The sequence below is a fragment of the Pseudomonas sp. Irchel 3E20 genome (genome assembly GCF_900187645.1).
GTDB lineage: Bacteria > Pseudomonadota > Gammaproteobacteria > Pseudomonadales > Pseudomonadaceae > Aquipseudomonas.
In genome coordinates, this window is the sequence record NZ_FYEE01000004.1 from 55,111 (window position 1) to 111,401 (window position 56,291).

The window sequence follows — 56,291 nt, forward strand, 5'->3', positions numbered from 1 at the left end:
GAGCGTGCAGGGTGGACAGGGCGTCGGCATTCATCGGGCAGGTTCGGCAGGGGGAAAGGCCGGCATTCTAAACACAAAGCCACGGCGCTGCTGGATTCGCCCTGGCGCCATCGCTTCTTGGCAATGCCTCTGGCTCAGAAGCCGCCGCCGAGGGGGTATTCCACCGCGAGGCGGATCTGGTCGCTGTCCAGTTCGGCCTGGGCACGGTTGCCGCGATGCACATTGTGCCGCACGGAAAACGCCGCGCCCTTGGCCTTGCCGCTTTGCACCACATAGCGGGCTTCGAGGTCGCGCTCCCAGTGTTTGCCACCCTGGCCGTAGCCCAGGTAGGCGTAGCCGCCCGCAGGGTCGAGGTGGCTGGCGTCGATCTGGCTGCCACGAATGTAGGCCGCGCTCAGGCTCAGCCCCGGCAAGCCGAAGGTTTGCAGGCCCAGGTCGTAGCGCGCCTGCCAGGATTGCTCGTTCGGCGCGTTGAAGTCCGAGAGCTGCACGGCGTTGCTGATGAAAATCGCCCCACGGGTGACGTAGTCGAATGGCGTGTCGCCGCGCACCTTCTGGTAGCCCAGGCTGAAGGTCTGCGGGCCGCTGGTGTAGCCGGACATCAGGCTCCACGTGGTGTTGTCGATACGTCCCGACAGCGCCTGGCCTTCGTCGGTGGTGCGGTACAGGTTGAGGTTCAGCGACAGTGAGCGGGTGGGGCTCAAGGCGTGGCTGAACGTGGCGCCCAGGTAATGCTGGTTCCAGGTATCGGCATAACGTGAGGTGTAGAGGCTGGCGCTCAGGCCCGGGGTGGCGCTGTAGACCACGCCCGCAAGGTCGAAGGCGTTGCCCTGGCGGCCATTGGAGTAATTGACCACAAAGCCGCGGTCGTGGCTCGAGGCATTGCGGTCGGTGCTTTCGGTGAAGTGCCCACCCAGCAGTTTCACCCCGGCCCATTCCTGGCTGGTGAGGAACAGCCCGGTGGCGGTTTCCGGCAGGAGGCGGCTGTCGGAGGAACTGAATACGGGGGTTTTCACCCGTTGTTCGCCCCAGGCCAGGGTGGTGGACGACACCCGCAACTTGAGCGCGGCGCCGCCACGGCTGAAGCTGTTTTTGGGGTGGCCGTCGTGGTCCAGCCCCAGCAGCCGCGCCTTGCCCGCGCGGCCGCCACCGCTGTCCAGTTGCAAGCCTTGGTAAGCGTGGGCATCGACGCCCACACCCACCGTGCCCTGGGTAAAGCCCGACTGCACGCTGCCCATCAGCCCGTAGGCCCATTCTTCGCCGTAGCCATTGCGCTCGCTGCGGGGTTTGTAGGCGTTGCGCGCGCCGTTGCTGCGGGCGCCGTGACGGTACTCGCGTTGGTCGTACACGCTGCGGTTGAGCAGGGTCCAGGTGCTGTCTTCGACAAAACCCTTGGCCTGTTCCTGGGCGGACCCGGCGTTGGCCAGGGTGCTGTGGCCGAGCAAGGCGACGGGCAGTGCCAGCGCAGTGATGTAACGCATCGGGGTGGTCTCCAGGAAGGGTTAAAGAGGCGTGGAAGCGCAGGATCTGCGCGCCATCGCTGGGGTCGGTCAACCAGCCCGCGCCCCGAAGCTTATTGGCCAGGGTTTGCAAGACCATGGGCAGGCTGATGGCGGTTTCGCCCAGGGCCGCGCCGGCGATCACCGCCAGCACCAGCAGGCCATGGCCGAGTAACCGGGCGTGTCTCATTTAGGCAACTTGAAGTGCTCAACAGCGCTGGCCAGCTCCTCAATGGCGCCGAACATCCGCGTGCTGGCGTTCATGCCGTGGGCGTCGATGATGACGATGCGGTCGTGCTTGACTGCGTCCATGTGGCGGGTCACTGGGTTGCTCTTGAGGAATTCCAGTTTTTTGCGGTAGTCGTCGGCGGGGTAGCGGCGCCGGTCCATGCGCGCAATCACCAGGATATTGGGGTTGGCCTTGGCGATGGTTTCCCAGCCCACGGTGGGCCATTCCTCGTCGGATTCGATCACGTTGCGCATCCCCAGGGCGCTGAGCATGAAATCGGGGATGCCCTTGCGGCCCGCCACATAGGGGTCGATGCCAAGGTCGGCGCTGGAAAACCACACCACTGCGGAGACGTCCCGGGGGTGCTGCTGGCGCGCCTGGGCCACGGCGTTGGCCAGGCGATTCTTCAGGTCGCTGACCAGGCGCTGGCCGCGGTCCTCCACATCGAAGATCTGTGCAAGCTCGGTGATGCTCTTGTACAGGCTGTCCACGCTGAAGGCCTTGAGGCGCGTGCCATCGGCGCCCACCAAGTTGTCCTTGCCTTCGCAGTCGGAGGGCAGCAGGTAGGTAGAGATCTTCAGTTCATGGAACTGCTCGCGGGTGCCGACCGCGCCTTGGGGGCCGACCATCCACTCCAGGTCCACGGCCACCAGGGCGGGGCGCTTGCCGATCACCGCTTCAAAACTGGGTTCGTTGTCGGCCAGGCGTTCGACCTTGGCATCCTGGGCCTTGAACTGCGGCAGCACTTCGTTGAACCACAGCGAGGTGCCTACCAGTGTGTCGCCCAGGCCCAGGGCGTAGAGCATCTCGGTGCCGGATTGGCCGATGGTCACGGCCTTGGCCGGCGCCTCGCTGAACGTCAGGGGCACGCCGCAGTTGTTCAGGTGCAACGGGTATTCGGTGGCACTGGCGCACAGGCTCAGCGAGGTCAGGCCGAGGCCGGCGAACAGGGCGTTGAGGTGGGGCAGTGACATGAAATGCGATCTCCATTGGAACCGGTGCACGGGCAGGGCACGGCCTTGGAAAACACATCCCTCAAACGCTGCCGCCAGGGCAGGGTAAAGCTGAAAACGCATCGAAAACCGCGTGCGGATGTCCTTTCCGGACACCCCGCCGGTTAGTGTTTGCTACGGGCCGGCAGGTGTTCTGATTGGCGCTTCGCGGTCCGCCAGCGGCCTTCGCGGGAGGTTTTCCGGTGGCGTGCGTGGAGGCAGGGGGCTCGGCGCCTACAGTTGCGGGGGCAGTTCCATTTCAGCGTGGCTTACGGCGCGCTGGGGGATTCCCTGTCAGTTCCTTGCGCCAACCGGCGGGCGGCATGTTAGTTCATCGATACGCATTCAACCAGCGGCGGGGCAAGTGTATGGCCGTGATTGCGCGGTGCATTGCGCTAGCTTGTCATGTTATAAAGTAACAGTTCAAGCTTTTCATCGACCGCTCTGGCGAGCGGGTTTCCTATCATCCCGTTGCGAATACTCCATGACCCATACCCCTTCACCCGCTGTTAGCCCCCCGATTTCACGTCTGCTGTCCATCGATGCCCTGCGTGGGCTGGTGATCCTGTTCATGCTGCTCGATCACGTGCGCGAAACCTTCCTGCTGCACCGCCAGGTCGGCGACCCGATGGACATCGCCAGCACCGAACCGAGTCTGTTTATCAGCCGTACCCTGGCCCATTTGTGCGCCCCGGTGTTTGTGCTGCTCACCGGGTTGTCGGCGTGGTTGTACGGCGAAAAATATGCCGGCAAGGCTGATGTCGCGGCGTTCCTGTTCAAGCGTGGGTTGTTCCTGGTCCTGCTGGAGCTGACCTTGGTGAATTTCGCCTGGACCTTCCAGTTCCCGCCCAGCGTGATCTACCTGCAAGTGATCTGGGCCATCGGCCTGAGCATGCTCGCGCTGTCGCTGCTGGTGTGGCTGCCACGGCCGGTGTTGGCATTGCTGGCGGTGGCGATCATCGCCGGGCACAACCTGCTGGACGGCGTGCATTTTCCCGTGGAGTCGGCCTTGCACGTGCCGTGGGCGATCCTCCACGACCGTGGCTGGCTGGCGTTTTCTGCGGAGTTGCGCCTGCGTACCTCTTACCCGGTATTGCCGTGGATCGGCGTGATCGCCCTGGGCTACGTGCTGGGGCCGTGGTTCAGCCGCAGCACGCCGGTGGCGGGGCGCCAGCGGCGCTTGCTGGGCTGGGGTGTGGCGGCGTTGCTGGGGTTTGTGCTGGTGCGCCTGGCCAACGGTTATGGCGAAAAACCCTGGGCCGTGGGCGACACCGCGCTGCACACCCTGATGGGCTTTTTCAACATCACCAAGTACCCGCCGTCGCTGCTGTTCCTGACCTTGACCCTCGGGCTTGGGCTGCTGCTGTTGCTGGCCTTCGAGCGGGCCGGCCAGCGGCGGTGGCTGCTGCCGTTGACGGTATTGGGCTCGGCGCCGATGTTCTTCTACCTGCTGCACCTGTATGTGCTCAAAGCCTTGTATCTATTGGCGGTGGCGGCGTTCGGGCTGAACCAGGGCAGCTACTTTGGCTTCGACTCCATTGGCGCGGTGTGGCTGATGGCGATGGCCCTGGCGCTGGCGGTGTACCCGCCAGTGCGCTGGTTCTCTGCGCTCAAGGCCCGGCGCCGCGACCTCGCCTGGCTCAAATACCTGTAGCCCCTACGGCACGGCTCAGGCGTCGCGCAGCAGGTCGTTGGCGTTGAGCAGGCTGTAGGCGATCTGCGGGTTTTTTTCCAGGGCGCGGCGGATAGCGGCAGGGATGGTCTGGCGGGTTTTGCGGCACAGGCCTGGGGTGTCGTCGATCTGGATCTGGATGCCGCGCATGGTGCGCACTTCATTGAAACCGGGGGCGACCTGCACGCGGATGCCGAGCAACTGGAGCATTTTGCGCTGCATGTGTTCCAGGTCGTCCAGGCTGTGCAGGTTTTCCAGGCGTTCGAGCAGGCGTTTTTCTTCGGCCCGGGTCAGGCTCAGGATCGGCAATTGCAGCAGTTCCTGCTCCGGCAAGCGGTCGCGCCCGCAGGTGCAGGCGCCGGGAGGGCAGGGTTGGCGCAGGTGGGCAGGCGTGGTCATGGGCAGCAGCATAGCGACTGGCGCGCGGCTTTGCCTATCACGGCGCCAGCGCACCGGGTGGCGCGCGTGCAACGCAGAGGCTGGCTGTGCCGGCCTCATCGTCAGGCGGGCGCCCAGGGCCTTACTTCTCCCACTCCGCCTTGGGGATCAGCAGGCCATGGTTGCCGTTGTAGGCGGCGCGTTGCGGCGGTTGCCAGCCGTCGAGCAGGCTGTCGTCGAGGCGGTAGATTTCCACGCCCAGGGGTCGGCAGACCTTGAGCGGGTCTTCGGCGTCCGGGCCCCACATCGGCAGCGAGAGGTCGCCGCCCGGGCAGGTGGAGAGGGCGCACAGCAGGTCGATTTCGGCGAAGAACTCCAGGTAGTCACCTTTCTGCGCCGGGCAGGCTTTCATGAAGTACATGTCGTCGTGGTTAAGGCCCGTGCACTGGAAGATGTTCAGCACGTCATGCACGTCGAACTCGGTCAGGCCGTGGGGCAGCACAGCGCGGGTCAGGTTGGAGTGGCAGTGGTGGTGGAAGTCTTCGCCGGTGAGCATTTTGTTCACGTAGGGGTCGCAGCGGGTGCCGAGCAGGTCGTGCAGGCGCCCGCCGTGCTCGTCGATGCCGTAGGCGGCCAGGCTGTCGTCGGTGATGGTGACCATCGGGCGCAGAAACGGCAGGTTCGACCACAAGCGGTCATAGGTGCTCACGTGGGCGCCCTGCAACTGGCGGGTGCGCGCGGCCCACATGCGTTCGCGCGGGTCGTTGGCGTTCCACACGTTGAAATCGCCCACCTGCGGGCCGACCGGGGTGGTCACGCGGAATACATGGCCGGCCGGCACTTTCCAGGCGCGGCCGGTGCGGATCGGCACTTCGAACTGCTCGATCAGGGTGCGAGCGCTTGGGGTCTGGCGCACGCGGTCGTAGAACGCGGTATCGACTTGCAGGGCGGCGCCTTTGCTGACCTGGTAGGCCGCGGGGTAGTCCTTGTACATGGTGGGTCCTCTTTTTTCAGTGTTTGGGGATGCTGGCGAGAATGTCCAGCAACACCCGTTCGGAGTCGTTGAGGTAGCTGCTCATGGCTTCTTCGGCTTCTTTCTTGCGCCCCTCGCCCAGCAGGTCGTGGATGTGCCGGTCGCGCTCCAGCCAGGGTTTCTGGAAGGTTTCTTCGCTGGGGGCGTTGGAGAACACCAAGCGCATCTGGGCGGCGACATGGGTGAAGAATTCGTCGAACAGGGGGCTGCGCAGCAGGCCGACGATGTGTTGGTGAAAACGCAGGCTGTGGGTGCCGAAGGCCTGCCAGTTTTCGCGGTCCTGGGCCAGTTGCGCGGCTTCGATGGCTTGCAGCATCAGGTCGGACTGGTACTCGCGCAGCGGTTTGCTGGCGGCGATGGCCTGCAATTCCAGGGTGCGCCGTACTTTGAAAATGTCGCGTACTTCGTCGATACCCAGGCGCCGCACCATCACGCCCTTGTTGCGCACGTAGCTGGCCAGGCCTTCGCGCCCGAGCTGGTGCAGGGCCTCGCGCACAGTGTTGCGCGAGGCGTTGTAGTGGTTGACCAGTTCGCTTTCCACCAGCGGCATGCCCGGCAACAGGCGCCCGCCAATGATGTCTTCGCGCAGTTCAATGGCCACTTGGTCGGCCAGTGACAGGCTCGGTTCCTTGGTTTGGCTCACGGTGTGGCTCCCTTGGCTCAGGCCAGTTGCACGTCTTTGAGGAACTTGGTCATGCGTTCGCTGCGTTGCTCCAGCATCTGCCGGGGCGCGGCGTCCTGGATGATCTCGCCGCCTTCCATGAACACCACGCGGTCGGAGAGCTTGAAGGCGAAGTTCATTTCGTGGGTGACGATGACCATGGTCATGCCTTCGCGGGCCAGTTCTTCGATCACCGCCAGCACGTCGCCCACCAGCTCCGGGTCCAGGGCCGAGGTGGGTTCGTCGAACAGCATCACCGAGGGCCGCATGGCCAGGGCGCGGGCGATCGCCACGCGCTGTTGCTGCCCGCCGGAGAGCTGGTGCGGGTACTTGCCGGCGTGGTCGAGCATGCCCACTTTGCGCAGCAGGGCCAGGCTCAGCAGGCGTAGGTCCTCGTCGCCGCCGTGGGCGTGGTAGAGCGGCGCCATCATGACGTTTTCCAGGGCGGTTTTATGGGGGAACAGGTTGAAGCCCTGGAACACCATGCCGACGTGGACGATACCGTTCATGTGCACCTTGTGCCCCAACGGGCCTTGGGCCTCTTTGGTGCCGCGCAGGAACGGCTGGCCTTGTAGGGTGATGTCCCCGTGGTCGAGGGTTTCCAGGCCATTCATGGTACGGATCAGGGTGGTCTTGCCCGAGCCGGACGGGCCGATGATCGACACCACCTCGCCCCAGCGCACGTTCAGTTGCACGCCCTTGAGCACTTGCAGCTCACCGTAGGCTTTGCGCACGCCACGGGCCTGCAAGGCGAATTCGCCAGGTTCGGCCTGGCCGGCGGCACGGGCGGTGGCGACCTGGCTGAGGTCTACAGCGGCGATGTGCTTGGGTTTGCGCCGGGTTACGTCGAGGTGGTTTTCCAGCACCCGCAGCAAACGGCTGAACACGGTGACGATGAACACGTAATAGAAGGCCACGGCGAGCATGGTTTCCATCACCAGAAAGTTCTGGGTGTAGAGCTGCTGGCCCACCAGGAGGATTTCCGAGAGGGAAATCACCGACACCAACGAGGTCAGCTTGACGATGGTGATGTATTCGTTGGCCAGGGTCGGCAGCGCCACGCGCAGGGCCTGGGGCACCACAATCAGGCGCTGGATGCCGCGATAACCGACGCCCAGGGCCTTGCCCGCTTCCAGTTGGCCCTTGGCCACGGCCATCAGGCCGCCACGGTGGATTTCGGCAATGTACGCCGCTTCGCTGAGCACCAGGGCGATCAGGCCGGCGGAGTAGGGGTTGGACAGCACCAGGCTGGTGGACGGGAACACCTGGGGCAGGTTGTAGACGAAGATCAGCAGCACCAACAGGGGTAGGCTGCGGAAGAACCAGATGTAGACCCCGGCCGTGTCGCGCAGCCAGCGCCGTTGCGACTGGCGCGCCAACGCCAGGAGAAAGCCCAGGACAATGCCCAGCAGCCAGGTTTCCAGGCTCAGTTCGACCACGGTGGCCACGGCGCGCCAGAAGTCAGCGTTCCACAACAGGCCCAGGGTGTAGTGCCAATCGAATTGCATGTACGTGCTCCGCAGGGCGGGCCGCGCGCGGCCCGGTTCGGTGAAGGGGCGGGCGGGCTTAGTTGCCCAGGGCCGCGCGGATTTCCTCGGCGCTTGGCTCAGCCAGGTTGTAGCGCTCGAGCAGGGAGCCATAGCTGCCGTCTTCGCGCAGCTTGCCCAGGGCACCGCTCAGCTCATCGAGCAGCGGTTGGTTGCCCTTGCGCACGGCCAGGCCGATTACCACCGGGTAAATCAGTTCGGTGGAGCTGATGACCGTCTTGCCCTGGAGTTTTTGCGCGGTGATCTTCGCCACCGCGGCGTCTTCCATCTGCACGTCCACGGCCTGGGCCAACAGGGCCTGCGCCGCTTCCGGCGAGGTAGGGAACTCGCGGGACTGGATCGCCGGTTTGCCCGCCGCCAGGCAATGCTCGGCCGAGACTTTGTTCAGCTTGGGTACCCAGGACGCGCCCTTGATCGAGCCCACGCGCTTGCCACACAGGTCCTCAGGTGTGCGCGGCTGGAAATCGCCATTGCTGCGCACCATCAGCGACGAGCCGGTTTTCAGGTAGCTGAGGAAATCCACCTGGCGAGCGCGCTCGGGGGTGACGTACAGCGCCGAGGCCACCACGTCGAACCGCTGGGCGTTCACGCCCAACACCAGGTTGGCGAAACGGGTGTCGAGAAAGCGCGGCGCCACCCCCAGTTGCTTGCCCATGAGCTGCATGAACTCGGGGTCGAAACCGGCGGCTTGCTTGTTGTCCAGGTAGGTGTAGGGCGGGTAGGTGAGGTCCGAACCAATGGACAGTTCACCGGCCTTGAGTGCGCCCTTGACCTCGGCGCCGGCCACCAGCGGCGTCACACAGGCCAGGGCGATGGCCAATGCCAGATTGCGCGTGGAGTTCTTGCCCGTCAGACCTTTTTGCATGTTCGTATCCTCGGTTGCTGGAAGCTGATGCGTCGGTGATTGTTCAACAATCTGTTATTTGATGGTAAGCGGATATCGTGCCAACTATGGTTTTATCGTTGGGATTGAACGTTTTTTGTCCAGATCTAATGATCTTTTTTGCCAGATATCCCCAGTTCGGTGCGCGGGGTTACCGAACGCCACGAAGTGGGGCGTTGTTACGGGTGATGTTGGAGAGGGTGTTACCGAGGGCGGGGTGATAAACACATATGTTCTATGGTTATAAAAAACTGTTCTTTTATCTTTATTTGCGTTGTTGAGTAAGCTCCATGGCAGATGGCCTGCATCGTTGTTGCTGTTGTCGGCAGCAAGCGTTCACTGCGTCAGGCCCGACCCTCGCCCTTTTCTTGAGAGACCTGCCATGAAGATTCGCCTGCTTACCGCGGCCGTAGCGGCTGCCCTTTCCCTCGCCAGCGTCGGTGCATTGGCTGACATCGCCGCCATCAAGCAAAAGGGCGAGATTGTCATCGGCACCCTGGGCACCGACGAACCCAACAGCTTTATCGACGCCAAGACCCGCCAGCTCATCGGCTATGAAATCGACCTGGGCACGGCGGTGGCCAAGGATTTGGGGGTCAAACCGGTGTTCAAGCAGATCTCGGTGGCGGCGCGCATTCCCGAGTTGCAACAGGGCCGTGTCGACCTGCTGGCCGCCTCCCTGACCCACAACAAGGAGCGTGAGGCGCTGGTGGACTTCTCCTACTCGATCCTGATTACCGGGCAGAAGGCCCTGGTGAAGAAAACCACGGGCATCACCGCCCTGGAGCAACTGGCTGGCAAGAAGGTGTTGACGGTCAAGGGCGGCACCCAGGAGCCGAACATCCGCAAGGCCATTCCCACTGCGCAAGTGGTCACCTTCGAGACTTCGCAACAGGCGTTGCTGGCGCTGCAACAAGGCAAGGGCCAGGCCTTTGTCGATGACGAATCGGCGCTGACCAACGACTTCGCCAAAATCGGCGCCGCCTCGGCGGGCTACGCCATCCTGCCGCAAAACCTCAGCACCGAAGCCTTGGCCCTGGCCTTGCCCAAGGACAGCGCCGAGCTGAAAGCGGCCGTGGACAAAACCCTGGCACGCCTGGAAAACAGCGGTGAAGCCGAGCAGCTGTACCTCAAGTGGTATGGCCCGGGCACCAAGTCCAACCAACCGGCGCGGCACTTCAAGATCGACTCCGATCAGGTCCAGTAACACGGTGGGCGGGCCCTGACATCGACGCTTCGCAAGAAGAACGCCGATAGGCGCCCGCCGGCCTTCAAAGGCGTGTGCCCACGATGTTGCAATTCGATTATTCGCTACTGCTGAGCGGTCAATACCACGACATGCTGTTCAGCGGCCTGGCCCTGTCACTCAAACTCGCCGGCGTGACCCTGCTGCTGGCGCTGCCCCTGGCCCTGCTGATCGCGCTGCTGCGCCTGGCGCCGTTGCGGCCCCTGCAATGGCTGGGCTTTGCCTATGTGGAATCGATCCGCAATGTGCCGCTGTTGGCGCACATGCTGTTCTGGTATTTCGGCGCGCCGGAACTGCTCCCTGACGCCGCCCGCGAATGGCTGTACGCCGGCAACATCGAAGCCACCAGCGCCATCGTCGCCCTGACCCTGTACACCGCCGCCTACATGAGCGAAGACATCCGCAGCGGTATCCGCGCGATTCCCGCCGTGCAACTGGAAGCGGGGCGGGCCCTGGGCTTTGGCTACCTGGCGAGCATGCGCCTGGTGATCTTGCCCCAGGCCCTGCGCGTGACCGTGGCGCCGCTGATTTCCCAAACCCTGAACCTGTGGAAGAACACCAGCATCGCCACGGTGATTGGCGTGGCCGAGCTGATGTACCAGGCCGGGCAGGTGGAAAGCGCGACCTTTCGCAGCCTGGAATCCTTCGCCTTCGCCACGGCCGCGTACTTGAGTGTGTCGTTGCTGATTACCGCGGCGGCGGCGTGGTATCAGCACCGTTATGGGCAGGTGGCCAGCCGATGAGCACCCTGGAACTGATCGACACCTACTGGGTGTATTTCCTGGTGGGGCAATACCCCAACGGCCCTTTGGGCGGCCTGGCCCTGACCCTGGTGTTGGCCTCCCTGGGCCTGCTGCTGGCCATGCCGCTGGGGGTGTTGCTGGGGCTGGCGCGTATCAGCCCCTGGCGCTGGTTGCGCTGGCCGGTGACCGGGCTGGTGTTCGGCGTGCGCGGGATCCCACTGCTGATGGTGGTGTTCTGGGCGTACTTCTTTTTGCCTAGCGTCACCGGGCACAAGACCGACCAGTTCACCACCATGCTCATGGCCCTGGTGCTGTTCGACGCCGTGTACCTGGCGGAGATCGTGCGCGCCGGGGTGCTGGGCGTGGACCGCGGCCAGGTCGAGGCCTCGCGCTCCCTGGGCTTTGGCTACTGGCGCAGCATGGCCTGGGTGATCCTGCCCCAGGCGTTGCGCAGCATGCTGCCGTCGCTGGTCAACCAGTTCGTGTCCACGGTCAAGGAAACCTCCTTGGGCTACATCATTGGCCTGGCGGAAATCTCCTTTATCGCCTCCCAGATCAACAGCCAGGTGTTCACCCTGCCGGTGCAGGTGTACCTGATCCTGGGCCTGACGTACTTCCTGCTGTGCTTTGGCCTGTCCCGCTTCGCCTTTTGGCTGGAGCAACGCCAGGCACGCCCCGTTCCCCTCACTGACAACAGCAAGGTTGCGCCATGATCCGCCTGCAACAGGTCAACAAATGGTACGGCGCCTACCACGCCCTGGTGGACGTCGACGAACACATCGCCAAGGGCGAGGTGGTGGTGATTTGCGGGCCGTCCGGCTCGGGCAAATCCACCCTGATCCGTACCCTCAATCGCCTGGAGCCGATCCAGGGTGGGCATATCCTCATCGATGGCCAGGACATCCACGCCAAGGCCATGGACCTCAACCGCTTTCGCTCGCGTATCGGGTTTGTGTTCCAGCAGTTCAACCTGTTCCCCCACCTCAGCGTGCTGGACAACTGCACCCTGGCGCCGATCCGCCTGCGCGGCCTTAAACCGCCCCAGGCGCGCCGGGAGGCCATGGCCCTGCTTGACCGCGTGGGCCTGGCACACAAGGCCGATGCCTTGCCCGCCAACCTCTCCGGCGGCCAGCAGCAACGGGTGGCGATTGCCCGTGCCCTGGCGATGCAGCCGCCGCTGATGCTGTTCGACGAGCCCACCAGCGCCCTGGACCCGGAAATGGTCGGCGAGGTGCTGCTGGTGATGCGCGACCTGGCCCGCGACGGCATGACCATGGTGGTGGTCACCCACGAAATGGGCTTTGCCCGGGACGTGGCCGACCGCGTGCTGTTCATGGACCAGGGCCGCGTGCTGGAACGGGCAGCGCCCGAAGCCTTTTTCCAGACCCCCAGCCACCCGCGCACGCAAAAATTCCTCGCGGATATCCGCACCCCGTTTTCTTCTGCCGTTTGAGAGGCTTTATGAACGCTACGAGCGCGACCTTGCCGCTGATCGATGTGACTGCGCTGGGCAATGGCGGCGACCCCCGCGAGGTGGCCGCCCAGATCAACCGCGCCTGCCGTGAGCAGGGTTTTTTCTATGTGGTCGGCCACGGCATCGACCCGGCGCTGGTGCAGCGCCTGGAAACCCTGAGCCGGGAATTTTTCGCTCGCGAGGAGGCCGACAAACTGCGCTGGCGCATGGAATTGGGCGGGCGCGCCTGGCGCGGCTACTTCCCCCTGGGCGGCGAACTGACCTCCAGCCGCCCGGACTGGAAAGAAGGCCTGTACCTGGGCACCGAACTGGACGACAGCGCCCCGCAAGTCCAGGCCCGCACCCCGGTGCATGGCGCCAACCTGTTCCCCGATGTGCCGCAATTGCGTGAAACCATCCTCGACTACATGGCCGCCGTCACCGCTTTGGGCCATCGCTTGATGGCCGGCATCGCCCTGAGCCTGGGCCTTGACGCGCAGTATTTTGCCCAGCGCTACACGGCCGAGCCGCTGATCCTGTTCCGCCTGTTCAACTACCCCTCGCAACCGGTGCCCGAGGGCTTGGACGTGCAGTGGGGCGTGGGCGAACACACCGACTATGGCGTGCTGACCCTGCTGCACCAGGACCGCATCGGCGGCCTGCAAGTGCGCACGCCCCAGGGTTGGATCGACGCACCGCCGGTGCCCGGCGCGTTCGTGTGCAACATCGGCGACATGCTCGAGCGCATGACCGGCGGCCTCTACCGCTCCACACCGCACCGGGTGGTGCGTAACAGCTCGGGCACCGACCGCTTATCGTTCCCGCTGTTTTTCGACCCCAACTACCACGCCCGGGTGCAGCCCATCGAAGGCCTGCCCGTGGTCGAACAACAAGACGACAGCGCCCGGCGTTGGGACCAGGCCAACGTCCATGCCTTCAACGGCCAGTACGGCGATTACCTGTTGGCCAAGGTCAGCAAGGTGTTCCCGCAGTTGCGGGATAACCTGCGCGACTGATCGCAGCACTGTGGGACCGGGCCTGCCCGCGATGACGGCAGCAAGATCGCCATCGCGGGCAGCCAGGCGCCCACGGATTGCGTTCCCCGTTCTTGGCCCGCCCCTCAACCACCGCCCAATAACTGGCGGATCAACCCCGGGGTGCTGCCGGTCCAGCGCTTGAATGAACGGCGAAAGTTCGCCGGGTCGTTAAAGTTCAGGTACTCGGCCACGGCCTCGTTGCTCAAGCCCTTGATTTGGTACAGGTACAGCGCCACGTGCTTGCGCACCCGGTCCACCTGTTGCTGGAACCCGGTGTCGTGCTTGTGCAATTTGCGCTTGAGGGTCGCCGGGCTCATGGCGAAGGCCTGGGCTGCTTGCTCCAGGCTGGGTGCCTGACGCACGTGTTCGTGCAGGTAGGTGCTGAACACCTCCAGAAAGCTGCCAGCAAAGCCCAGTTGCTCGAGGCTGTCGTGGGCCTGTTGGCGGGCGACCTGGCCGGCGGTGGCCGAGGCATTGGGCCAGGGCTGGGCGAGGTACTGGCGGGGCAGGCGCATCAAGTCCAGTGGGCGGTTGAAGCGGGTCTGCTCGCCCAGGTGCACCCAATACTGCTCGACATAGCGCGGCTCGGCGTGGCTGAAGCTGCATTCCCAGGGCAGGCGCTGGCCGCCCAGCCATTGGCTCATGGCGACCAGCGAGGTCATGCTCGCTTCCAGCAGAAAACGCCCTTGCTCGCCGGCGCCGCAGCTGTCCCTCCAAAACAGGTAGGCGTAGTGCTCGTCCAGCACCAGGCATGGGCTCATCAATGGGCTGAGCAAGGCTTGCTGCTGGGTCAGGATATCGAGGGCCTGGTGCAGGTTTTGCGCGTGGTGCAGGGCCTGGCTGGCTGCACCGTAATGGCCGGGCAGCAGGCGTTGGCCGAAGAGGAAGCTGCTGTCGTCCGCATCCAGTAGGCGCCGGCTGTTGGCGATCAGGCCGAGGAACTGCTGCGGGCTCAGGCGCGCCTGGCCGGCGAGGATGTCTTCGTGGAACAACCCAGTGCCGCGCAGCAGGCGATGACTGTCGATATCCCGCGACAGCGCCAGGTCGATCAGGCACGCCGGTTGGTAGTGCCCAGGGATGAAACGGCTGTCGTTCTCGTACCAAGTGGTCTTGACCGTCATGCTGGCGCCTCAGGCGGTTCTGGCCAGGGGCTTTTTCGCCCGGGCCAGAGCCAGGTTGAGGCGCTTGAGCAGCACGTGCGCCGGTTCCTCGACCGCCATCACCACCGCGGTGGTCGCGGCCAGGTGCAGGCGCTCGCCATGCTGGCGGGTCTTGTGGGCCAGGCCCTGCACCGCTTGTTCCAGCTCCAGGGCCAGCAGGCGCGCCTGGCTCTCGCCGGTGTTGGGCAGCAGCACCACAAAGCGGTCCCCGGCCAAGCGGCAGAGCAAGTCCTGGCGCCGCAGGTTGAGCAGCAGCATATGGCTCAGGGCCTGGAGCACCGCATCGCCCTCGCTGTGGCCGAAGCCCTGGTTGATGGCGGCGAAGTTGTCCAGGTCCAGCACCAGCAAGGACAGTGGCTGTTGTTGCTCAAGGCTGTCGTGCAGGCTGGCGGCCAACTGCTGCTTGAGATAGTCGGCGCCTGCCAGCGGGGTGAGCTTGTCGAACAGGCGATGCTCGCGAAACAGCCGTTCGCGCTTTTCCATTTGCGCACTGATCGCCAGTTGCTCGCGGTGCCAGTGGTAGATGCCCAGGGTCAGCAACACCATGCCCACGGGCATCGGCCCGGATTCGAGCCAGTGATCCCAGGTGATGCTGTCGGGCAGGCGGATGAACTCGTCGAGGCTATCGACCCACCAGGAGAAAAAGATGCAGCTCAGGCCCAGTGCCAGGTAGTTGGTGACGCGCCCGGCGGGGCGGCTCTTGAGCACCAGGCCCAGCCACAGCAACGCCAACAGCGCCGAACCGCCTTCGCCGATGATGTCCAGCCACACCCATTCGCTGACCGCCTTGAGGTCGCCGCAGGCCAGGTGCAGCAGCAAGCCAAGGTTGGCGGCCAGCAACAGGGCGCCGAGTTTCCAGCGGTGGGGTTTGAGCACAGAAAACATGGCGGCGGTCCTTGGGCAAACAAGCAATGGGCGCCAGCACAGCAGATGCATGTGACCGTTGGGTGACAGTGGGGAAAAGGGGCGGGGAGGTCGGATCAGCTCAGGCCAATGCACGGCGGCGCCTGCTTGATCGCCCTGTGGCAGCGGGCTTGCCCGCGATGGCGCAGTTGCGCCGGGGAGAGACACCGGGGCCGTACTAACCCCATCGCGGGCAAGCGAAGCTCGCCCGGCCCGCTCCCACAGGGTGGGCAGTGCAGGTCATTTCAGCTCATTCCTGCCCCCCAACCCGGCCAAACCCCCGGTTTAGCGGCCCTGGCGCCCAGGGCTGTCACAGAACCGTCATTGCCCACCCCTAGCGTGCCCTCTCAGTTGCCGGGCCCAAGGCCTGGTTTTGACGGATTCCTGGGGAGGAACCACATGTACAAGCGCAGCAACACCGCCGGCATGCTCGGCTTTACGCTCACCGCCCTGGCCCTGGCGATTGCCAGTGAGCGCCTGAGCGCCGCCGAGGCGGGCAACACCGAACACGTCGAAGTGGTCGGCCAGGCCGCCAGCATCGACCAGGCGCTCAAGGAACAGCGCAGCGCCGACAGCATCAAAAGCGTGGTACACGCCGACGGTATGGCCCAGTTGCCCGATGAGAACGTCGCCGAAGCGGTGCAGCGCCTGCCGGGCATCAGCGTCGAGCGCGACCAGGGCGAGGGCCGGTTTGTCAGTGTGCGTGGCCTGGGCCCGGACCTTAACAGCGTGACCATCAACGGCACCCTGGTGCCCTCGCCCGAAAGTGAGCGCCGCGCCGTGGCCCTGGATGTGTTGCCCTCCGAGTTGGTGCAATCGCTGTCGGTCATCAAAACCCTGACCCCGGACATGGACGCCAACTCCCTCGGCGGCACGGTGGATGTGAAAAGCCTCTCGGCCTTCGACCACAAAGGCCTGTTCTACACCGGCAGCAGCGAGGCCAGTTACGACAAGAACACTGGTCAGACCAGCCCGAAATTCTCCGGCGCGGCGAGCGACCGTTTCAGCCTGGGCGATGGCATCGACAACTTCGGCGTGGCCGCGGCCCTGAGTTGGCAAAAGCGCGATTTCGGCTCGGACAACGTCGAAACCGGGGGTGCCTGGGATTTCGAGCAAGGCGCGAAGTTGCAAGAACTGGAGCAGCGCGACTACGACATCCGCCGCGAACGCGCCGGTGGCGGCCTGAACTTTGACTACAAGCCCGACGACCTGAGCAGCTACTACCTGCGCACCCTGTACAGCCGCTACAAGGACAGCGAGACGCGCAACTCCACTGCCATCGAATTTGCCGACGCCCTGGGCGAGGGCGAGCGGGGCGACGCCGAGGCCAAGCGCAAGCTCAAACAACGTGAAGAAACCCAGGAAATCCAGTCCTACGTGTTCGGCGGCGAACGTATGTTCGGCCTGTGGACCCTCAGCGGCCAGGCCGGCTACAGCCGCTCCAGCGAAGACAGCCCGGGGCACATCGCCAACGCCGCGTTCGATGGCAACGACGACTTTGCCGACGCCGGTTTCAACAACCAGCACAAACCCCGGCCGATCGTGGGCCAGGCCTTCTACGACCCGAGCAATTTCAGCCTCGCCAAGGTGGACTGGGAACAGCAGAAAACCACCGACACCGAGAAAAACCTGCGCCTGGACCTGGCCCGCGACTACGACTTGAGCGGCTATGCCTCCCAGGTCAAGTTCGGTGGCAAGGTCAGCCGGCGCAACAAGGACAACGACCTCGACGCCTGGGTCTACAAGGACTTCGACGAACTGGGGTTCAGTGACGAACAGCTCAACCTCACCCAGTTCAAGAAAGGCAACGTGGACTACAGCCTCGGCCGCTTTGGCCCGGGGATCAGCGCCGGCGCCATCAAGGACTTGATCGGCGGGCTGGACAAGGCCGACTTCTATGACGAGACCGAATCACGGGTCAACGACTTCAAGATCAGCGAAGACCTCAACGCCGCCTACCTGATGAACACCCTGGACATCGACGACTGGCGCTTTATCGCCGGCATGCGCTACGAGGGCACCGAGTTCGAGGCCAAGGGCACCGGCGCCACCGACGGCGAGTACCAAACCACCCAGACCAAACGCAGCTACCACCATTGGCTGCCGGGCCTGCACGCCCGCTACCAATGGGACAAAAACACCCAGGTGCGCGCGGCCTGGACCAAGTCCGTGGTGCGCCCGACCTTCGGCCAACTGGCGCCGGGCTTTGTCATCGATGACGACGAAGCCAGCTTCGGCAACCCGAACCTCAAACCGCTGGAGTCGAGCAACCTGGACCTGGGCATCGAGCACTACATGGGCCACGCCGGCACCGTCTCGGCGTTCGTGTTCTACAAGGACATCCAGAACTTCGTCTACAACACCGACCTGGCCGGCACCGGCGCCTGGGCCGACTTCTCCGAGGCCCATAGTTTTGCCAACGGCGACAGCGCCAAGCTCTATGGCCTGGAGTTGGCCTACTCGCAGAAATTCGACTGGCTGCCGGCACCCTGGAACGGCCTGCTGTTGGGCGCCAACGCCACCTTCAGCCGCTCCGATGCGCAGATCGAAGGCTTCGATGCGGCCAGCGGGCGCACCCTCAAGCGCGACATCGACCTGCCCAGCCAGTCCGACACCGTGGGCAACCTGATGCTCGGTTGGGAGGACGACAAGCTGAGCCTGCGCCTGTCGGCCAACTACAAGTCGGCCTACCTCTATGAACTGGCCTCGATCAACGACAAGGCCCACGACCTGTCGGTGGACTCGCAGACCTTCGTCGACTTCAGCGCCCGCTATGCGTTGAGCAAAAACCTGCAAGTGAGCTTCGAGGCGCAGAACCTCACCGACGAGTCGTACTTCGTTTACACCGGCCACCGCGCCTACAACGGCCAATACGAAGAGTACGGCCCGACCTACAAGCTCGGCCTGACCTTCACCCACTTCTAAGCCATGGCGCGCCGGCCCGTTGCCGGCGCGCCCCGGGATGCACCCTAAGGACTTTGCCCGTACATGAGAATTTCGTCGTTGACCCGCCTGGCCGCCCTGATCGGCCTCGCTTGCACCCAGGCCCTGGCCGCCGAGCCGAGCCTCACCCTGCGCCCCTGGGCGCCCAACCTCGACGCCCAGGCGTTGAGCTTTTTGCCCGCAGGCACAGGCGACGCACGCCTGGCCGCCAGCGAGCGCGACGGCTTGCTGTTGCTCGACCCTCAAGGCGCCACCCTGGCCCAACTCAAGGGCTCGTTCACCTCCCTGGACAGCCGCGCCGCCGGCGCCCAGGTGCTGGTGGCCAGCCTCGACAACGCCCGCCAGCAAGCCATGCTGGTGGGCCTGGACCCCGCCACCCGCACCTGGGGCGAGCCGCATTACCTGCCGGCGCGGGACTTTGCCGTCAATGGCCTGTGCCTGTACCGCGACGACGCCGACAACCTGCTGCTGTTTCTGGTAGGCGAGGAGGGCAAAGGCGAGCAGTGGCTGGTGGGCCACGGCGCCAGCCTCAGCCCGCAACCACAGCGGGTGCGCGGCTTGCCGCTGCCACCCGAGGCGCAGTTCTGCCAGGTGGACGACGGCGCCAACCGCTTGCTGGTTAATGAAGAAAACGTCGGCTGGTGGGCTTACCCGGCCCATGCCGAAGCGGACGTGTCGCGCAGTGCCGTGGCCATGATCGCGCCCTTTGGCGATATCAAAGGCGCGGCGGGGGCCCTGGCCCTGGTGCCGGGCGGCGTGCTCGCCCTGGACCCCAAAGCCGCGCGCCTGCACCTCTATCAGCAACAGGGCCAGGCCTGGGCGGCCCGCGCCAGCCTGGCGCTGCCGGGCCTCAAGGAGCCGGAGAACCTCGCCCTGCGCGCCAACGCCAAGGGCCTGCAACTGCTGCTGCGCGACGATGACAGCGGCCGCCTCTACGAAGGCCAATTGAACTGGCAGGCCCAGGCCAGTGCCCCGGACCCGGTGCTGCCCAGCGTCGCGGCCCAGGTACAAAGCGAGCCGGTGGGCCGCCAGGGCGATGCGGCGGACGACCCGGCGATCTGGATTCACCCCACCCGGCCCGAGTTGAGCCGCGTGCTGGGCACCAACAAAAAGCAAGGCCTGCTGGCCTATGACCTGCAAGGCAAGTTGCTCCAGGACTTGCCCGTGGGGCGCCTGAACAACGTCGACGTGCGCCCAGGTTTCAAGTTGGGCGAGGAGACTGTCGACCTGGCCGTGGCCAGCAACCGCGACCACAACAGCCTGAGCCTGTTCGCCATTGACCGGCGCAGCGGCGAACTGCGCGAGCTGGCCCAGGTGCCGACCCCACTCAAGGCGATTTACGGTATCTGCCTGTTCCAGCCACCCAGCGGCGAGATCTACGCCATCGCCAACGACAAGGACGGCACCTTCCTGCAATACCGCCTCAGCGCCCCCGGTGCGGTGGTCAAGGGCGAATTGGTGCGCCAGTTCAAGGTGGCTTCCCAGCCCGAAGGCTGCGTGGCCGACGACCAGCGCCAGCGCCTGTTCCTCGGGGAAGAAGACGTCGGCGTGTGGGCCGTGGACGCCCGCGCCGACCAGCCGGCAACGTTAACCAGCGTCATCAAGGTCGGCCCGCAACTGCACGCCGACGTCGAAGGCCTGGCCCTGTACCAGAGTGATAAGCGCGACTACCTGGTGATTTCCAGCCAGGGCAACGACAGCTACCTGGTGCTCGACGCCGAGCCGCCGTTCGCCTCGCGCGGGGCCTTTCGCGTGGGCCTCAACGCCGCGCTGGGCATCGACGGCGCCTCGGAAACCGATGGCCTGGAAGTCACCTCGGCCAACCTGGGCGGCGCCTGGAGCCAGGGCATGCTGGTGGTGCAGGACGGGCGCAAACGCATGCCGGAGCAGGCGCAGAACTTCAAGTTCGTGCCCTGGGCCAAGGTCACCCAGGCCTTGCACCTGCCCTGAGCCGCGCTGTCATCAACCCGTCATCCCTATTTCATCCAATCCCTTCAGGGCCAGCGCCGTTCGCTGGCCCTGAAGGCAGCAGACAAGGAGTTTCACCATGCAGGCAACACTGGAACACATGACGATCTGGGGGCTTATCAGCGACGCCAGCCTGTTGGTCAAAGCCGTGATGCTCACCCTGTTGCTGGCCTCGGTGCTCAGTTGGTACCTGATAATCCAGCGCGGGCGCGTGCTGCAACGCCGCGAGCGGCAGATGAACGCTTTCGTCCAGCGTTTTCGCGCCAGCCCCGAACTGTTACCGCTGTACCGCGACAGCTTGGGCGCGGACGAAGGGCAGGGTGGCGTGGCGCCGATTTTTGTCGCCGGGATGCAGGAGTTCAACCACCTCAGCCACCAGGGCGGCAACGACGCCGAGGTGGTCAGCGAAGGCGTGGAACGGGCCTTGTACGTGGCCATCAGCGAGCAGGAATTGCAGCTGGAAAAGGGCCTGCAGTTCCTCGCCACCGTGGGCTCGGTGAGCCCCTATATCGGCCTGTTCGGCACGGTCTGGGGGATCATGAATTCATTCCTGGGGCTGTCCCAGGTGCAGCAGGCCACCCTGTCCACCGTGGCGCCGGGCATCGCCGAAGCGCTGATCGCCACTGCCATCGGCCTGTTCGCGGCGATCCCCGCCGTGATCGCCTACAACCGCTTCGCCGCCCGTGGCCAGACCCTGCTGACGCGCTACTACGCCTTCGCCAATGAGCTGCAAGTGCGCCTGCACCGCAAGCTGCATGGCGCGCCGTTGAACCTGGCCGCCGTGGCCTGAGGAGAATACCGATGCTAGTCAGGCCGCAACGCAAGCATGGGCCCAAGGCCGAAATGAACGTGGTGCCCTACATCGACGTGATGCTGGTGCTGCTGGTGATCTTCATGGTCACCGCGCCCATGCTCACCCAGGGCGTGAAGATCGAACTGCCCAAAGTGGCGAGCCAGGCCCTGGCCAACGACAACCCGCAGCAGATTCTCACCTTGTCGGTGCAGGCCGACGGCGGCTACTACTGGAACCTGGGCGGCGAACTCGACACCCAGAACCGTACCGACAGCGCCGTGGCCCTGGACGAGATGCGTGAGAAGGTCGCCGCTGTCGTCGCCGCACGGGCCGATACCCAGGTCTACATCCGCGCCGATCAAGACGCCGGTTACGGCCGAGTGGTGGCGGCCATGGCCGCGTTGCAGCAGGGCGGCGTGACCCACCTGGGCCTGGTCACCGAGGCCCCGCAATGACCAGCCTGGCCTTGTATGCCCCAACTTCGACCCTGGCCATGGCCGGCGACGGCCACCGCGCGTTCTGGAGCAACAGCCTGGCGGCGACCCTGGCCCTGGCGCTCCACGGCGCGGTGCTGGCGCTGCTGGTGTACGGCTGGGCGCCGGACACACCCGCGGCCGTGGAACCGACGCGGACCCTGGCCACCCAGTTGGTGATGTTGCCACCCGCAGCGCCGCCCGAGGTGGCCCCGGCCCCGCCGGCCGCAGTACTGCCGGCGCCAGCAGAGCCGGCCCCGGTGGCACCGGTCGCGCCCCAGGTCGATCCGCTGCTGCAGGCGCAAAAACTCGAACACGCCGCCCTGGCGCGCAAGCGGGTGGCCGAACAGAAACGCGAGCAACAGGCCCAGCAGCAACGGGCCCGCGATGCCGAGCAACAACGCCTGGCCCAACAGCGCGAAGCCCAGCAACAGCAAGCCCAGGCCGAACAGGCCCGGGCCGCCGCCGAGCGCAGCCGCCAGCAAGCCGCCCAAGCCCAGGCTGCCAGCGCCAGCCGTCAATATTTGCCGCTGAGCAAGGAGGCCCCGGACTACCCGCAACGGGCCTTGGACAAAAACCTCGAAGGCGACTGCTCGGTGGAATACACCGTCAACCCCCAGGGCCGGGTCGAAAACCCGCGGGTGCTGGAGGGTTGCCACCCGTTGTTCATCCGACCATCACTGGTGGCTGCGGCCACCTTCCGCTACCAGCCCCGGGTGATCGACGGACAAGCCGTGGCAGTGCCGGCGGTGCGCAACACCTTTCATTACCGCATCAAGTGAAAAGGCCCCAACACCACAACCCCTGTGGGAGCGGGCCGGCCCGCGATGGCGTACTTGAGCCTGCCATCGCTGGCAAGCCAGGCGTCTAGGGGATGTGGTGTGAAGGCTTAGTCCTGGTTCAGTCCTGGCAAAAGCGAATCCGATTGCCAAACGGGTCATGCACTTCCAAAACCCGCCCCCAACCCTGCTGAACAATCTGCGGGCGGCCATACCCATAGCGCTTGCCCAGTAGCTCATCGCGCAGCAGGTCGATGTTGTGCATGGGCACGAATATCGTCGAGCCCGGGCAAGCATCGCCGTGGTGTTCGGACAGGTGCAATTGCAGGCCATCGCGGTTGATGCCCAAGTACAGCGGCAGGCCTGCCTCGAAGCGGTGCTCGAATTCAACGCGAAAGCCGAGAAAATCCAGGTAGAACTCCCGCGCCTTGGCTTCGTCGAACATGCGCAGGATGGGAATGGCTTTATCGAACCGAATACCCTGTGTGGTGTTTTGCGTGGACAAAATCTTTCTCCTTAAGTCGAAACCTTGAGTGCTTGCCGCTCATGCCTTACTGGCGCCAACCCAACTGCGCCGAAATCCGCTGCGACGCATCCATCAACTGCTTCACATAGTCCTGCTTGAGTTCCTCGCGAAAGCGAAAGCAGGGGAATGATACGCTCATGCCGCCGATGACATGACCGAAGCGGTCGCGGATCGGCGCCGCGAGGCAGCGCATGTTGTCTTCGAACTCTTCGTGGTCTTCGGCATAGCCCTGTTCACGTACCCGCGCCAGCTCCTGGCGGTACGCCTCGATGCTGACCAGGGTATTTGCGGTGCGCCGCTCAAAGCTTTCCTCGTGCAGGTGGGCCAGTAACTCGCCTTCCTCCAGCCACGCCATCAGCACCTTGCCGATGCCGGTGCAGTACAGCGGTGCGCGGCGGCCAATGCGCGAGTACATGCGCAGGTTGTATTTGGAGTCGATCTTGTGCACGTAGACGATGCTGCCTTCGTCGAGGATGCCCAGGTGCACGGTTTCGCCGGTCAGTTCGTTGATGCGGCGCATGCCCGGTTCGGCTTCGCGCACGATGTCCAGGTGGGGCAGGGCCTGGGCGCCGAGCTCGAACAGGCGAACGCTGAGGCGGTAGCGGTCCTCGGCGTCCTGCACCACATAGCCGCGGGCCTTCAACGACTGGAGGAAGCGGTACACCGTGCTCTTGGACATGTCCAGTTGCTGCGCGATTTGCGAGACGCCGCTTTCTTCAGGGTGTTCGGCCAGGGCTTCGAGGACCGCCATGGTGCGGCCCACGGCCGAGACCAGTTCATTGTTCTGGGTGGTGCTGTTGTCCATGAAGGCTCCAACGGGAACGAAAACCCAAGGATATACGCTGGCGGATCAAAACGCTGTTTCATTTTTCTTGACGAGGGGCCGAATCTGATTAGACTCGGCCTCACGCAAGAAATGAAACGCCGTTTTAAAAAGCCAGAAAGTCCGGCAGCGTCCTGCCCTCTGGCTCATTCCAATAAGAAACCAAGGCGCGCAGTGATGACCGATACCCCCGGGCAATCCCCCCGTACCGCAACACCCGGCCCCGTGAAGGTGGCGTTGGTGGGCGAGTGCATGATCGAGATGCGCGGTGAAGCCGATGCCGTGTTCAGCCAGACCTTCGGCGGTGACACCCTCAACGCCGCCGTCTACCTCGCTCGCCTGACCTGCCGCGATGCCGTGGGTGTGCAGTACATCACCGCCCTCGGTGCCGATTCCTTCAGCGCCGCCATGCGCCAGTTGTGGCGTGACGAAGGGGTGGGCGAGGCTCATGTGCGGGTGATCGACGACGCATTGCCGGGGCTGTATTTCATCCAGACCGACGCCCAAGGCGAACGCCGCTTCCTTTACTGGCGCGGCGAAGCAGCGGCGCGGCGCACCTTTGATGGCCCCGAGGCGGACGCCGTGCTGGGCGCCCTGGCCGGCTACGACTACCTGTACCTGAGCGGCATCAGCCTGGCGATCCTCACCGTCAGCGGCCGCGAACGTCTGATGCAGGCCCTGGCCACGGCACGCCGGGGCGGTACGCGCATCGTCTTCGACAACAATTACCGCCCGCACCTGTGGCCCGACGCCGCCACCGCGCGCCAGGCCTACCAGCAAATGCTGGGCCTGACCGACATGGCCCTGGTCACCTGGGAAGACGACGCGCAGTTGTTCGGCTACGCCGATGCCGACACCTTGCTGCGGGCCTATGCCGAGTCGGGCGTGGGCGAAGTGGCCCTCAAGCGCGGCGCCGACAGTTGCCTGCTGCAATGCCCGGCCGGGCGCTTTGAAGTGCCCGCCGAACAGGTGCGGCAGATCGTCGACACCACCGCCGCCGGTGACTCCTTCAGCGCCGCTTACCTGGCCTGCCGCCTGCAAGGTGGCGCACCGCAAACGGCGGCGCGCTGGGGCCATCGCCTGGCGGCGCAAGTGGTGCAGCACCGCGGCGCGCTGATCCCGCGTGCCGCCATGCCTTCCTTTACTTGTGCCGCAGAGGTCTGAACCGATGAAAATCCTTGAAGCGCGCGTGATTGTGACCTGCCCGGGGCGCAACCTGGTGACCCTGAAGATCGTCACCGACCAGGGTATTTATGGCCTTGGCGACGCCACCTTGAATGGCCGCGAACTGGCGGTGGTGGCGTACCTTGAAGAACACGTGCTGCCGGCCCTGATTGGCCGCGATGCGCAGCGCATCGAAGACATCTGGCAGTACCTCTACCGCGGTGCCTACTGGCGCCGGGGGCCGGTGACCATGACCGCGATTGCCGCTGTGGACGTGGCGCTGTGGGACATCAAGGCCAAGGCCGCCAACATGCCGCTGTACCAATTGCTCGGCGGCAAGAGCCGCGAGCGGGTGATGGTCTACGGCCACGCCACCGGCAAGGACATCGACGGTTGCCTGGAGGAGGTGGCCCGCCATGTCGAGCAGGGCTACAAAGCCGTGCGCGTGCAGTGCGGCATCCCCGGCATCGTCACCACCTATGGCGTAGCCAAGCGCAGCGGCGAGCGTTATGAACCGGCCGACAGCGACCTGCCCGCCGAACACGTGTGGGACACCGCCAAGTACCTTAACCACGTGCCCAAGCTGTTCGCCGCCGTGCGCGAACATTTTGGCGATGACCTGCACATCCTCCACGACGTGCACCACCGCCTCACTCCCATCGAGGCCGGGCGCCTGGGCAAAGCGGTGGAACCCTACAACCTGTTCTGGCTGGAAGACTGCACCCCGGCCGAGAACCAGCAAGCATTCCGGCTGATCCGCCAGCACACCACCACGCCACTGGCGGTGGGCGAGGTGTTCAACTCGATCCATGACTGCCGCGAGCTGATCCAGGAACAACTGATCGACTACATTCGCGCCACCCTGGTGCACGCCGGGGGCATCACCCATGTGCGCCGCATCGCCGATTTCGCCGCGCTGTACCAGGTGCGTACCGGGTTCCATGGCGCTACTGACCTGTCGCCGGTGTGCATGGGCGCGGCGCTGCATTTCGACACCTGGGTGCCCAACTTCGGCATCCAGGAGCACATGCCCCACGACGCACGGATCGACGAAGTCTTCCCCCACGCCTACCGCTTTGACGACGGCCACTTCACCCCTGGCGAAACCCCGGGCCATGGCGTGGACATCGACGAAGACCTAGCCGCGCGCTACCCCTACAAACGCGCCAGCCTGCCGGTCAATCGCCTTGAAGACGGCACGCTCTGGCACTGGTAGGCGAGCTGTTGCACGACTGTTCAATAACTACAAGAAACGGGGCGTCACGTCCTGACAGGAGTTACCCGATGAAAGCTTTTCAAGTGCGAGCACCGTTTGAATTCGGCCTGGCCCAGGTGGACGCGCCGCAACTGGCGGCCGGCGAAGTCAAGGTGGACGTGGCGTACGCCGGCATCTGCGGCTCGGACATGCACATCATCCATGGCCAGAACGCTTTCGTGCGCTTCCCCCGGGTCACCGGCCACGAGTTCTCCGGCGTCGTGCGCCAGGTGGGCGAGGGCGTCAGCCACCTCAGTGTCGGCGATCGGGTGTGCATCGACCCGGTCATCAGTTGCGGCACCTGCTATCCGTGCCGCATTAACCGGCCCAACGTCTGCACCCACCTGCAAGTGATCGGCGTGCACCGCGACGGCGGTTTCAGCGAACAGGTCTGCGTGCCCGCCAGCAACGCTCATCGCCTGCCCGACGGCATGCCGCTGAGCCACGCGGCGCTGGTGGAACCCTATTCCATCGCCCTCAACGTGCTCGACCGCATGCAACCCCACCCTGGCGACAGCCTGCTGATCTACGGCGCCGGGGTCATCGGCCTGACCCTGGTGCAAATGGCCCGCGCCCTGGGGCTGACCGACATCACCGTCACCGACGTGCTCGACGCGCGGCTGGACACCGCCCGCGCCTTGGGCGCCAGCCGCACCCTCAACGGCAAGGAGGTGGACGTCGAGGCGAGCATGCAGGCCCTCACCGGCGGCGAAGGCGTGCCGCTGATTGTCGATGCCGCGTGCATCCCGGCGCTGATGCCGCAAATGGTGCGCCTGGCCTCGCCGGCCGGGCGTATCGGCTTGCTGGGCTTCAACGCGGTGCCCAGCGATCTGGTGCAACTGGAGATGATTAAAAAGGAACTGACCCTGGTGGGCTCACGCCTGAACAACCGCAAGTTCCCGCGGGTGATCGAACTGATCGCCAGCGGCCAGTTGCAGGTCCAGGCAATGATTAGCCACCGCGTGACCTTCGACGACATGCCGGGGGCCATCGAGCTGATCGAGAAACACCCCGAGCAGACCCGCAAGGTGCTGGTGCAACTGAGCGACGCTCACCCTTAAGCGCTACAAAAGCGCCGCGTGCCCCCACCGGGCACCCTCACCGAATACAACAAGAACGCGGGAGGTTTCAATGTTTGGTCAAGGTCGTACCTTAGTCATCGTCATGCTGTTTCTGGCAGGCGTCATCAATTACCTGGATCGCTCGGCACTGTCCGTGGCGGCCCCATTCATCCAGAAGGACTACGGTCTGACCACGGGTGAAATGGGCATGATCTTCAGCAGCTTCTTCGTTGGCTACGCGGCGTTCAACTTCATCGGTGGCTGGGCCGCCGACCGCTACGGCGCCAAGACCACGCTGCTGCTGGCCATGGTGCTGTGGTCGCTGTTCAGCGGCCTGACCGTGCTGACGGTGGGCTTCGCCTCGCTGGTGCTGATCCGCATCCTGTTCGGCATGGGCGAAGGCCCGCTGGCCGTGACCACCAGCAAAATGGTCAACAACTGGTACACCCCGCGCCAACGGGCGCGAGCCCTGGGTTCGTCGATGTCGGGCACGCCCCTGGGCGGCGCCATCTCCGGGCCGGTGGTGGGCTTTATCGCCATCAGCTACGGCTGGAAGGTGTCGTTCATCATCATTATGTTGGTGGGCCTGATCTGGGCGGCGGTCTGGTACAAGTTCGTCAAGGACAAGCCCACCGGCCAGGTGGCGCAAGAGATCCAGGACGCCGAAGGCCAGAGCGAAACCGCCAGCCTGGCCGTGCAGCCGCTGCGTTACTACCTCAAGCAGCCCACCGTGCTGTTCACCTCCCTGGCGTTCTTTTCCTATAACTACACACTGTTTTTCTTCCTGACCTGGTTCCCCAGCTACCTGACCATGGCCCATGGCCTGAACGTCAAGGACATGAGCATCGCCACCGTCATCCCCTGGTTGCTGGGCTTCCTCGGCCTGGCCCTGGGCGGGTTCATCTCCGACTTCGTGTTCAAGAAGACCGGGCGCATGATGTTCTCGCGCAAAGTGGTGCTGGTGAGTTGCCTGCTGGCCTGCGCCGCCTGCATCGGTGTCGCCGGGCTGGTGACCACCCTCTACCCAGCGGTGATTCTGGTCGCCCTGGCGGTGTTCTTCCTGTACCTGACCGGCGCGATCTACTGGGCGATCATCCAGGACACCGTGCCGGCGGCGCGGGTGGGCGGGGTCAGTGGCTTCATGCACTTTCTGGCCAACACCTCGGGCATCATCGGCCCGACCCTGACCGGGTTTCTGGTGCAGTTCACCGGCTCGTTCACCAGTGCCTTCCTGCTGGCCGGGCTGCTCACCGTAATCGGCGCAGTGTGTGTGGCACGCTATGTCAAACCCCTGGCGCCCAGCGACGCGAACACCGCAGCGCACGCCAGCCTCAAGCCCCGCACGGCCTGAGCCGTCGTGAGCAAAAGGAGAGACGCCATGCCAGTCGTGCCTGCGGCCACGCCGGCCCCCGCCATCGGCATCGTGCACCTGGGCCTGGGGGCGTTCCACCGCGCCCATCAGGCGGTGTACCTGCAACGCCACCACAACCGCCACGGCCAGGGCGGCTGGGGCCTGTGCAGCGCCAACCTGCGCAGCAACAGCGCCTTGGTCGAGCAACTGCGCGATCAGGCCTGTACCTACCATGTGGCCGAGTACCGCGACCGCGAACAGGCGACGCTGCGCCAGATCAATGTGCTGCGCGAAGCCCTGTACGTGGGCGAGGGCGGCCAGGACCTGGAGCGCCTGCTGCAACGCATGGCCGCGCCCGCCACCTGCATCGTCACTCTGACCGTCACCGAAAAGGGCTACTGCCTGAGCCCGGCCAACGGCCAGTTGCGCCTCGACGATCCGGTCATCGCCCATGACCTGGCCCACCCCCAGGCGCCGCGCAGCGCCCCGGGCATCGTCCTCGAAGCCTTGCGCCGGCGCCGCGCGGCGGGCACCCCGGCTTTTACGGTGCTGTGTTGCGACAACATGCCCGACAACGGCCAGCGCACCCGCGCCGCCGTCAGCGGCTTGGCCAGGGCTCAGGACGCGGACCTGGCGCAGTGGATCGACACCCAAGTGGCGTTCCCCAGCAGCATGGTCGACCGCATCGTCCCGGCCATGGACGCCGATGCCTTCACGCACCTGGAACAGCAACTGGGCTGCGCCGACCGCGCCGCCGTGGTGTGCGAAAGCTTCAGCCAATGGGTGATCGAGGACCACTTCCCCCTCGGCCGCCCAGGTTGGGAGGCCGAAGGCGTGCAGATGGTCGCGGATGTACAGCCCTTCGAGACCATGAAACTGCGCATGCTCAACGGCAGCCATTCCCTGCTGGCCTATGTCGGTCTGCTGGCGGGCCACCGCACCGTGTGCGAGGCCATTGCCGACCCGGCGCTGGCCCGTTTCATCCGCCGCTACCTGCTGGACGAAGCGGCGCCCACCCTGGCCGTGTCCGCGGGTATCGACCTGCCCACCTACGCCAACCAGTTGCTGGCGCGGTTTGCCAATGACAGCCTGCAACACCCCTTGCGCCAGATCGCCATGGACGGTTCGCAAAAACTGCCCCAGCGCTGGCTGCACGGCGCGCAGCACCTGCTGGAGCAGGGCCGCGGCATTGCCTGCACGGCCTTGGGCGTGGCGGCGTGGATCCGTTGCTGTACCCAGGCCCTGCCCGGCGCCGCCGCGCCCCTTGCCAACGACCCGTTGCACGCCACCTACGCCGACCTCGCCGCACGCTGGCAGGGCGCGGCGCTGGTGGACGCCTTTCTCGACCTGCGGGATGTATTCGCGCTGGAACTGGCCGAGCGCCCCGCGTTGCGCGACGCCGTACAACAGGCCTACGCCGCCCTGGCGCGCGATGGCCTGCCCCAACTCTTGAACGCTCACGCCTGACAACAAAAAGGAACATCACATGGAACAGACTTGGCGCTGGTTTGGCCCCCAAGACCCGATCTCCCTGGCCGATGTGCGCCAGACCGGAGCCACCGGGATCGTCACCGCCCTGCATGAAATTCCCAACGGCCAGGTGTGGCCGGTGGACGCCATTGCGGCGCGCAAACAGATGATCGAAGCCGCCGGCCTGACCTGGTCGGTGGTCGAGAGCATCCCCGTGCACGAGGACATCAAACGCGGCTGCGGGCGGCGCGACGAATACATCGCCAACTATCAGCAGAGCGTGCGCAACCTGGCCGCCTGCGGCATCGATATCGTCTGCTACAACTTCATGCCGATCCTGGACTGGACCCGCACCGACCTGGCTTTCGAGCTGGAAGACGGCGGCTGGGCCCTGCGTTTTGACCAGACGGCGTTCGCCGCGTTCGACCTGTTCATCCTCAAGCGCCCCGGCGCCGGGGCCGAGTACAGCGGCGAAGATATTGCCCAAGCGCAGGCCTACTTCGCGCAACTGAGCGAGGAGGGCCGCCAAACCCTGGTCAACACCTTGATCGCCGGCCTGCCGGGCGCCGAGGAGCACTACAGCCTCGAAGATTTTCGCGCCTTGCTGGCCACCTACGCCCAGATCGACGAAAGCACATTGCGCGAGCACCTGGGGCACTTCCTGCGCCAAGTGATCCCGGTGGCCGAGGAGGTGGGCGTGCGCATGGCCATCCACCCGGACGACCCGCCGCGGGCGCTGCTGGGCCTGCCGCGCATTCTTTCCACCGCCGCCGACGCGCAGTGGCTGCTGGACGTTGCGCCGAGCCCGGCCAATGGCCTGACGTTCTGCACCGGCTCCTACGGCGTGCGCGCCGACAACGACCTGGTTGCCATGGCCAAGCAGTTCGCACCGCGCATCTACTTCACCCACCTGCGCTCCACCCGCCGCGAAGCGGACCCGCGCAGCTTCCACGAAGCCCACCACTTGGGCGGCGACGTGGACATGGTCGGCGTGATAAGCGCCCTGGTGGCCGAAGAACGCCGCCGCGAACGCGAAGGCGGCCCGCGCTTGCCCCTGCGCCCGGACCACGGCCATCAACTGCTCGACGACCAACACCGCCACAGCAACCCCGGCTACTCCCTGATCGGCCGCCTCAAAGGCCTGGCGGAAATCCGCGGGGTCGAACTGGCGGTGCGCGCGGCGCACTGACTACAGGGACAACACTGCCGCTCCCACAAGAAAACACTGCCACTGCACTGTGGGAGCGGGCCTGCCCGCGATGAGGTCAGTACAGGCGCTGCACTTTGGGCGGTTGGAACGCAGCCATCGCGAGCAGGCTCGCTCCCACAATGGAACATGAATGCCCGCCACAAACCCCACTCCCACCCCACTTGAACTGTGGGAGCGGGCCCGCCCGCAATGAGGCCAGTACCGGCGCTGCACTTTGGGCGGTTGGAACGCAGCCATCGCGAGCAGGCTCGCTCCCACAATGGAACATGAATGCCCGCCACAAACCCCACTCCCACCCCACTTGAACTGTGGGAGCGGGCCTGCCCGCGATGAGGTCAGTACAGGCGCTGCATCTCTACCAGCCCCACCCCCGCTATCGCGGGCAAGCGCAGCGCCGCCCGGCCCCCATAAAGGGTGGGTGTCTGATGCCCGCTCAGCCATTTTCTTGACGTCAATCTTCCTAAAAAATGCCTCCGGTCAAGGGCTTGATTGATCGTTCAATTAAAATGACGCGGCATATTCGCGTACATGAATCGATCCGGGGGGCTAGAGTGCAAGCAAGGCGTTGGGGTACATCCGTTTTCAAATGCGCCGCCCGCCGGCCGGGTTTCACCAAGGAGCATTTGAAATGGCCACATTAAGCACTGCGCAACGCATCATGCTGGGTTTTGCCATGGCGCCGCTGGCCATGTCGGGCATTGCCCTCTACGCCTTGAACGACCTGGCGACGCTCAAGGAGCAGGCCGTGGTGATCGTGAAGCAGGATTGGCCGAAAATCGAGCCGCTGATGCTGATCGCCACCGGGGTGCGGGACAACGGCAAGAGCACCCGCGATTTGCTCATTGGCGCAGACAACGGCCAAGTGCAGCAACGCATCGACACCACCAAGCAGCGCATCACCCAGGCCCTGGCCACTTTGGAGCCGCTGTTCTACCTGCCTGAAGGCCAGGCCGCGTTCGCCGAACTCAAGCGCCACCGCGAGGCCTATGTAGCGGCGTTCACCCAGGTGCAGGCGTCGATTCGCCAGGGCGACAAAGCCGCTGCCATGGCCCAGTTGCAGCAGCAGGTGATGCCCGCAGAGCAGCAGGTGTACCAGAGCCTGGATGCGCTGATGGCCCTGCAGGAGCGGATTTTCGTCGAGCGCGAACAGGTCGCCCAGAGCCTCTACAACAGTGCGCGGCTGAACATGCTGGGCCTGTTCGTGCTGTGCCTGGCGGCGGTGATCGGTGTCGCCACACTGGTGATCCGCAGCGTCACTCGGCCGTTGGGCGGTGAACCGGACCAAGCGGCACGGGTGCTGAACCAGATCGCCGAAGGCGACCTGACCATCGCCGTGCCCGTGGCCGGCAGCGCGCCAGGCAGTGTGATGCGCAACATGCAGCACATGCAGGACAACCTCAACACCATGGTCAAGCAGATTGCCGCCTGCGTGGACAGCGTCGCCAGTTCTTCCGAGGAACTGAGCACCGTCAGCGGCCAGACCACCGCCAACCTGCAACTGCAAGGTCAAGAGATCGAGCAGGCAGCCACGGCGGTCAACGAAATGACGGCAGCAGTGGACGAGGTGGCGCGCAACGCGGTGAGCACCAGTGAAGCTTCGCGCCTGTCGGAGCAGACCGCCCAACGCGGCCGCGCCCAGGTCGGGGAAACCGTGGCTTCCATCAGCGCCCTGGCTGATGGCGTGGTCGAAACCTCGGCACGCATCCAGCAACTGGCCGCGCGGGTGCAGGACATCAGCACCGTGCTGGAAGTGATCCGCAGCATCGCCGAGCAGACCAACCTGTTGGCCCTTAACGCCGCCATCGAAGCGGCCCGCGCCGGGGACGCCGGCCGTGGCTTCGCGGTGGTGGCCGATGAAGTGCGGGCCTTGGCCCATCGCACCCAGGTGTCCACCGCGGAAATCGAGCAGATGATCGGCAATATCCGCCTCGACACCGGCCACGCCGTGACCGCGATGCACGACAGCAGCCAACTGGTCCAGGCCACCTTGCAGATCGCCCGTCGCTCCGGCGAGGCGCTGGAGGAGATCACCCAGTCCATCTCGCAGATCAACGAGCGCAACCTGATGATTGCCAGCGCCACCGAAGAACAGGCCCTGGTGGCCCGCGAGGTGGACCGCAACCTGATGGGCATCCGCAGCCTGTCCGAGCAGGTATTGCTGGGTGCCCGTCACACCCAGGTGGCGGGGGATGAACTGGCGCAAATGGCCGGCGAACTGAACCAGACCGTCGCCCGCTTCAAGGTCTAGCCGTCGAATCCGCTTGCCGCTTCTCACTTGTCGCTTGGCGCTCCAAAACCAAATAGGTCAGGGTCGCCAGCGCCAGCGGCAGCAGGTAATACAGGGCGCGGTAGGCGATCAGCGCGGCGATGATGGCGCCCGTTTTCACCTCGCCGCGCAGCAGGGCGACGAACACCATTTCCAGCACCCCAAGGCCCGCCGGGATGTGGGTAATCAGCCCGGCCACGCTGCTTATCATCAGGGTCGCCAACACATGGGGGTAGGCCACGCCGGCCGGCAACAGCGTGTAGATCAGCAAGGCCATCAGCGCCCAGTTGCTGGCCCCCAACACCCCTTGCAGCAGGGCCAGGCGCCAGCTCGGTAAGGTCAGTTCCTGGCTGCGCCAGCGCCACGCGCGCCGCGTGGCGAAACGGCAGGCCATTAGGTACGCCAGGCCCAGCAGCAACAGCGCTACGCCTATCACCCGCAGCAGGGTGCTGCTCACCCCCCAACTGGCGGGTAAGCGCGGCAGGCCCAGGCAAAACAGCACCCCGGCCAGCAGCAGGTAGCCAAACCAGTTGGTTATCAGGCTCAAGGTCAGTACCCGGGTGATATCGGCGGTCTTCAGGCCCTGGCGCGAGTACAGCCGATAACGCAGGGCAATGGCACCGACCCAGGAACTCAGGTTGAGGTTGAACGCGTTGCAGACAAAGGCAATCGGGTACACCCGGCGCACCGGCAAGCCATGGCCCACGTGGTAGCGGCCCAGCACATCGAAACTGCTGAACACGGCGTAGCCCAAGGCACTGAGGCCCAGCCCCAGGAGCAGGGTGGCGGGGCGGTACTGCATCAGGGCCTGGCGCACCTGTTGCCAGTCCAGGGTTTTGATGAGCATGAACATCAGCCCGCACACCGCCACGAACAGGCCTAAGGTCAGGGCCCGGCGCACCCGGCGCCAGCGCTGGGGGCTCATGCTGAGGTGCGGTCCGCGCCGCGTCGGGCCCGTGGCCGGGCGAACAGGGATTTGAGCCGGGGCGAATGGGCCGGCAACCAGCCCACGAAGCGCGGGAAGTGGCGCAAAAAGTGAAAGCCGAGAAAGATCAGCGGCGCCCGCCACCAATAGCCCCGGCGCGACAGCTTGCGGCTGACGGCGGTGCACTGCTCCTGGGCCAGTTCCTGCAAATGCGCGTAGAGGTGCTGGTTGAACGCGCCATCGCGGATCAGCACGTTGGCTTCCAAGTTCAGCGACAGGCTCAGCGGGTCGAGGTTGCTTGAACCCACAGTGGCCCATTGTTCGTCCACCAGGGCTACTTTGCCGTGCAACGGGCGCTGGCAGTATTCGTGGATCTGCACGCCTTCACGCAGCAGGTAGTCGTAGAGCAGGCGCGACAGCAGGCTGACCAGGGGCATGTCCGGCAGGCCCTGGAGGATCAGTTGCACCCGTACCCCGCGCCGGGCGGCGTTGCGCAATTCCCGCAACAAGCGATAGCCCGGGAAGAAGTAGGCATTAGCGATCACCAGCCGTCGCTGGGCGCTGCGAATGGCTTGCAGGTATTGCACCTCGATGGCGGTGCGCGCCCGTTCGTTATCGCGCAGCACCAGGCGCGCCGAAACGCCATCGGCTTGTGCCGGGGGCTCAGGGGCCGTAGCCCCGGCCTGTTGCAGCAGGGCCAGGCTGGCCTGGCGGATGTCGGCCACTACCGGGCCCTGGAGCTTGACCGCGTAATCCTGCTTGGCCATGCCGCCGCGTTCGGCGAGGTGGTCTTCGCCGTAATTGATGCCGCCGACAAAGGCCACTTGCCCGTCGACGACCACAATCTTGCGGTGCATGCGGCGGAACAGGTTGGTACGCATCCCCAGCAGGCGCGGGCGCGGGTCATACAAGTGCACCGTGACCCCGGCCTCGTTGAGGCGCGCCACGTAGTCGCGGCTCAGGTCGGTGCCGAAGCCGTCGACAATGATCTGCACCCGCACGCCACGCCGGGCCGCTGCCATCAGGGCGTGCTGCAACTGCTGGCCGACCTCGTCCTCGAAAATGATGAAGGTTTCCAGCAGCACCTCCGTGCGGGCCTGGCCGATGCTCTCGAACAGGCTGGGGAAATACGCCTCGCCATTGATAAGCAGGTGCACACGGTTGCCGTCGCGCCAGGGATAGCTCACAGGATCACCTCCACACTCAGCGGCAGATGGTCGGACAAATGCGACCACGGGCGTCGGCCCAGCACCCGTGGATCATGCAGTTGCAGGTGGCGCACATAGATGCGGTCCAGGCGCAGCAGCGGCCAGCGCGCCGGGAAGCTGCGGGCCGCAACGCCATGGGCCTGGACGAACGCTTCGCGCAGGCCACAGCGGCCCAGCACGGCGTCGGCCCGTTGGCGCCAGTCATTGAAGTCGCCGGCGACGATCACCGGTTCATTGGCCGGCAGGCTGTCGAGCAACGCGCACAACAGGTGCAGTTGCGCGGTGCGCTGGGTTTCGCTCAGGCCCAGGTGCACGCACACCGCGTGCAGCGGCCGGCCCACGTCCAGCAGCGCATGCAGCAGGCCGCGTTCTTCGCCGCCGGCACTGGAGATGTTCAGGTTGCGATGGCTGCGAATCGGGTATTTGGACAGCAGCGCATTGCCATGGTGGCCCGCCGGGTACACCGCGTTGCGCCCGTAGGCGAACTGCGGCCACACGGTGTCGGCGAGGAACTCGTACTGCGGCGTGCTCGGCCACTCGGGGTGGCGCCCGGCCCACTGGCGGTGCTCGCCGAGCACTTCCTGGAGGAACACCAGGTCCGCCGACACCTCGCGCACTGCGTCACGCAATTGCGGCAGCACGAAGCGCCGGTTGAACTGGCCAAACCCCTTATGGGTGTTGACCGTGAGGATACGCAGGCGCCCGGGCGCGGCCACGGCGTTCATCGCAGGCCCTTGCGGTTCATGGCTGCGTCACCGGGCGAATGTACTCAGGGTTGAGCACGTTGAACCAGAACAGGATCATCCCCACCAGAATGGTCACCAGCACCAACAGGCCCAGGCCCCACACTGAGGCAGCGTAGGGCAAGCCTCGGTCCTGATTGAGCCGCATGAACTTGGGCAAACCGACGAACAGCAGGTAAGTGGCATAGACGCTGGACACCAGCAACGCCGCCACTGCCAGCCAACGGCTGGGGTACAGGCCGCTGATGCCTGCGAGGAAGTAGGGCGTGGCGGTGTAGGCGGCAAAACCGATGCACTGGTTCAGGCTGGGGCGCGCCTCGAAGGCGCGCGACATCCAGCGGATGAAAGCGCCCATCAGCAAGGTCCCCACCAGGGTCGCCAAGTACAGCAGCACCGCCAGTTGCAAGGCGCTGCGCACGCTGACCCGCACGGTTTCGTCTTCGGCCAGGCTCCAGCCGACAAAGGCGATCCCCACGAACAGGCACGCTGCTGGCAGCAGCGCCCAGAGCAGCAGGTGCAGAAGGTAATGGCGCGGATGCTGTTCTTCTTCGGTACGGATTTGTGTCCAGGCTTGTTCGGGTTCGCTAAAGAGTCGAATTACGTGGGGTTTCATGGCTGCCTCCGCGTGTCGATGCCCATCAGGGCCTTAAGCCTATGGAGGGAGGCCGTTGGCAAGGGTTCAAGTTTTTTGCGCCAGCGGTGCGCCATTGATCGGCCTTGGCGAACCAACCGCGGCGCCGGGCGGTCGGCTGCTTTACTTGCCCCTGCAATGGAGTCATGCCCATGCCCCCGCATTCACCGCACAAACGGGTGGTGGCCTATAACGTCAACCCTGCCGCCGCCGAGCACGAAGTGCAAACCAACCTGGCCCAGGCCCGGTGGCTGGCCGAGATTCTCGGTTGGCCTTTCGACGGGCCCTGGCAACCGGCCGCGCAAGGGCACCCGGGCCTGTATTTCGTGCCCACTCAGACCCTCGTCGGCCCCCAGCGCGAACAACTGGCCATCGATGGCGCCGAGGACCTGCTGGGCGGTTATGTGCAGCACGGCTTCATTGCCACCAAGGCGATTTCCCACCCGTTGATAAGTGAAGGCACAGGCGTGCCGGCAGGCTGGAACCCGCAGTTTGCCGAGCGGGTGCGCGACGTGGTGCTGCCCGGGGTGACGGTGTTTGACCTGGGCGACGCCCGCCGCGCCGCCGCCGAGGGCCTGGCTCGGGGTCTGCTGCGGGTCAAATTGGTCGAGGCCTGTGGCGGCGAGGGCCAGGCGCTGCTGCGCAATGGCCAGGACCTGAAGCAATGGTTAGCGGGGCTGAGCCCTGCCATCTGCGCCGCCGGTATCGTGCTTGAAGAGAACCTGGAGCAAGCGATCACCCACAGTGTCGGCCAGACCCTGGTGGACGGCCTGCTGATGACCTATTTCGGCGAGCAGTTCCAAACCCGCAACGGCCGCGGCGAGTGCGTCTACGCCGGTTCCAGACTGACTGTGGTGCGCGGCGACTACGTCGATCTGCTGGCTCGCGACCTGGCCGCCGACGTGCGCCGCGCCGTGGAATACGCCCGCACTTACGACACTGCCGCGGCTTTGAGCTTCCCTGGGTTTTTCGCCTCGCGGCGCAACTATGACGTGGTCCAGGGCATCGGCGCCGATGGCCAGCAGAAGGTCGGCGTACTCGAGCAATCCTGGCGCGTTGGCGGTGCCACGGGCGCGGAACTGGCGGCATTGCAGGCCTTTGTCGAGCAGCCAACGCGCAATACCCTGTGCGCCAGCACCCATGAAGTCCACACCGAACAGGACGCCCCCGCACAGGCTCGGGTGCTGTTCCGGGGCCGTGACACCCGTGGCGGCTTTCTTCTCAAATACGCCGAGGTGGATGCCGATGACCGCCAATAGTGAACCGGCCCGCATCCGGGTGGAGCAAGACACCATCGCCGGCACGTTTCTGAGCCCCAAGGCCAAGGTGCCGGGGGTGTTGTTCGTCCACGGCTGGGGCGGTAGCCAGGAGCGTGACCTGAACCGCGCCCGAGGTATCGCCGGCCTGGGCTGCGTATGCCTGACCTTCGATTTGCGCGGCCACGGCGCCTTCAACGACCGCCAGGCCAGCGTCACCCGCGAAGACAACCTGCGCGACCTGCTGGCCGCCTACGATCATTTGCTCTCGCACCCGGCCATCGACACCTCGGCCGTGGCGGTGGTGGGCACCAGCTATGGCGGCTACCTGGCCACGCTCCTGAGCCAGATGCGCAAGGTGCGCTGGTTGGCGTTGCGGGTGCCGGCCATTTACCGCGACGAGGATTGGCACCTGGCCAAGCGCGAACTCAACCGCGAGGATTTGATGCAGTACCGCGCCAGCCACATCGACGCCACCGGCAACCGCGCCTTGCGGGCCTGCGCAGCGTTTCGCGGGGATGTACTGATCGTAGAATCGGAGCACGACGAACACGTGCCCCACGCCACGATCATGAGTTACCGCGCCGCCTTCCAGCAGACCCACTCCCTGACCCACCGCATCATCGACGACGCCGACCACAGCCTCACCAGCGAAGTCGCCCAAGAGGCCTACACCTCGATGCTGGTGGACTGGGTGACGGAGATGGTCGTGGGCGAACGGCTGAGCATCAACCCCGCGCCGTGAGCCGAGCTGGCTGATGCGGCACAACCCCCCAGTGGAGCTTGGCCGCTGGCGATTTCAAGACCGCCATCGCGGGCAAGCCAGGCCCACAACTACATTTGGGCCAGGGACTTGAGGTAGTCGCCAAACCCGCCTCGGGCACGGCAGTCGAGGCGGCTGCTGGTGCTCACGCTGTTGGCGGCGGTCCAGACGATGCGTGCCCCGGTCTTTTGCAGGGCCTGGACCAAGTGCACATCCTCATGGGCGGGCAGGGGCGCGAAGCCGCCGGCGCGGCGATAGGCCTTGGCGCACACGCCCAGGTTGGCGCCGTGGATATGGCGGTGGCCGTCTTTGTCGTGATACAGGCCCTGGTAGCGCTGGCGCACCGCCACCGAATGCTCGGCCTGCCACTCATCGACTCGCACCGTGCCGCACACGGCGTCGGCCTTGAACGCCAGTTGGTGCAGCAACCAATCGGCGGGCACCGTGCTATCGGCATCGGTGCAGGCCAGCCAGCGGGCGCCGCGCTCGAGCATATAGGCGGCGCCCGCGCCCCGGGCGTAGCCGACGTTGCCACGCTGCACCTCCAGGGTCTGCACGCCACAGGCTAGGGCAATATCCCGGGAGCCGTCGCTACAGGCGTCCAGCACCACCAGTATCTGGACTTCTTCCCCGGCGTCTTCGGCGTGGCGGGCAGCGTTGTTCAAGGCCGCCAGGCAGGTGCCGAGCAGGGCTTGTTCGTTATGGGCAGGGACGACGACGCCGATCATAGGGTGTGCTCGTTCAGGTCGATGGCAGAGGGTTGGCGGCACCACAGTTCCAGCAGAAAGTCGGGTTCTTCATGGCGCACCACCCGATGCAACGGTAAGTGGCGCGCGAGCAAGGCATGGACCTGGTGCCCGGTTTGCGGGCAATCGGCGATCGGGTGCAACCAGTGGCAGGCCAGCAGGGTCCCGTCCACCGCCAGGCTGGCCACCGCGTGCTCCAGGGTGCGGCGCCAGTGCTCGGCATCCAGGTAGTAGCCCACTTCACTGAGCACGATCAGGTCGAACTGCCCCGGCGGCCAGTCGTCCGGCAGGTAACCGTGGAGCACACGGCAATGGGGCAGGGCGTGCAGGCGCTGGCGGGTAAGGTCGACGGCGGTGGCGCTGGCGTCCAGGCACAGCAAGTGCTCGCTGCGCTCGGCCAGGGCCAAGCTCAGTTCGCCATTGGCGCAGGCCGGCTCGAATACCCGGGGGTAGCGCTGCTGCCCCAGGCTGGCCAGGCACAGGTCGCGTTTGCGCTTTTCGTACCAGCGTTGGCGAAAGGCCCAAGGGTCGGGGCTGTCAGTAAACAGTTGCTCGAAGTAGTCGGCGGGTAGGCTCATAGGAAGATCAGCTCGAAGGGTTGTAACAGGCGCGCCAGCGCCGCGGGGGATAAAACAGGTGCCGCGCCGGTGGTGGCGTCCGGGCTCAGTTGGCTGGTATGCGCCGCGATGGCGTGGCGCTTAAGGGCCAGGCATTGCGGGTCGAGCATCAACTTGCGGGCGCGCAGCCAGGGCAAGCGACGGTCCTCCGGTTCGGCCCAGTGCCAGGCCCATACGGGAATTTCCATTAGCCGCGCATCGCACCGCCGGGCGGCCTCGGCACAGGCGCGACCTACCGCGTCATGGTCGCAATGGGCGTCGTGGCGCCAGGTGGTGAGCACCCGGTCGCCGGGGCGCAACAGGCCTTGCAGTTGTTCGGTCAATGCACCCTCCAGGGCCGGTACCTGCGTATCGGGCAAGCCCAGGCGGCGCCAATCGAGGCCGGGCAGGTGCAGGCCCAGCCGCTCCAGGGCATGGGCACTTTCCAAGGGCCGGGCCTGGCGCAGACGGCTGGCGGGCCAGGTCAGCGAGCACGGGTGGCTGCCTTCGCCATCGGTCACCGAAACCAGCAGCAATTGCTCTTCCTGGCCGGCAAAGCGGCTGAGCAAGCCGCCACACATCAGCACCTCGTCATCGGGGTGCGGTGCAACCACCACCAGCCGCCCGTCGTGCGGCAACAGCAGTTGTGCGGTGATGGTTGGCACCGCTTGCAAGGCGCGCGAGGCCTGCCATTGCGCCAGCGATGTGCCGGGGCCGCGGATCGGGTTGTCCCGGGCGTTGACGCCGCTCATAGGTTCCAACTCACAGCGCTGGGGCGGGCCTGCTGGCGGCCCAATTCGGCAAGGTCACGCTCGGCGTGGCTTTGGCGAATGAACACTGGCAAGTCGGCGCTCAAACGGGCGAAGTGCGGGTCGCGGCAGAAGGGCGTCGCCCCCAGGGCCCGGCCGACGTGCCGCTGCACCTGCTCGACGGCGCTTTCGACCTGGGCGCGGGTGCGGCGCACGATGAGCTCGGCGTCGGCTTGCGGATGGGCGTCGATCCACGCCGCGCACTCGCGCAATGCGGCGCCGGCACCGCAAAGGGCGGCATCCACGGCGCCCAGGTGCGCCTCGGCGTGGGCATCGGGGGAACGCCCGCCACAGGCTTTACGCAGGTATTCGGCCAGGGCTTGCGCCGCGCCGTACCAGCACGCAGCAATCCCCGCACCGCCATGCCAGAAGCCGCGCCGTTGCAGGTACTCGCCACTGGCGCCAACAGGCTGGCCGATGGCCCCTTGCAGGGCGACGTTGACGCTGGCGGTGCCGGCCATGCCGCGGGCCTGCCAGTCCAGGCTGTGCATGCTCAGGGCCGGTTGGTCGAGGGAAACGGCCACCAGTTGCGGGCGGTCATCCTGATCCCAAGCGGTGAGCAGCGCGTGGTCGATTTGCAAGGCTCCGGAGCACCAGGCCTTCACGCCTTCGAGCATCACCCTGTCGCCGTCCGCACCGACGATACGCACCCGGGCGCTGGGTGGCTCGGCGGCCCACACGCCCCAGATCCCGGGCTTATCCACTGTGCGAGCGTGCAATTCGGCGAGGATCGCCTTGGCGTCGGTGTGGCCTTCAAAGAGCTTGGCCAGGGCCAGGTCAGTGCCGCCGATCCGCGCCAGGGCCCGCCAACGGGCGAGCGTGTGGCCGCGCCCGGGCAAGGGCAAATCGGCGTGGCCGCAGTCGACGCAGCTCTGCATCATGCGCTGTAACTGGGTGTCGAGCTCCAGGGGCACGGGGCGCGAGGCGAACGCTTCGAGGGAGGCCTGGAGGCGTGGTTCGTCGGCGGCCTGTAGCGAGGTCATCGGTCAATCTCCTTAAGGGCGGGTTGCAGCGCGCGGCCGCTGATAACGCTATTGGGGTGTGCGTGCAGCACATCGAATTCGCTGAGGGGGCGGGCGGCGGCGTCGCGGGCTTTGACCAACAGCCATTGCTCGCTGCTGCCGGGCAGACCGGTGCGGTAGAGGCGCCATTGGCCGGTCAACTTGAGGCCATGCAGGGTGAAGCGCAGTTGGCCTTGGGCGTAGGCGGTGAAGGGGTCGCCCTCGGGCTGCCAAGTGCCACGGTCCCAGACGATCACATCGCCGGCGCCGTACTGTCCGGGGGCGATGCGGCCTTCGAAATCGGCATAACCCAGGTCGTGGTCAGGCACCTGTACCGCTAGCCGGCGCACGGTGGGGTCCAGGGCGGGGCCCTTGGGGATCGCCCAACTCTTGAGCGTACCGCCCAGCTCCAGGCGCAAGTCGTAATGCAACTGGCGGGCGCCGTGTTTCTGGATGCAGTAACGCAGCCTTTGCGCAGGGGTAGACATGAAAGACCTCGATGATGGACACGGCTCTTAAGCTCTGTGAGACGTGGCCGTTAGCGGAGTTCAATCGGATTCGTAGCAAGCGAGCCTGCCTGCGCAAGGGGGCATAGCGGTCGTCAAAAAGTCCAGGCGCCGCATTGCTGGAACGGGCGCTGCGCACCCAGCGCCGGCGAGCCCGCTTGCTACAGCAGGTGAAGCAGAGGGGCAGGATTTTTTCTGAACTAGTGCCGTTGCCCATGCACCTAAATGTCGTGAGCCTAAATTGTGCACATTGTGTTGTTTTCTGACCTTTTGGAGGGACGACATGACCCACCCTGGAATTTCCCAGTTGGAGTTGCGGCAAATCATCGAGTCGGCTTTTTTGCCCCAGCGTTGTGTGTGCACGTCGCCGGATAACCGCTCGTTCACAGTGCAGTTTTATGCCGAGGACGGCCATAGCGTGGTGTTGACGGTGACGGGGATTGCCATTGATTCATTAACCAGCCAACAGGCGCTGGCCGCGTTGGTGGCGGATTTACGCATGGATTTGAGCCAGCGCTCGGGCGATGAGGCGGGTATGCCGCTGCGCAGTCTTTAGCGCTGCCCTGTGGGAGCTAAGCCTGCTCGCGATGGCGATCTCAAGACCGCCATCGCTGGCACGCCAGGCGCCTACGGCTCCAAGCACCGCTTGCGCCGCTGGCGCAACTCCACCACTTGCCCCGCCGCCGCTGGCTCTTCCAACAACGCCGCCAACACGTGCAGCTGCCCGTTAAGCCATTTGATCGAACCTTGCGGGTTGCCAATGTCGAACGGCATCTTGCCGCTGGCAATCAGGGCCATCGCCAGTTGCCAGGCTTTGCTCTGGGCATCCATCTCAAGCCTCCTGTGCAACGGCGCTGCGTTCGCGCAGTTGCACGGCGCGCATGCGCGGCGATTGTTGGATGAGGCGCAAGTGGTCGATGGCTTCGGCGAACTTCAGGTCGGCCTTGCGCCGCAGCGCTTGGTAGTGGGCGAACGCCTCGGCGTCGAGCGTGGGCGCGTCCAGCAGGTCCAGGGCGCACTGGCTCAGGGCGTTGGCCTGGTGGAAGAGGCGGTGGTTCTGTTCCAGGGCAAAGGCCCGGCAGGTGGGGGTGGTGAACAGCGCGTCGTGGGCAAGCATTGCATCCTCCTTACCTTTTCAAGATCCCTTCGCGTGGCGGTGCCAGGGGCGCTTTGGGCGGTGAGTACCGGGCGTTCGGTGCCACGGTTAAAGCTGTGACTGCGGCGGCGCGGGGCGGACTGCAAAAATTAACCTGTGAAAATTGGTTCGGTTGGCGCGGAATTTTCGCTCAGTTGAATCGATTATTTCGATTGTTCGCCGGGCCCTGGCGCCATCCGGCCCTTGGCCTGCTAACTGCATCGCCAGGTTCCGCCTGGTCGGCCAAGGGCAATTGCGCTGAACTTTTAACGTGCGTACCGGTTCGGAACTTAGGCGGGTCGGCCAGCGCCTGCATAACCCACCCAAAGCGCCTGCGGGCGTGAAGGAGCGATGTTCGATGGCTGAAGATCAAGCACGTTTTGACCCCTTGTCCCTGTCCGAGGCCTTGTTGCTGCCGCGCATCGCTATCGAAAACGTGATGCCCACCCTGGACGGCGGCCACTTCGCCGCCAAGGCCGTGGCCGGGCAGGAGGTGCAGGTGAGCGCCACGGTATTCGCCGACGGCCATGAACAATTGGCAGTGGTGGTGCGCTGGTGTGGGCCGGGCGCGGGGCCGTGGCAGGGCGCAGCCCTGACGGAGCTGGGCAATAACGCCTGGCAGGGTGGCTTTGCGGTCGGCGAGCCTGGGCTGTACGGCTTTTATATAGAAGCCTGGATCGACCGTTACCTGAGCTTTTGCCATGAGTTGGAAAAAAAAGCCTTCGCCGGGGTGGCCGTGGATCTGGAGCTGCAAGAGGGGCGCGAACACCTGCGCCTGGCCCGGGAACGCAGCAGCGGCGAGGTGGCCGAGCAGTTGGCCAGCGTGCACCAGCGGCTCGGGCAGTCACCTGCCGATGAGCAAGTGGCCCTGCTGCTGCAACCGGCCACCCAAGCCCTGATGGCCCAGGCCGATGTGCAGGCGTACCTGAGCCGTAGCCCGCATTTCGCCTTGGATGTAGAGCGCAAGCGGGCGCAGTTCGCCAGTTGGTATGAGCTGTTTCCCCGCTCCAGCACCGACGACGCCCGCCGCCACGGCACCTTCAACGACGTGCAGCAACGCTTGCCGATGATTCGTGATATGGGCTTCGATGTGCTGTATTTTCCGCCCATCCACCCCATCGGCCGCCTTCACCGCAAAGGCCCGAACAACGCCCTCACGGCCGGCCCCGACGACCCCGGCAGCCCTTACGCCATTGGCAGCGCCGAGGGCGGGCACGAGGCGATCCACCCGCAACTGGGCAGCCGCGAGGATTTTCGCCGGTTGGTGGCCGCCGCCGCCGAGCATGGCCTGGAAATCGCCCTGGATTTCGCCATCCAGTGCTCCCAGGACCACCCCTGGCTTACCGAGCACCCGGGCTGGTTCAACTGGCGCCCGGACGGCAGCATCCGCTACGCCGAGAACCCGCCGAAAAAGTACCAGGACATCGTCAACGTCGACTTCTACGCCGCCGACGCCGTTCCCGGCCTGTGGTTGGCCCTGCGCGACATCGTACTGGGCTGGGTGGCCGAAGGGGTCACGCTGTTTCGCGTCGACAACCCCCACACCAAGCCGCTGCCGTTCTGGCAATGGCTGATCGCCGATGTGCGCGCCCGCGAGCCGCAGGTGATCTTCCTCGCCGAGGCCTTCACCACACCGGCAATGATGGCGCGCCTGGGCAAGGTCGGTTATTCCCAGAGCTACACCTACTTCACCTGGCGCAACACCAAGGCCGAGTTGGCGGCGTACTTCGAAGAGCTCAACCAGTCGCCATGGCGCGAGTGCTACCGGCCGAACTTTTTCGTCAACACCCCGGACATCAACCCGTTTTTCCTGCATGACAGTGGCCGCGCCGGGTTCCTCATCCGCGCCGCGCTGGCAACCATGGGGTCGGGGCTGTGGGGCATGTACAGCGGTTTCGAGCTGTGCGAGGCGGCGCCGGTGCCGGGCAAGGAGGAATACCTGGACTCGGAGAAATATCAGATCCGCCCCCGCGACTACAGTGCGCCGGGCAACATCATCGCCGAGATCGCCCAGCTCAACCGTATCCGCCGCCAGCACCCGGCGCTGCACACGCACCTGGGCCTGGAGCTGTTCAACGCCTGGAACGAGCAGATCCTGTATTTCGGCAAGCGCAGCCCCGACGGCAGCCACTACGTGCTGGTGGCCGTCAGCCTCGACCCGCACAACGCCCAGGAGGCGCATTTCGAGCTGCCGCTGTGGCGCCTGGGCCTGCCCGACGACGCCCACACCCGGGGCGTGGACCTGATGAACGGCCACACCTGGACCTGGTACGGCAAGACCCAGTGGATGCGCATCGAACCCTGGCACCAGCCGTTCGGTATCTGGCGCCTGGAAACCCTTTAGCCCTTCGCCCTCGCACGCTTTTTCCCCGACCAGCAGGAGTCTTTCATGGCCAGGAAACCCCGTTCGGCAGCCTTTATCAACGACCCGCTCTGGTACAAGGACGCGGTGATCTACCAGGTTCACGTCAAGTCTTACTTCGATTCCAACAACGACGGCATCGGCGACTTCCCCGGGTTGATCGCCAAGCTCGACTACATTGCCGACCTGGGGGTGAACACCATCTGGCTGTTGCCGTTCTACCCCTCGCCACGGCGCGACGACGGCTACGACATCGCCGAATACCGCGGCGTGCACAGCGACTACGGAACCATGGCCGACGCCCGGCGCTTTATCGCCGAAGCCCACAAACGCGGCTTGCGCGTCATCACCGAGCTGGTCATCAACCACACCAGCGACCAGCACCCCTGGTTCCAGCGTGCGCGCAAGGCCAAGCCCGGCTCCAAGGCCCGCGACTTCTACGTGTGGTCCGACACCGACGACAAATACGACGGTACGCGGATCATTTTCCTCGACACAGAAAAGTCCAACTGGACCTGGGACCCGGTGGCCGGCCAGTACTTCTGGCACCGTTTCTATTCCCACCAACCGGACCTCAATTTCGACAACCCCCAGGTGCTCAAAGCCGTGCTGTCGGTGATGCACTACTGGCTGGACATGGGCATCGACGGCCTGCGCCTGGACGCCATTCCGTACCTGATCGAGCGCGACGGCACCCACAACGAAAACCTGCCCGAGACCCACCAGGTGCTCAAGCGCATCCGCGCCGAGATCGACGCCCATTACCCCGACCGCATGCTGCTGGCCGAGGCCAACCAGTGGCCGGAGGACACCCAGTTGTACTTCGGCGACGTCCACGGCGCTGATGGCGACGAATGCCACATGGCCTTCCACTTCCCACTGATGCCGCGCATGTACATGGCCCTGGCCCAGGAAGACCGCTTCCCCATCACCGACATCCTGCGCCAGACCCCGGAGATCCCGGCCAATTGCCAATGGGCGATTTTTTTGCGCAACCACGATGAGCTGACCCTGGAAATGGTCACCGACAAGGAGCGCGACTACCTGTGGAACTTCTACGCCGCCGACCGTCGCGCGCGGATCAACCTGGGCATCCGCCGGCGCCTGGCACCGCTGATGGAGCGCGACCGCCGGCGCATCGAGTTGCTCAACAGCTTGCTGCTGTCGATGCCCGGCACGCCGACTCTGTATTACGGCGATGAAATCGGCATGGGCGACAACATCTACCTGGGCGACCGCGACGGCGTGCGCACGCCGATGCAATGGTCCATCGACCGCAACGGCGGGTTCTCCCGCGCCGACCCGGCCAGCCTGGTGTTGCCGCCGATCATGGACCCGCTCTACGGCTATGCCTCGGTCAACGTCGAGACCCAGGCCGGCGACCCCCATTCGTTGCTCAACTGGACCCGCCGCCTGTTGGCCGTGCGCAAGCAGCAAAAGGCCTTTGGCCGGGGCAGCCTGCACATGCTTTCGCCGAGCAACCGGCGCATCCTCGCCTACACCCGCGAGTACACCGCGCCCGACGGCCACCACGAACTGATCCTGTGCGTGGCCAACGTCTCGCGCACGGCCCAGGCCGCCGAACTGGAACTGTCCGCCTACGCCGGGCGGGTGCCGGTGGAAATGATGGGGGGCAACGCCTTTCCGCCCATCGGCCAGTTGCCGTTCCTGTTGACCCTGGCGCCTTACGGCTTCTATTGGTTCCTGCTCGCCGACCAGTCACGCATGCCCAGTTGGCACGTGGAGCCGGCGCAAAGCCTGCCGGAGTTGCTGACCCTGGTGCTGAAAAAGCGCCTGGAGGAACTCCTCGACGCCCCGGCCCGCGACACCCTGGAGCAACAGGTGCTGCCCCAATGGTTGGCCAACCGGCGCTGGTTCGCCGGCAAGGACAGCGCGGTAGGCGCGGTGCGCATTGCCTACGGCGTGCGCTTCGGCGACCCGCACCACCCGGTGCTGCTCAGCGAAATCGAAGTGGGCGATGCCCGCTATCAACTGCCGTTCGGTTTGTTGGCCGAAGACCGGATCAACAGCGCCTTGCCCCAGCAACTGGCCTTGAGCCGGGTACGCCGTGGCCCGCAAGTGGGGCTGATTACCGATGCCTTTGCCCTGGACACCTTTGTTCTGGCGGTGATCCAAGCGCTGCAGGCGCGCACCGTGCTGACCCCCCAAGGCGCCGGGCAGATTGCGTTCGAGCCGGGGCCGGGGATGGCTGAACTGGGCCTGGATGGCGAGGCCTCGGTGCGCTACCTCTCGGCGCAACAGTCCAACAGCTCGGTGGTGGTGGGTGAATGCCTGGTGCTCAAACTGATCCGCCAGGTCAGCGCCGGGGTACATCCGGAGCTGGAGATGAGTGCGTTCCTCACGGCAGCAGGCTTTGCCCATATCTCGCCGCTGCTGGGCTCGGTGGTGCGCCGCGATGACCAGGGCCAGGCGCACTTGCTGATGATCGCCCAGGGTTACCTGAGCAACCAGGGCGACGCCTGGACCTGGACCCAGAACAACCTGGAGCGGGCGATCCGCGATGAGTTGGCCGACGCGGTGTCCGAGCACGAACAGCACTTCAACGCCTTGGGCGAACTGGCCGACTTTGCCGCGATGTTCGGCCAGCGCCTGGGGCAGATGCACAGCGTACTGGCGGCGCCCAGCGACAACCCGGACTTCACCGCCCAGCCCTTGAGCGCCAAGGACACCCAGGCCCTGGCCACTCAAGTGCGCCAGCAACTGGAACAGGCCCTGGACCTGCTGGAACAGCACCGCGACAGCCTGGAGGCGGCGGACCAAGCCCGGGTCACGCGCCTGCTCAAGGGGCGCAAGGCGGCGTTGGCGCGCATCGACACACTGGCCCGGGCGGTCAAGGGCGGCCTCAGCCTGCGGGTGCACGGCGACCTGCACCTGGGGCAGGTCCTGGTGATTCACGGCGATGCCTACCTGATCGACTTCGAGGGCGAGCCAGCACGGCCACTGGCCGAACGCCGGGCGCGGCACAGCCCGTACAAGGACGTCAGCGGGGTGCTGCGTTCCTTCGACTACGCCGCGGCCATGGCCCTGAACAGTGTGCAGGGCGTGGATGCCTCACCGGCCGCCGACACTGCCCGTGAGCGGGTGGCGCAGCGTTACCTCAAAGACTCGCAACAGGCCTTCCTCGACGCCTACCGCCTCGCCACCCAGGACCTGGCCCATGGCTGGGAAGCGGCAGGCGAAGACGCGGCCCTGGCCCTGTTCACCCTGGAAAAAGCCGCCTACGAAGTCACCTATGAAGCCCGCAACCGCCCCGACTGGCTCAGCGTTCCCCTGCGGGGGTTGGCCGCGTTGCTCTAAGTTTGGGCTGCCCGACCCACCGCCATCGCGAGCAAGGCTCGCTCCCACGGGTTCTGCTGTGGCCAGTCCGCTGCCTTCCCTGTGGGAGCGGGCCTTGCCCGCGATGAGGCCAGTCCAGGCAATGCAGCTATCGCGGCTGGAATACCGCCATCGCGAACAGGGCTCGCTCCCACGTCTGGTGTGGCCGGCCCGCTGCTCCTGCAGGGGAGGGGGTATTGGGGGCAGCGGTTACTCAAACGGCGATCAACAGGTTCACCGGCATCTGCGTTAGCACCTGGCTGACCGGCAAAAGCTCGCCTTGGGCTGTTAGGCGGGTGGCCCACAAGCCTTTCCAGCGCGAGTCCCGCAGGGCGGGCGGTAGGTGGATGCAGGTTTCGCCCCAACTCGCCGGCGGGATGTGGGGCTGATCGCCTAGCCACCCGGCCACCCAGCGTGGCACCACCACCAACGCCCATTGCCCTTGCCAGTGGCGGGCGAAGGCGACGATGTGTTCGGCGCGGGGGCCTTGCACCCTGAGAGGGTGGTAGTCGCCACGACGAAACAGTTCGCTGTAGTGCCGGCGCACACCCAGGCTTTGGGCGATCAGGGCCTGTTTGATGCCCCCGTCGCGCCAGTCGCGCAGCAGGGTGGTGATGTCCGCTGGCTGGGCGCTGGCCTGGCGACGCAGGGCGAAGTCCACTGGGCGGCGGTTGTCCGGGTCCACCAGGGAGAAATCCCAGCGCTCGTTACCCTGGTACAGGTCGGGCACGCCGGGGCAGGTGTTGCGCAACAGCACCTGGGCCAGGCCATTGACGGCCCCGGCCGGGGCGATGGTCTCAACGGCGCGGGCCAGCGCCTGGCGCAGCGGCGCGCCTTGGGGGCTGTGGAGCAGGGCATCGAGAAAGTCCTGGCAGGCCTGTTCATAGTCGGGGTTGGGGGCGTTCCAACTGCTGTGCAGTTTGGCTTCGCGCAGGGCCTTGATCTGCCATTGGCCGAGGCGCTCGCGGTAAGCGGCCACGGCGCGGGTGTCGGCCAGGTCCAGCTGCAGCGGCCAACTGCCCAGCAGCGTCTGGTAAAGCATCAGCTCATCGCCGGGCGCCGGGCCCAGTTCCGTGCGCAGGGGCGCGGCCAGCGTGCGCCAGTGGGCCAGTTGCTCGGCGTACCAGTCGCTGCGTTCACTGAGCACCGCCAAGCGGGCGCGGGTGTCTTCGCCGCGCTTGTGGTCGTGGGTGGCGCTGGTGAGCAGGCTGTCGGGGAACTGGTGCAGGCGCTGCTGGCAGGCCTGGTGAAAATCCTCAATCGAGGCGCTGAAGCGCTCGCTGGTGAAGCCCACGTCATTGCGCGACAGCAGCACCGCCGAGCGATAGAACGCGGTGTCTTCCACAGCCTTAGCGGCGGTGGGCGCGGTCAGTTGGGCAAACCGCACGCAGGCATGGCGCAGCAGCTTGCGCGAGCGGCCGGCCGGGCGCTCGCGCCAGGGCTGGCCGCCGAGCCAGTGCTCCAGGTAATCGAGCACCGGCCAGTCGCCTTCGCCGAGGGTCTGGCGCGCACCGTCCAGGGCCTGCTGGAAGAAACGTTGATCCTGGGCGCTACGGCCACGGGCGCTGACGTAGGGGCGGTACACGGTGTAATGCACGATCAGCGCCTGCAACGCCCGGCGGATCGCGCCCAGGGTCAGGTCGCGGCTCATCAGGTCGTCCCGGGCCACTTGCAGCAGGGCTTGGGCCACGCTCTCGAAGTCGCCGCCGAGGCTGCCATTGAGCACCTGTTGGCGGGCCAGTTGCACTTCTTCGGCAAAATCCGCCGCTCGCCCGCTGTGCTCGCTCCAGAGGCGGGCCAGGGGTTCGGCGCCCGCCGGGTGGTGTTGCAGCAGCGATAACTGGTTCATGAACTCATAACCGGTGGTGCCATCCACGCACCAATCCGCGGGTAGTTGTTCGTGGTCGCCAAGGATTTTTTCCACGTAGATCGGCACATGCCGCCCTGGCACCAGGGCATCGACGCGTCGGCGCAGTTTGCGGCAGTACCCGCGGGGGTCAGCGAGGCCGTCGATGTGGTCGATGCGCAGGCCATCGATCAAGCCTTCGCCGAGCAACTGGAACAGCTTGGCGTGGGTGGCCTCGAACACCGCCGGGCGTTCTACCCGCAGGCCGCCCAGTTCGTTGATGTCGAAAAACCGCCGCCAGTTGATGTCATCGGCGGCGGTGCGCCAACTGGCGAGGCGATAGTGCTGGCGTTCGAGCACGCGGTGCAGGCGCGCAAAGCCCTCGGGGGTGCGCGAATCGAAGCGTTGCAGGTGGCCGAGGATCGCCTCGGCGGCCGCCGGTGCGTGGGCGGCGTGGGCCAGTTCCTCGCGCAGTTGCGCGGCGCGGGCGTGGGCGTCGGGGTGCCCGGCCAGTGCCGCGAAAGCCTCGCCCAGGTGCGCCAGGGTGGCGGGTAACAGGGTGGGGTAGTCGTCGGGGCAGATGGGGAAGCGGTGCTGGTAATGGCTGACATAGAAACCGCCATTGGCGGGGTCGAAGCGCAGCACCACGTCCCCTTGCTGCAAGGCCACACCGTAGTCGCTGCCCAGGAAGGGCACGAGCAATTGGCCGGAGAGCAAGGGGTCGGGGGAGTGCCACTGGATATCGAAGAATTCACTGTAGGGGCTGCGCCGGCCCCACTCCAGCAGGTCGAGCCACCAGGGGTTATCGGCACCGCCGACCGCCATGTGGTTGGAGACGATGTCCAGCACCAGGCCCATTTCATGCTCGCGCAGGGCGGCAACGAGGCGGCGCAACGCCGCTTCGCCCCCCAGGCGCGGATCGACCCGGGTCGGGTCGACCACGTCGTAGCCGTGCATGGACCCGGCCCTGGCGCTGAGCAAGGGTGAGGCATACACATGGCTGATGCCCAGGTCGGCGAAGTAGGGCACCAGCGCGGTGGCGTCGTCGAGTTGGAAGCCTTCATGAAATTGCAGGCGCACGGTGGCGCGCAGGGGCGTGTTCACCAGGTGGGGTCCTCCGGTAGCGGGGCGGCAAGGGTGGCGATGGCGCTGTGGGCGGGCAACTGCGCCAAGGGCGGTTGCGCGGTGCTGTGGGCCAGCACTCGGGCATGGGGGGCGCTGCGTCGGGTGACCGGCTCCACGCCCAGGTTAAGGTCGATTTGCAGCACGCTGCCGTCCCCCAGGCGCCAGCGCGCACTGACCGCGCCTGTGCCCAGTACCACCGCGCCCAGGGCCTGGGTGCCCGGCAGGTGCGGGGTCAGGTGCTGTTGGCGCACCTTGAGCAGGTGGTGGTGCCAGGCCAGCATGGCCTGTTGTTCGGCGCTGGCCGGCGCGCCGGGGCGCGACGCCTCGAACGTGGCACGGGCGTTGGGGTCGGGAATGGCGGCGCGGCGCTGAGGGTCGGCAAAGGCCGGGAACCCGGCGAACTCATTGCGCCGGCCGTCACGCACGGCGTCGGCCAGTTGCGCGTGGTGGTCGGTGAAAAACAGGAAGGGTTCGCTGGCGGCCCACTCATCGCCCATGAACAGCAAAGGGATCATCGGCGAGAGCAGCAGCAACAGGGTCGCCGCCCGCAATGCCAGTGGCGGGCACAGCTGTGAGAGGCGCTCGCCGAGGGCGCGGTTGCCGACCTGGTCGTGGTTCTGCAAGAACAGTACGAAGGCGCTGGGGGGCAGGTGCCCACTGGGTTCGCCCCGGGGGCGGCCGTGACGGTCGGGCTGGCCCTGGTAGGCGAAACCCTGGCTCAGGCAACGGGCCAGGTGTTCGGTGGGGCGTTCGGCAAAGTCGGCGTAGTAGGCCTCGGTTTCCCCGGTGAGCAGTACATGCAGGGCGTTGTGGCCATCGTCGTTCCATTGGCCGTCGAAGCTCAACGCTTGCAAGGCCGGGTCAAGCAGGCTGGCCTGGTTGAATTCGTTTTCCAGGGTCAGCCACACCTGGCGCGCCGGGTCCAGGTGCTGGCGTACCTCGCGCGCCAAGTCGTGCAGGAAAGTGCTGTCGTCGATGGCATGCACCGCGTCCAGGCGCAGGCCATCGAAGCGGTAGTCCTGCAGCCACATGCGCGCGTTATCGATGAAAAACTCGCGCACCGGGCCTTGCCGGTAGTCGATGGCCGCGCCCCAGGGGGTGTGTTTGTCCTCGCGGAAAAACGCCTTGGCGTACTGGCCCAGGTAATTGCCGTCGGGGCCAAAGTGGTTGTAGACCACATCCAGCAGCACCATCAGGCCATGGCCGTGGGCGGCGTCGATCAGGGCCTTGAGGTCGTCGGGGCTGCCGTAGGCGGCGTGGGGCGCGTAGAGCAACACGCCGTCGTAGCCCCAATTGCGGGTGCCGGGAAATTGCGCCAAAGGCATCAGCTCAATAGCGGTCACGCCCAACGCGGCCAGGCGCGGCAGGTGTTCCACCACCGCGCCATAGCCACCGAGGGCGCCGACATGCAGCTCGTAGATCACCGCTTCATGCCAGGGCCGCCCGCGCCACTGCGGGTGCTGCCAGCGGTAGGCGTCAGGGTCGATTACCAGGCTGTAGCCGTGTACATCCGTGGCCTGGGCGCGGGCGGCAGGGTCAGGCACGGGGTGTTGGTCGTCGATCACAAAGCGGTAGCGGCTGCCCACACCCCAAGGTGCGTCCAGTTCATACCAGCCGTGGGCTGCGGGCAGCATCGGCAAGCGTTCGCCGCTGTCGCGTTGCAGGCTGACACTGCGGGCGTCGGGGGCCCAGAGGGCAAAACGGGTGTGGGTCGGGCTCAAGGGCCAGGCGCCATGGCGCGGGCCCTGGGGTGACCTTGATGGCATGGGTCGATACCTCCAGGTCGCAAGGGGCGGGGCGCTTGCCCCGTACCTTTAACCTGACCCGGAGGCTTTTCAGAAGTTTCGAGTTTTTCGGGCGGCCTAACCCTAGGCAAGGCCTGCGGGGGGTGTGTTGGCAACGCAGCGTAAGCAAAACCCCAGGCAAGGGTGCCTACACCCTACGACCCACCCAGCCTTACACCCAAAGTGGCGCCCCCGGTCTTACGCCGCTGTGGCCGCTCCACCCGCGCCAGGCCAAAGTAGCGGCCTTTCGCCGCCAAGGCAGCATGGGAGCCCCCTGCGGCCCTTCTGATAATTGCCTCCGACAACTCGTCCCCCGTTTGCGGAGCGCGCCATGTACAACAATAAGAAATTGCGGCACCCCATCTTGCCGGTGTTTATCGCCAGCCTGTCCACCCTGGGCCTGAGTTCGGCGGCGCACGCCGAAATCATGCTGTACGACAAAGACCAGACCACGTTTTCCACCGACGGCTACATCAACGCCTTTTACGTCAACAGCGACGTGGACCGCGCCGGCGAGCAGTACGACCGCCGTCAGTCACGGGTAAAAATGGGCTTTTTGCCCAACTACCTGGGCTTCAACATGGGCAAGCAGGTCGATGACCTCAAGCTCGGCGCGCGGGCGTCTTTCTGGGTGACCATCAACGACAGCGAAACCAACGGCACCGACACCGCCATCGACGTGCGCCAGTTCTACGGCACCGTGGCCAATCCCGAATGGGGCGAGGTATTGATCGGTAAAGACTTTGGCCTGTTCGCCCGCTCCAACATCCTGCTCGACGAAATGCTCGCCGGCTACGGCCAGGTCAGCGACAGCCTGGGCCTGGTGGACGGCGGCGGGGTGTCGTTCGGCAACATCGGCACCGGTTACCCGTACCCGTTCCCCACCTCGCAAATCACCTACCGCACGCCAGTGATGCAAGGCCTGCGCGTGGCCGTGGGCATCATGGACCCGGTGGACACCAACGACGACAGCGCCCTGGGCAAGGCCTACCAGGAAAACCCGCGCACCGAGAGCGAGATCACGTACCAGTTCGACCTCGGCGGGGCGAAGATCTACAGCTGGCTCAACGGCAGCTACCAGACCTCTGACAACACCGACCCGAGCGTGCAGTCGGTCACCTCCAAAGGCGTCGGCTACGGCGTGCAGGCGAAAATGGGCGGCTTGTCCTTGACCGGTTCGGGGTTCCAGGCCAAGGGCATCAACCCGTTCTATACCAACAACGCTGGCGAGGCGACGCTGCGCGAGGTGGACAGCGACGGCTACCTGCTGCAAGGCTCGTACAAACTGGGCAAGAACCGCTTGGCGCTGTCTTACGGCAAGACCAAGGATGACGGCAACGGCGTGGTCGGCACCGGCGCCGACTACGAAACCCGCGGCATCGCGCTGTTCCACGAGATCAACGCCAACCTGCAACTGGTCGCCGAGTACAACCAGTTTGAAATCAACGGCCACGACAACGACCTGCAAAACGAAGACACCGACACCTTCGCCGTAGGTGCCGTGCTGACCTGGTAAGCGCAACTGAACCGGCCCCGCCGTGCGCATCGCGGCGGGGCCGGTTTTTTTTGTAGTGGAGGGGAAGCTATAAGCCACAAGCCACAAACTTGCAGCTCGCAGCTTGCAGCTGTGCCCCCCCTATATCGAGTAGTGGCGCAGTTCGCGCGCAATGACCATGCGCTGGATTTCGCTGGAGCCCTCGTAGATTTGGGTGATGCGGGCGTCGCGGTAGTAGCGCTCTACGGGGTAGTCCTCCAGGTAACCGTAGCCGCCGTGGATCTGCATCGCCGATGAGCAGACTTTTTCCGCCATTTCCGAGGCGAACAGTTTGGCTTGGGAGGCCTCGGACAGGCACGGCTGGCCGGCGCTGCGCAGGCGTGCGGCATGGAGGATCAGCAAGCGGGCGGCGTTGAGGCGGGTGTGCATGTCGGCCAATAGGTTGGCGATGCTCTGGTGTTCGATGATGGCTTTGTCGAACTGCACCCGTTGGCGCGAATAGGCCA

The 56,291-nt window shown here is 65.5% G+C and carries 49 protein-coding genes, 2 pseudogenes and 1 riboswitch (2 of these 52 only partly in view); of the genes and pseudogenes, 25 read left to right on the plus strand and 26 right to left on the minus strand.

Features of this window, described 5'->3' with window-relative positions:
* Both CKW13_RS08995 and CKW13_RS09000 read right to left on the minus strand, forming a co-directional pair.
* Positions 1–34: the start of a class I SAM-dependent methyltransferase gene (locus CKW13_RS08995; protein ID WP_095108243.1), read on the minus strand. The gene continues 911 nt to the left of window position 1, outside the view; 34 of the gene's 945 nt are visible here — the first part of the coding sequence; the start codon lies at positions 32–34; the stop codon falls past the left edge of the window.
* Between the two features lie 100 nt (positions 35–134).
* Entirely contained in the window at positions 135–1,481 is a 1,347-nt protein-coding gene (locus CKW13_RS09000) for an OprD family porin (RefSeq protein WP_176465080.1), read from the minus strand.
* Between the two features lie 31 nt (positions 1,482–1,512).
* Between CKW13_RS09000 and CKW13_RS24985 the strand changes: the two genes are divergently transcribed.
* Entirely contained in the window at positions 1,513–1,674 is a 162-nt protein-coding gene (locus CKW13_RS24985; RefSeq protein WP_176465081.1) for a hypothetical protein, read from the plus strand.
* A gap of 11 nt (positions 1,675–1,685) precedes the next feature.
* On the opposite strand, the gene CKW13_RS09005 is transcribed toward CKW13_RS24985, so the two are convergent.
* The gene (locus CKW13_RS09005; RefSeq protein WP_095108244.1) at positions 1,686–2,702 is read right to left on the minus strand and encodes an ABC transporter substrate-binding protein; all 1,017 of its coding nucleotides are present in this window, start codon (positions 2,700–2,702) and stop codon (positions 1,686–1,688) included.
* Positions 2,703–2,846: 144 nt separating this feature from the next.
* Positions 2,847–3,051, minus strand: a riboswitch (cobalamin riboswitch).
* Between the two features lie 153 nt (positions 3,052–3,204).
* On the opposite strand from CKW13_RS09005, the gene CKW13_RS09010 reads away from it, so the two are divergent.
* Complete coding sequence (locus CKW13_RS09010) at positions 3,205–4,374, plus strand: DUF1624 domain-containing protein (protein WP_095108245.1); 1,170 nt, start codon at positions 3,205–3,207, stop codon at positions 4,372–4,374.
* 15 nt (positions 4,375–4,389) lie between these two features.
* Here the strand turns inward: CKW13_RS09010 and CKW13_RS09015 are convergent, their stop codons facing one another.
* From CKW13_RS09015 to CKW13_RS09035, 5 genes are all read right to left on the minus strand, one after another.
* Entirely contained in the window at positions 4,390–4,791 is a 402-nt protein-coding gene (locus tag CKW13_RS09015) for a hypothetical protein (protein WP_095108595.1), read from the minus strand.
* 121 nt (positions 4,792–4,912) lie between these two features.
* Positions 4,913–5,764 carry a DUF1989 domain-containing protein gene (locus CKW13_RS09020; protein WP_095108246.1) on the minus strand — a complete coding sequence of 284 codons (852 nt, stop codon included), beginning with the start codon at positions 5,762–5,764 and terminating at the stop codon, positions 4,913–4,915.
* Between the two features lie 16 nt (positions 5,765–5,780).
* Positions 5,781–6,446, minus strand: a complete 666-nt coding sequence (locus tag CKW13_RS09025) for a GntR family transcriptional regulator (protein ID WP_095108247.1) — start codon at positions 6,444–6,446, stop codon at positions 5,781–5,783.
* Between the two features lie 17 nt (positions 6,447–6,463).
* The gene (locus CKW13_RS24875; RefSeq protein ID WP_095108248.1) at positions 6,464–7,972 is read right to left on the minus strand and encodes an amino acid ABC transporter permease/ATP-binding protein; all 1,509 of its coding nucleotides are present in this window, start codon (positions 7,970–7,972) and stop codon (positions 6,464–6,466) included.
* Between the two features lie 58 nt (positions 7,973–8,030).
* Positions 8,031–8,876 (minus strand): ABC transporter substrate-binding protein, encoded by an 846-nt coding sequence (locus CKW13_RS09035; RefSeq protein ID WP_095108249.1) that lies wholly within the window; start codon positions 8,874–8,876, stop codon positions 8,031–8,033.
* A 400-nt stretch (positions 8,877–9,276) separates the two neighbouring features.
* On the opposite strand from CKW13_RS09035, the gene CKW13_RS09040 reads away from it, so the two are divergent.
* The 5 genes from CKW13_RS09040 to CKW13_RS09060 all read left to right on the plus strand — a co-directional run bounded on the left by CKW13_RS09040 (position 9,277) and on the right by CKW13_RS09060 (position 13,352).
* On the plus strand, positions 9,277–10,101 hold the full coding sequence (locus CKW13_RS09040; protein WP_095108250.1) for an ABC transporter substrate-binding protein: 825 nt from the start codon (positions 9,277–9,279) through the stop codon (positions 10,099–10,101).
* Positions 10,102–10,184: 83 nt separating this feature from the next.
* A complete protein-coding gene (locus tag CKW13_RS09045; protein ID WP_095108251.1) occupies positions 10,185–10,883 on the plus strand; it encodes an amino acid ABC transporter permease in 699 nt (232 codons plus the stop codon).
* Complete coding sequence (locus CKW13_RS09050) at positions 10,880–11,596, plus strand: amino acid ABC transporter permease (RefSeq protein ID WP_095108252.1); 717 nt, start codon at positions 10,880–10,882, stop codon at positions 11,594–11,596. The genes CKW13_RS09045 and CKW13_RS09050 overlap by 4 nt, the downstream gene beginning before the upstream one ends.
* Positions 11,593–12,336 (plus strand): amino acid ABC transporter ATP-binding protein, encoded by a 744-nt coding sequence (locus CKW13_RS09055; RefSeq protein WP_095108253.1) that lies wholly within the window; start codon positions 11,593–11,595, stop codon positions 12,334–12,336. Before CKW13_RS09050 ends, CKW13_RS09055 begins: the two co-directional genes overlap by 4 nt.
* An 8-nt stretch (positions 12,337–12,344) precedes the next feature.
* Entirely contained in the window at positions 12,345–13,352 is a 1,008-nt protein-coding gene (locus tag CKW13_RS09060) for an isopenicillin N synthase family oxygenase (RefSeq protein ID WP_095108254.1), read from the plus strand.
* 104 nt (positions 13,353–13,456) lie between these two features.
* Here CKW13_RS09060 and CKW13_RS09065 read toward each other — a convergent pair whose 3' ends face one another.
* Together CKW13_RS09065 and CKW13_RS09070 are read right to left on the minus strand one after the other, a co-directional pair.
* Positions 13,457–14,494, minus strand: a complete 1,038-nt coding sequence (locus tag CKW13_RS09065) for an AraC family transcriptional regulator (protein WP_095108255.1) — start codon at positions 14,492–14,494, stop codon at positions 13,457–13,459.
* Between the two features lie 9 nt (positions 14,495–14,503).
* Positions 14,504–15,418, minus strand: a complete 915-nt coding sequence (locus CKW13_RS09070; RefSeq protein ID WP_095108256.1) for a GGDEF domain-containing protein — start codon at positions 15,416–15,418, stop codon at positions 14,504–14,506.
* A 417-nt stretch (positions 15,419–15,835) separates the two neighbouring features.
* Here CKW13_RS09070 and CKW13_RS09075 point away from each other — a divergent pair, with 417 nt between their 5' ends.
* From CKW13_RS09075 to CKW13_RS09095, 5 genes are all read left to right on the plus strand, one after another.
* Positions 15,836–18,361, plus strand: a complete 2,526-nt coding sequence (locus CKW13_RS09075) for a TonB-dependent receptor (RefSeq protein ID WP_095108257.1) — start codon at positions 15,836–15,838, stop codon at positions 18,359–18,361.
* A 63-nt stretch (positions 18,362–18,424) separates the two neighbouring features.
* Positions 18,425–20,329 carry a phytase gene (locus CKW13_RS09080; RefSeq protein ID WP_095108258.1) on the plus strand — a complete coding sequence of 635 codons (1,905 nt, stop codon included), beginning with the start codon at positions 18,425–18,427 and terminating at the stop codon, positions 20,327–20,329.
* Between the two features lie 97 nt (positions 20,330–20,426).
* On the plus strand, positions 20,427–21,137 hold the full coding sequence (gene tolQ / locus CKW13_RS09085) for a protein TolQ (protein ID WP_095108259.1): 711 nt from the start codon (positions 20,427–20,429) through the stop codon (positions 21,135–21,137).
* Positions 21,138–21,148: 11 nt separating this feature from the next.
* On the plus strand, positions 21,149–21,595 hold the full coding sequence (tolR, locus tag CKW13_RS09090; protein WP_095108260.1) for a protein TolR: 447 nt from the start codon (positions 21,149–21,151) through the stop codon (positions 21,593–21,595).
* The gene (locus CKW13_RS09095; protein WP_095108261.1) at positions 21,592–22,395 is read left to right on the plus strand and encodes an energy transducer TonB; all 804 of its coding nucleotides are present in this window, start codon (positions 21,592–21,594) and stop codon (positions 22,393–22,395) included. The genes tolR and CKW13_RS09095 overlap by 4 nt, the downstream gene beginning before the upstream one ends.
* A gap of 118 nt (positions 22,396–22,513) precedes the next feature.
* On the opposite strand, the pseudogene CKW13_RS09100 reads toward CKW13_RS09095, so the two are convergent.
* Positions 22,514–22,873: pseudogene (locus CKW13_RS09100) on the minus strand (glyoxalase superfamily protein); the annotation flags it as partial.
* A 70-nt stretch (positions 22,874–22,943) separates the two neighbouring features.
* Positions 22,944–23,723, minus strand: coding sequence for a DNA-binding transcriptional regulator KdgR (gene kdgR / locus CKW13_RS09105; RefSeq protein WP_095108262.1), 780 nt, complete (start codon positions 23,721–23,723; stop codon positions 22,944–22,946).
* A gap of 195 nt (positions 23,724–23,918) precedes the next feature.
* On the opposite strand from kdgR, the gene CKW13_RS09110 reads away from it, so the two are divergent.
* The 7 genes from CKW13_RS09110 (at position 23,919) to CKW13_RS09140 (ending at position 33,500) form a co-directional block, all read left to right on the plus strand.
* Positions 23,919–24,905, plus strand: a complete 987-nt coding sequence (locus tag CKW13_RS09110) for a sugar kinase (RefSeq protein WP_095108263.1) — start codon at positions 23,919–23,921, stop codon at positions 24,903–24,905.
* A gap of 4 nt (positions 24,906–24,909) precedes the next feature.
* Positions 24,910–26,121 (plus strand): D-mannonate dehydratase ManD, encoded by a 1,212-nt coding sequence (gene manD / locus CKW13_RS09115; RefSeq protein WP_095108264.1) that lies wholly within the window; start codon positions 24,910–24,912, stop codon positions 26,119–26,121.
* Positions 26,122–26,189: 68 nt separating this feature from the next.
* Positions 26,190–27,221 (plus strand): Zn-dependent oxidoreductase, encoded by a 1,032-nt coding sequence (locus tag CKW13_RS09120; protein ID WP_095108265.1) that lies wholly within the window; start codon positions 26,190–26,192, stop codon positions 27,219–27,221.
* A gap of 70 nt (positions 27,222–27,291) precedes the next feature.
* Positions 27,292–28,572 (plus strand): MFS transporter, encoded by a 1,281-nt coding sequence (locus CKW13_RS09125; protein ID WP_095108266.1) that lies wholly within the window; start codon positions 27,292–27,294, stop codon positions 28,570–28,572.
* A 27-nt stretch (positions 28,573–28,599) separates the two neighbouring features.
* The gene (locus CKW13_RS09130; RefSeq protein WP_095108267.1) at positions 28,600–30,039 is read left to right on the plus strand and encodes a mannitol dehydrogenase family protein; all 1,440 of its coding nucleotides are present in this window, start codon (positions 28,600–28,602) and stop codon (positions 30,037–30,039) included.
* A gap of 19 nt (positions 30,040–30,058) precedes the next feature.
* A complete protein-coding gene (gene uxuA / locus CKW13_RS09135) occupies positions 30,059–31,231 on the plus strand; it encodes a mannonate dehydratase (RefSeq protein WP_095108268.1) in 1,173 nt (390 codons plus the stop codon).
* Positions 31,232–31,880: 649 nt separating this feature from the next.
* Positions 31,881–33,500 carry a methyl-accepting chemotaxis protein gene (locus tag CKW13_RS09140; RefSeq protein ID WP_095108269.1) on the plus strand — a complete coding sequence of 540 codons (1,620 nt, stop codon included), beginning with the start codon at positions 31,881–31,883 and terminating at the stop codon, positions 33,498–33,500.
* Here the strand turns inward: CKW13_RS09140 and CKW13_RS09145 are convergent.
* The 4 genes from CKW13_RS09145 to CKW13_RS09160 are packed head-to-tail and all read right to left on the minus strand — an operon-like array spanning position 33,490 to position 37,007.
* Entirely contained in the window at positions 33,490–34,443 is a 954-nt protein-coding gene (locus tag CKW13_RS09145; RefSeq protein ID WP_095108270.1) for a lysylphosphatidylglycerol synthase domain-containing protein, read from the minus strand. The genes CKW13_RS09140 and CKW13_RS09145 overlap by 11 nt on opposite strands.
* Entirely contained in the window at positions 34,440–35,630 is a 1,191-nt protein-coding gene (gene clsB, locus CKW13_RS09150) for a cardiolipin synthase ClsB (RefSeq protein ID WP_095108271.1), read from the minus strand. Before clsB ends, CKW13_RS09145 begins: the two co-directional genes overlap by 4 nt.
* The gene (locus CKW13_RS09155) at positions 35,627–36,376 is read right to left on the minus strand and encodes an endonuclease/exonuclease/phosphatase family protein (protein WP_256576546.1); all 750 of its coding nucleotides are present in this window, start codon (positions 36,374–36,376) and stop codon (positions 35,627–35,629) included. Before CKW13_RS09155 ends, clsB begins: the two co-directional genes overlap by 4 nt.
* 16 nt (positions 36,377–36,392) lie before the next feature.
* Positions 36,393–37,007 (minus strand): Yip1 family protein, encoded by a 615-nt coding sequence (locus CKW13_RS09160; protein WP_095108272.1) that lies wholly within the window; start codon positions 37,005–37,007, stop codon positions 36,393–36,395.
* Between the two features lie 170 nt (positions 37,008–37,177).
* Between CKW13_RS09160 and CKW13_RS09165 the strand changes: the two genes are divergently transcribed.
* Both CKW13_RS09165 and CKW13_RS09170 read left to right on the plus strand, forming a co-directional pair.
* Positions 37,178–38,284, plus strand: coding sequence for a DUF3182 family protein (locus tag CKW13_RS09165; protein WP_095108273.1), 1,107 nt, complete (start codon positions 37,178–37,180; stop codon positions 38,282–38,284).
* Positions 38,271–39,026 carry a S9 family peptidase gene (locus tag CKW13_RS09170; protein WP_095108274.1) on the plus strand — a complete coding sequence of 252 codons (756 nt, stop codon included), beginning with the start codon at positions 38,271–38,273 and terminating at the stop codon, positions 39,024–39,026. The genes CKW13_RS09165 and CKW13_RS09170 overlap by 14 nt, the downstream gene beginning before the upstream one ends.
* A gap of 89 nt (positions 39,027–39,115) precedes the next feature.
* Here CKW13_RS09170 and CKW13_RS09175 read toward each other — a convergent pair whose 3' ends face one another.
* The 5 genes and pseudogenes from CKW13_RS09175 to CKW13_RS09195 form a co-directional block, all read right to left on the minus strand.
* A complete protein-coding gene (locus CKW13_RS09175) occupies positions 39,116–39,772 on the minus strand; it encodes a glycosyltransferase family 2 protein (protein WP_095108275.1) in 657 nt (218 codons plus the stop codon).
* Positions 39,769–40,368, minus strand: a complete 600-nt coding sequence (locus CKW13_RS09180) for a bifunctional 2-polyprenyl-6-hydroxyphenol methylase/3-demethylubiquinol 3-O-methyltransferase UbiG (RefSeq protein ID WP_095108276.1) — start codon at positions 40,366–40,368, stop codon at positions 39,769–39,771. Before CKW13_RS09180 ends, CKW13_RS09175 begins: the two co-directional genes overlap by 4 nt.
* Positions 40,365–41,138, minus strand: a complete 774-nt coding sequence (locus tag CKW13_RS09185) for a PIG-L deacetylase family protein (protein ID WP_095108277.1) — start codon at positions 41,136–41,138, stop codon at positions 40,365–40,367. The genes CKW13_RS09180 and CKW13_RS09185 overlap by 4 nt, the downstream gene beginning before the upstream one ends.
* The gene (locus tag CKW13_RS09190; protein ID WP_095108278.1) at positions 41,135–42,178 is read right to left on the minus strand and encodes an acyl-CoA dehydrogenase; all 1,044 of its coding nucleotides are present in this window, start codon (positions 42,176–42,178) and stop codon (positions 41,135–41,137) included. The genes CKW13_RS09185 and CKW13_RS09190 overlap by 4 nt, the downstream gene beginning before the upstream one ends.
* A gap of 20 nt (positions 42,179–42,198) precedes the next feature.
* Positions 42,199–42,708, minus strand: a pseudogene (locus CKW13_RS09195) (DNA polymerase ligase N-terminal domain-containing protein); the annotation flags it as partial.
* A 277-nt stretch (positions 42,709–42,985) separates the two neighbouring features.
* On the opposite strand from CKW13_RS09195, the gene CKW13_RS09200 reads away from it, so the two are divergent.
* On the plus strand, positions 42,986–43,258 hold the full coding sequence (locus tag CKW13_RS09200; protein ID WP_095108280.1) for a DUF1652 domain-containing protein: 273 nt from the start codon (positions 42,986–42,988) through the stop codon (positions 43,256–43,258).
* 71 nt (positions 43,259–43,329) lie between these two features.
* Here CKW13_RS09200 and CKW13_RS09205 read toward each other — a convergent pair whose 3' ends face one another.
* Together CKW13_RS09205 and CKW13_RS09210 are read right to left on the minus strand one after the other, a co-directional pair.
* Complete coding sequence (locus tag CKW13_RS09205; RefSeq protein WP_095108281.1) at positions 43,330–43,533, minus strand: hypothetical protein; 204 nt, start codon at positions 43,531–43,533, stop codon at positions 43,330–43,332.
* 1 nt (position 43,534) lies between these two features.
* Positions 43,535–43,819 carry a hypothetical protein gene (locus CKW13_RS09210; RefSeq protein WP_095108282.1) on the minus strand — a complete coding sequence of 95 codons (285 nt, stop codon included), beginning with the start codon at positions 43,817–43,819 and terminating at the stop codon, positions 43,535–43,537.
* Positions 43,820–44,195: 376 nt separating this feature from the next.
* Here CKW13_RS09210 and CKW13_RS09215 point away from each other — a divergent pair, with 376 nt between their 5' ends.
* Positions 44,196–46,181, plus strand: coding sequence for an alpha-1,4-glucan--maltose-1-phosphate maltosyltransferase (locus CKW13_RS09215; RefSeq protein WP_095108283.1), 1,986 nt, complete (start codon positions 44,196–44,198; stop codon positions 46,179–46,181).
* A 45-nt stretch (positions 46,182–46,226) separates the two neighbouring features.
* Positions 46,227–49,517, plus strand: a complete 3,291-nt coding sequence (gene treS, locus CKW13_RS09220; protein WP_095108284.1) for a maltose alpha-D-glucosyltransferase — start codon at positions 46,227–46,229, stop codon at positions 49,515–49,517.
* 232 nt (positions 49,518–49,749) lie between these two features.
* Here treS and CKW13_RS09225 read toward each other — a convergent pair whose 3' ends face one another.
* Positions 49,750–52,485, minus strand: a complete 2,736-nt coding sequence (locus tag CKW13_RS09225; RefSeq protein ID WP_095108285.1) for a malto-oligosyltrehalose synthase — start codon at positions 52,483–52,485, stop codon at positions 49,750–49,752.
* On the minus strand, positions 52,482–54,272 hold the full coding sequence (gene treZ, locus CKW13_RS09230; RefSeq protein WP_095108286.1) for a malto-oligosyltrehalose trehalohydrolase: 1,791 nt from the start codon (positions 54,270–54,272) through the stop codon (positions 52,482–52,484). The genes CKW13_RS09225 and treZ overlap by 4 nt, the downstream gene beginning before the upstream one ends.
* A 349-nt stretch (positions 54,273–54,621) precedes the next feature.
* On the opposite strand from treZ, the gene CKW13_RS09235 reads away from it, so the two are divergent.
* On the plus strand, positions 54,622–55,806 hold the full coding sequence (locus CKW13_RS09235; protein WP_095108287.1) for a porin: 1,185 nt from the start codon (positions 54,622–54,624) through the stop codon (positions 55,804–55,806).
* A gap of 120 nt (positions 55,807–55,926) precedes the next feature.
* Here the strand turns inward: CKW13_RS09235 and CKW13_RS09240 are convergent, their stop codons facing one another.
* Positions 55,927–56,291, minus strand: the final stretch of a protein-coding gene (locus tag CKW13_RS09240; RefSeq protein ID WP_095108288.1) for an acyl-CoA dehydrogenase family protein. The gene runs 787 nt beyond the window's last position; only the last 365 of its 1,152 coding nucleotides appear in the window; the start codon falls outside the window, past its right edge — the gene reads right to left on this strand; it ends in the stop codon at positions 55,927–55,929.

Excerpts from the sequence above, each read along its gene's own strand:
- CKW13_RS09000 (WP_176465080.1), bottom strand. The coding sequence starts at position 1,481 with ATGCGTTACATCACTGCGCTGGCACTGCCCGTCGCCTTGCTCGGCCAC.
- CKW13_RS09005 (WP_095108244.1), bottom strand. The coding sequence starts at position 2,702 with ATGTCACTGCCCCACCTCAACGCCCTGTTCGCCGGCCTCGGCCTGACC.
- CKW13_RS09010 (WP_095108245.1), top strand. The coding sequence starts at position 3,205 with ATGACCCATACCCCTTCACCCGCTGTTAGCCCCCCGATTTCACGTCTG.
- CKW13_RS09015 (WP_095108595.1), bottom strand. The coding sequence starts at position 4,791 with ATGACCACGCCTGCCCACCTGCGCCAACCCTGCCCTCCCGGCGCCTGC.
- CKW13_RS09020 (WP_095108246.1), bottom strand. The coding sequence starts at position 5,764 with ATGTACAAGGACTACCCCGCGGCCTACCAGGTCAGCAAAGGCGCCGCC.
- CKW13_RS24875 (WP_095108248.1), bottom strand. The coding sequence starts at position 7,972 with ATGCAATTCGATTGGCACTACACCCTGGGCCTGTTGTGGAACGCTGAC.
- CKW13_RS09035 (WP_095108249.1), bottom strand. The coding sequence starts at position 8,876 with ATGCAAAAAGGTCTGACGGGCAAGAACTCCACGCGCAATCTGGCATTG.
- CKW13_RS09040 (WP_095108250.1), top strand. The coding sequence starts at position 9,277 with ATGAAGATTCGCCTGCTTACCGCGGCCGTAGCGGCTGCCCTTTCCCTC.
- CKW13_RS09045 (WP_095108251.1), top strand. The coding sequence starts at position 10,185 with ATGTTGCAATTCGATTATTCGCTACTGCTGAGCGGTCAATACCACGAC.
- CKW13_RS09050 (WP_095108252.1), top strand. The coding sequence starts at position 10,880 with ATGAGCACCCTGGAACTGATCGACACCTACTGGGTGTATTTCCTGGTG.
- CKW13_RS09055 (WP_095108253.1), top strand. The coding sequence starts at position 11,593 with ATGATCCGCCTGCAACAGGTCAACAAATGGTACGGCGCCTACCACGCC.
- CKW13_RS09060 (WP_095108254.1), top strand. The coding sequence starts at position 12,345 with ATGAACGCTACGAGCGCGACCTTGCCGCTGATCGATGTGACTGCGCTG.
- CKW13_RS09065 (WP_095108255.1), bottom strand. The coding sequence starts at position 14,494 with ATGACGGTCAAGACCACTTGGTACGAGAACGACAGCCGTTTCATCCCT.
- CKW13_RS09070 (WP_095108256.1), bottom strand. The coding sequence starts at position 15,418 with ATGTTTTCTGTGCTCAAACCCCACCGCTGGAAACTCGGCGCCCTGTTG.
- CKW13_RS09075 (WP_095108257.1), top strand. The coding sequence starts at position 15,836 with ATGTACAAGCGCAGCAACACCGCCGGCATGCTCGGCTTTACGCTCACC.
- CKW13_RS09080 (WP_095108258.1), top strand. The coding sequence starts at position 18,425 with ATGAGAATTTCGTCGTTGACCCGCCTGGCCGCCCTGATCGGCCTCGCT.
- tolQ (WP_095108259.1), top strand. The coding sequence starts at position 20,427 with ATGCAGGCAACACTGGAACACATGACGATCTGGGGGCTTATCAGCGAC.
- tolR (WP_095108260.1), top strand. The coding sequence starts at position 21,149 with ATGCTAGTCAGGCCGCAACGCAAGCATGGGCCCAAGGCCGAAATGAAC.
- CKW13_RS09095 (WP_095108261.1), top strand. The coding sequence starts at position 21,592 with ATGACCAGCCTGGCCTTGTATGCCCCAACTTCGACCCTGGCCATGGCC.
- kdgR (WP_095108262.1), bottom strand. The coding sequence starts at position 23,723 with ATGGACAACAGCACCACCCAGAACAATGAACTGGTCTCGGCCGTGGGC.
- CKW13_RS09110 (WP_095108263.1), top strand. The coding sequence starts at position 23,919 with ATGACCGATACCCCCGGGCAATCCCCCCGTACCGCAACACCCGGCCCC.
- manD (WP_095108264.1), top strand. The coding sequence starts at position 24,910 with ATGAAAATCCTTGAAGCGCGCGTGATTGTGACCTGCCCGGGGCGCAAC.
- CKW13_RS09120 (WP_095108265.1), top strand. The coding sequence starts at position 26,190 with ATGAAAGCTTTTCAAGTGCGAGCACCGTTTGAATTCGGCCTGGCCCAG.
- CKW13_RS09125 (WP_095108266.1), top strand. The coding sequence starts at position 27,292 with ATGTTTGGTCAAGGTCGTACCTTAGTCATCGTCATGCTGTTTCTGGCA.
- CKW13_RS09130 (WP_095108267.1), top strand. The coding sequence starts at position 28,600 with ATGCCAGTCGTGCCTGCGGCCACGCCGGCCCCCGCCATCGGCATCGTG.
- uxuA (WP_095108268.1), top strand. The coding sequence starts at position 30,059 with ATGGAACAGACTTGGCGCTGGTTTGGCCCCCAAGACCCGATCTCCCTG.
- CKW13_RS09140 (WP_095108269.1), top strand. The coding sequence starts at position 31,881 with ATGGCCACATTAAGCACTGCGCAACGCATCATGCTGGGTTTTGCCATG.
- CKW13_RS09145 (WP_095108270.1), bottom strand. The coding sequence starts at position 34,443 with ATGAGCCCCCAGCGCTGGCGCCGGGTGCGCCGGGCCCTGACCTTAGGC.
- CKW13_RS09155 (WP_256576546.1), bottom strand. The coding sequence starts at position 36,376 with ATGAACGCCGTGGCCGCGCCCGGGCGCCTGCGTATCCTCACGGTCAAC.
- CKW13_RS09160 (WP_095108272.1), bottom strand. The coding sequence starts at position 37,007 with ATGAAACCCCACGTAATTCGACTCTTTAGCGAACCCGAACAAGCCTGG.
- CKW13_RS09165 (WP_095108273.1), top strand. The coding sequence starts at position 37,178 with ATGCCCCCGCATTCACCGCACAAACGGGTGGTGGCCTATAACGTCAAC.
- CKW13_RS09170 (WP_095108274.1), top strand. The coding sequence starts at position 38,271 with ATGACCGCCAATAGTGAACCGGCCCGCATCCGGGTGGAGCAAGACACC.
- CKW13_RS09175 (WP_095108275.1), bottom strand. The coding sequence starts at position 39,772 with ATGATCGGCGTCGTCGTCCCTGCCCATAACGAACAAGCCCTGCTCGGC.
- CKW13_RS09180 (WP_095108276.1), bottom strand. The coding sequence starts at position 40,368 with ATGAGCCTACCCGCCGACTACTTCGAGCAACTGTTTACTGACAGCCCC.
- CKW13_RS09185 (WP_095108277.1), bottom strand. The coding sequence starts at position 41,138 with ATGAGCGGCGTCAACGCCCGGGACAACCCGATCCGCGGCCCCGGCACA.
- CKW13_RS09190 (WP_095108278.1), bottom strand. The coding sequence starts at position 42,178 with ATGACCTCGCTACAGGCCGCCGACGAACCACGCCTCCAGGCCTCCCTC.
- CKW13_RS09200 (WP_095108280.1), top strand. The coding sequence starts at position 42,986 with ATGACCCACCCTGGAATTTCCCAGTTGGAGTTGCGGCAAATCATCGAG.
- CKW13_RS09205 (WP_095108281.1), bottom strand. The coding sequence starts at position 43,533 with ATGGATGCCCAGAGCAAAGCCTGGCAACTGGCGATGGCCCTGATTGCC.
- CKW13_RS09210 (WP_095108282.1), bottom strand. The coding sequence starts at position 43,819 with ATGCTTGCCCACGACGCGCTGTTCACCACCCCCACCTGCCGGGCCTTT.
- CKW13_RS09215 (WP_095108283.1), top strand. The coding sequence starts at position 44,196 with ATGGCTGAAGATCAAGCACGTTTTGACCCCTTGTCCCTGTCCGAGGCC.
- treS (WP_095108284.1), top strand. The coding sequence starts at position 46,227 with ATGGCCAGGAAACCCCGTTCGGCAGCCTTTATCAACGACCCGCTCTGG.
- treZ (WP_095108286.1), bottom strand. The coding sequence starts at position 54,272 with ATGCCATCAAGGTCACCCCAGGGCCCGCGCCATGGCGCCTGGCCCTTG.
- CKW13_RS09235 (WP_095108287.1), top strand. The coding sequence starts at position 54,622 with ATGTACAACAATAAGAAATTGCGGCACCCCATCTTGCCGGTGTTTATC.